49 protein-coding genes and 1 pseudogene (2 of these 50 running past the window's edge) are annotated in these 57,671 nt (G+C 62.2%); 21 read left to right on the forward strand and 29 right to left on the reverse strand.

Annotation, left to right across the window (positions count from 1 at the left end; genetic code table 11):
* Both INT29_RS02675 and INT29_RS02680 read right to left on the reverse strand, forming a co-directional pair.
* Positions 1–2,612 carry the 5' portion of an ATP-dependent helicase gene (locus tag INT29_RS02675; RefSeq protein WP_193070655.1) on the reverse strand. The gene continues 574 nt to the left of window position 1, outside the view, so the window shows 2,612 of its 3,186 coding nt (coding positions 1–2,612); the start codon lies at positions 2,610–2,612; its stop codon lies off the left edge, out of view.
* Entirely contained in the window at positions 2,612–5,884 is a 3,273-nt protein-coding gene (locus INT29_RS02680; protein ID WP_193070656.1) for a UrvD/REP family ATP-dependent DNA helicase, read from the reverse strand. Before INT29_RS02680 ends, INT29_RS02675 begins: the two co-directional genes overlap by 1 nt.
* Before the next feature lie 154 nt (positions 5,885–6,038).
* On the opposite strand from INT29_RS02680, the gene INT29_RS02685 reads away from it, so the two are divergent.
* Positions 6,039–6,575 (forward strand): TetR/AcrR family transcriptional regulator, encoded by a 537-nt coding sequence (locus INT29_RS02685; RefSeq protein WP_257930166.1) that lies wholly within the window; start codon positions 6,039–6,041, stop codon positions 6,573–6,575.
* Between the two features lie 91 nt (positions 6,576–6,666).
* The gene (locus tag INT29_RS02690; protein WP_096162875.1) at positions 6,667–6,888 is read left to right on the forward strand and encodes a DUF3107 domain-containing protein; all 222 of its coding nucleotides are present in this window, start codon (positions 6,667–6,669) and stop codon (positions 6,886–6,888) included.
* A 126-nt stretch (positions 6,889–7,014) separates the two neighbouring features.
* On the opposite strand, the gene INT29_RS02695 is transcribed toward INT29_RS02690, so the two are convergent.
* Complete coding sequence (locus INT29_RS02695) at positions 7,015–7,647, reverse strand: ferritin-like fold-containing protein (protein WP_096162876.1); 633 nt, start codon at positions 7,645–7,647, stop codon at positions 7,015–7,017.
* Between the two features lie 62 nt (positions 7,648–7,709).
* Between INT29_RS02695 and INT29_RS02700 the strand changes: the two genes are divergently transcribed.
* Positions 7,710–9,179, forward strand: a complete 1,470-nt coding sequence (locus INT29_RS02700) for a DEAD/DEAH box helicase (RefSeq protein WP_193070657.1) — start codon at positions 7,710–7,712, stop codon at positions 9,177–9,179.
* Between the two features lie 135 nt (positions 9,180–9,314).
* Positions 9,315–10,421: an acyltransferase gene (locus tag INT29_RS02705; protein ID WP_193070658.1), complete on the forward strand. Its 1,107-nt coding sequence runs from the start codon at positions 9,315–9,317 to the stop codon at positions 10,419–10,421.
* Between the two features lie 9 nt (positions 10,422–10,430).
* Here INT29_RS02705 and INT29_RS02710 read toward each other — a convergent pair whose 3' ends face one another.
* Positions 10,431–11,288, reverse strand: coding sequence for a PHP domain-containing protein (locus tag INT29_RS02710; RefSeq protein WP_096162879.1), 858 nt, complete (start codon positions 11,286–11,288; stop codon positions 10,431–10,433).
* A 79-nt stretch (positions 11,289–11,367) separates the two neighbouring features.
* Here INT29_RS02710 and INT29_RS02715 point away from each other — a divergent pair, with 79 nt between their 5' ends.
* On the forward strand, positions 11,368–12,882 hold the full coding sequence (locus INT29_RS02715; protein WP_096162880.1) for an aminopeptidase P family protein: 1,515 nt from the start codon (positions 11,368–11,370) through the stop codon (positions 12,880–12,882).
* The gene (locus tag INT29_RS02720) at positions 12,879–13,955 is read left to right on the forward strand and encodes a P1 family peptidase (RefSeq protein WP_193070659.1); all 1,077 of its coding nucleotides are present in this window, start codon (positions 12,879–12,881) and stop codon (positions 13,953–13,955) included. Before INT29_RS02715 ends, INT29_RS02720 begins: the two co-directional genes overlap by 4 nt.
* A gap of 133 nt (positions 13,956–14,088) precedes the next feature.
* Here INT29_RS02720 and INT29_RS02725 read toward each other — a convergent pair whose 3' ends face one another.
* Positions 14,089–16,014 (reverse strand): calcineurin-like phosphoesterase family protein, encoded by a 1,926-nt coding sequence (locus INT29_RS02725; RefSeq protein WP_193070660.1) that lies wholly within the window; start codon positions 16,012–16,014, stop codon positions 14,089–14,091.
* 191 nt (positions 16,015–16,205) lie between these two features.
* Between INT29_RS02725 and INT29_RS02730 the strand changes: the two genes are divergently transcribed.
* Genes INT29_RS02730 through INT29_RS20530 form a run of 4 tightly spaced genes read left to right on the forward strand, consistent with a single transcriptional unit; the run spans position 16,206 to position 20,631 of the window.
* The gene (locus INT29_RS02730; protein ID WP_101572505.1) at positions 16,206–17,477 is read left to right on the forward strand and encodes a magnesium transporter MgtE N-terminal domain-containing protein; all 1,272 of its coding nucleotides are present in this window, start codon (positions 16,206–16,208) and stop codon (positions 17,475–17,477) included.
* A 2-nt stretch (positions 17,478–17,479) separates the two neighbouring features.
* Positions 17,480–18,013 carry a DUF1003 domain-containing protein gene (locus tag INT29_RS02735; protein ID WP_101572507.1) on the forward strand — a complete coding sequence of 178 codons (534 nt, stop codon included), beginning with the start codon at positions 17,480–17,482 and terminating at the stop codon, positions 18,011–18,013.
* 43 nt (positions 18,014–18,056) lie between these two features.
* Positions 18,057–19,181, forward strand: coding sequence for an Mrp/NBP35 family ATP-binding protein (locus INT29_RS02740; protein WP_135447185.1), 1,125 nt, complete (start codon positions 18,057–18,059; stop codon positions 19,179–19,181).
* Between the two features lie 7 nt (positions 19,182–19,188).
* Positions 19,189–20,631, forward strand: coding sequence for a polysaccharide deacetylase family protein (locus INT29_RS20530; protein WP_101572510.1), 1,443 nt, complete (start codon positions 19,189–19,191; stop codon positions 20,629–20,631).
* A gap of 39 nt (positions 20,632–20,670) precedes the next feature.
* On the opposite strand, the gene INT29_RS02750 is transcribed toward INT29_RS20530, so the two are convergent.
* Positions 20,671–21,144 (reverse strand): twin-arginine translocase TatA/TatE family subunit, encoded by a 474-nt coding sequence (locus INT29_RS02750; protein ID WP_101572512.1) that lies wholly within the window; start codon positions 21,142–21,144, stop codon positions 20,671–20,673.
* An 85-nt stretch (positions 21,145–21,229) separates the two neighbouring features.
* Between INT29_RS02750 and INT29_RS02755 the strand changes: the two genes are divergently transcribed.
* Both INT29_RS02755 and INT29_RS02760 read left to right on the forward strand, forming a co-directional pair.
* Complete coding sequence (locus tag INT29_RS02755; protein ID WP_101572514.1) at positions 21,230–21,562, forward strand: MGMT family protein; 333 nt, start codon at positions 21,230–21,232, stop codon at positions 21,560–21,562.
* A gap of 12 nt (positions 21,563–21,574) precedes the next feature.
* A complete protein-coding gene (locus INT29_RS02760) occupies positions 21,575–22,237 on the forward strand; it encodes an O-methyltransferase (RefSeq protein ID WP_226831081.1) in 663 nt (220 codons plus the stop codon).
* An 85-nt stretch (positions 22,238–22,322) separates the two neighbouring features.
* On the opposite strand, the gene INT29_RS02765 is transcribed toward INT29_RS02760, so the two are convergent.
* From INT29_RS02765 to dapE, 6 genes are all read right to left on the reverse strand, one after another.
* On the reverse strand, positions 22,323–22,493 hold the full coding sequence (locus INT29_RS02765) for a DUF3117 domain-containing protein (protein ID WP_101572516.1): 171 nt from the start codon (positions 22,491–22,493) through the stop codon (positions 22,323–22,325).
* 130 nt (positions 22,494–22,623) lie between these two features.
* Positions 22,624–23,859, reverse strand: coding sequence for a hypothetical protein (locus INT29_RS02770; RefSeq protein WP_135447187.1), 1,236 nt, complete (start codon positions 23,857–23,859; stop codon positions 22,624–22,626).
* Positions 23,856–24,125, reverse strand: coding sequence for a DivIVA domain-containing protein (locus INT29_RS02775; RefSeq protein WP_101572520.1), 270 nt, complete (start codon positions 24,123–24,125; stop codon positions 23,856–23,858). The genes INT29_RS02770 and INT29_RS02775 overlap by 4 nt, the downstream gene beginning before the upstream one ends.
* A 31-nt stretch (positions 24,126–24,156) precedes the next feature.
* On the reverse strand, positions 24,157–25,056 hold the full coding sequence (gene folP, locus INT29_RS02780; protein WP_205683597.1) for a dihydropteroate synthase: 900 nt from the start codon (positions 25,054–25,056) through the stop codon (positions 24,157–24,159).
* Entirely contained in the window at positions 25,053–25,856 is an 804-nt protein-coding gene (locus tag INT29_RS02785) for a TIGR00730 family Rossman fold protein (protein WP_193070661.1), read from the reverse strand. Before INT29_RS02785 ends, folP begins: the two co-directional genes overlap by 4 nt.
* Before the next feature lie 5 nt (positions 25,857–25,861).
* Positions 25,862–27,028, reverse strand: a complete 1,167-nt coding sequence (gene dapE / locus INT29_RS02790; RefSeq protein ID WP_193070662.1) for a succinyl-diaminopimelate desuccinylase — start codon at positions 27,026–27,028, stop codon at positions 25,862–25,864.
* Between the two features lie 43 nt (positions 27,029–27,071).
* Here dapE and dapD point away from each other — a divergent pair, with 43 nt between their 5' ends.
* Positions 27,072–28,016 carry a 2,3,4,5-tetrahydropyridine-2,6-dicarboxylate N-succinyltransferase gene (dapD, locus tag INT29_RS02795; protein ID WP_193070663.1) on the forward strand — a complete coding sequence of 315 codons (945 nt, stop codon included), beginning with the start codon at positions 27,072–27,074 and terminating at the stop codon, positions 28,014–28,016.
* A 320-nt stretch (positions 28,017–28,336) separates the two neighbouring features.
* Here dapD and INT29_RS02800 read toward each other — a convergent pair whose 3' ends face one another.
* The 3 genes from INT29_RS02800 to fdxA all read right to left on the reverse strand — a co-directional run bounded on the left by INT29_RS02800 (position 28,337) and on the right by fdxA (position 31,284).
* Positions 28,337–29,620, reverse strand: coding sequence for a citrate synthase (locus INT29_RS02800; protein WP_101572529.1), 1,284 nt, complete (start codon positions 29,618–29,620; stop codon positions 28,337–28,339).
* Between the two features lie 215 nt (positions 29,621–29,835).
* On the reverse strand, positions 29,836–30,957 hold the full coding sequence (gene dapC, locus INT29_RS02805; protein WP_193070664.1) for a succinyldiaminopimelate transaminase: 1,122 nt from the start codon (positions 30,955–30,957) through the stop codon (positions 29,836–29,838).
* A 3-nt stretch (positions 30,958–30,960) separates the two neighbouring features.
* Positions 30,961–31,284: a ferredoxin gene (gene fdxA / locus INT29_RS02810; RefSeq protein ID WP_101572533.1), complete on the reverse strand. Its 324-nt coding sequence runs from the start codon at positions 31,282–31,284 to the stop codon at positions 30,961–30,963.
* A 200-nt stretch (positions 31,285–31,484) separates the two neighbouring features.
* Between fdxA and INT29_RS02815 the strand changes: the two genes are divergently transcribed.
* Entirely contained in the window at positions 31,485–32,558 is a 1,074-nt protein-coding gene (locus INT29_RS02815) for a GNAT family N-acetyltransferase (RefSeq protein ID WP_135447196.1), read from the forward strand.
* 40 nt (positions 32,559–32,598) lie between these two features.
* Here INT29_RS02815 and INT29_RS02820 read toward each other — a convergent pair whose 3' ends face one another.
* The 7 genes from INT29_RS02820 to INT29_RS02850 form a co-directional block, all read right to left on the reverse strand.
* Positions 32,599–34,356: a VanW family protein gene (locus INT29_RS02820; RefSeq protein ID WP_193070665.1), complete on the reverse strand. Its 1,758-nt coding sequence runs from the start codon at positions 34,354–34,356 to the stop codon at positions 32,599–32,601.
* Between the two features lie 13 nt (positions 34,357–34,369).
* Positions 34,370–35,740: a PIG-L family deacetylase gene (locus INT29_RS02825; RefSeq protein WP_226841566.1), complete on the reverse strand. Its 1,371-nt coding sequence runs from the start codon at positions 35,738–35,740 to the stop codon at positions 34,370–34,372.
* A 16-nt stretch (positions 35,741–35,756) separates the two neighbouring features.
* Complete coding sequence (gene typA / locus INT29_RS02830) at positions 35,757–37,667, reverse strand: translational GTPase TypA (RefSeq protein ID WP_101572542.1); 1,911 nt, start codon at positions 37,665–37,667, stop codon at positions 35,757–35,759.
* A 250-nt stretch (positions 37,668–37,917) separates the two neighbouring features.
* Positions 37,918–39,858 carry an ABC transporter ATP-binding protein gene (locus tag INT29_RS02835; RefSeq protein WP_193070666.1) on the reverse strand — a complete coding sequence of 647 codons (1,941 nt, stop codon included), beginning with the start codon at positions 39,856–39,858 and terminating at the stop codon, positions 37,918–37,920.
* On the reverse strand, positions 39,858–40,889 hold the full coding sequence (locus INT29_RS02840; RefSeq protein ID WP_101572546.1) for an ABC transporter permease: 1,032 nt from the start codon (positions 40,887–40,889) through the stop codon (positions 39,858–39,860). Before INT29_RS02840 ends, INT29_RS02835 begins: the two co-directional genes overlap by 1 nt.
* Positions 40,886–42,430 (reverse strand): ABC transporter permease, encoded by a 1,545-nt coding sequence (locus INT29_RS02845; protein ID WP_101572548.1) that lies wholly within the window; start codon positions 42,428–42,430, stop codon positions 40,886–40,888. The genes INT29_RS02840 and INT29_RS02845 overlap by 4 nt, the downstream gene beginning before the upstream one ends.
* Positions 42,431–42,530: 100 nt before the next feature.
* Positions 42,531–44,339 carry an ABC transporter family substrate-binding protein gene (locus tag INT29_RS02850; protein WP_101572550.1) on the reverse strand — a complete coding sequence of 603 codons (1,809 nt, stop codon included), beginning with the start codon at positions 44,337–44,339 and terminating at the stop codon, positions 42,531–42,533.
* Between the two features lie 248 nt (positions 44,340–44,587).
* Between INT29_RS02850 and INT29_RS02855 the strand changes: the two genes are divergently transcribed.
* Positions 44,588–45,178 (forward strand): hypothetical protein, encoded by a 591-nt coding sequence (locus INT29_RS02855; protein WP_226841567.1) that lies wholly within the window; start codon positions 44,588–44,590, stop codon positions 45,176–45,178.
* An 81-nt stretch (positions 45,179–45,259) separates the two neighbouring features.
* Here INT29_RS02855 and INT29_RS02860 read toward each other — a convergent pair whose 3' ends face one another.
* Genes INT29_RS02860 through INT29_RS02880 form a run of 5 tightly spaced genes read right to left on the reverse strand, consistent with a single transcriptional unit; the run spans position 45,260 to position 50,124 of the window.
* The gene (locus tag INT29_RS02860) at positions 45,260–45,916 is read right to left on the reverse strand and encodes an MBL fold metallo-hydrolase (RefSeq protein ID WP_193070667.1); all 657 of its coding nucleotides are present in this window, start codon (positions 45,914–45,916) and stop codon (positions 45,260–45,262) included.
* Between the two features lie 7 nt (positions 45,917–45,923).
* Positions 45,924–46,994 (reverse strand): NADH:flavin oxidoreductase/NADH oxidase, encoded by a 1,071-nt coding sequence (locus INT29_RS02865; protein ID WP_193070668.1) that lies wholly within the window; start codon positions 46,992–46,994, stop codon positions 45,924–45,926.
* A 29-nt stretch (positions 46,995–47,023) separates the two neighbouring features.
* Positions 47,024–48,619 carry an SLC13 family permease gene (locus tag INT29_RS02870; protein WP_193070669.1) on the reverse strand — a complete coding sequence of 532 codons (1,596 nt, stop codon included), beginning with the start codon at positions 48,617–48,619 and terminating at the stop codon, positions 47,024–47,026.
* A 42-nt stretch (positions 48,620–48,661) separates the two neighbouring features.
* Positions 48,662–49,450, reverse strand: coding sequence for an alpha/beta fold hydrolase (locus tag INT29_RS02875; protein WP_193070670.1), 789 nt, complete (start codon positions 49,448–49,450; stop codon positions 48,662–48,664).
* Between the two features lie 32 nt (positions 49,451–49,482).
* Complete coding sequence (locus INT29_RS02880; protein ID WP_193070671.1) at positions 49,483–50,124, reverse strand: thymidine kinase; 642 nt, start codon at positions 50,122–50,124, stop codon at positions 49,483–49,485.
* Positions 50,125–50,264: 140 nt separating this feature from the next.
* Between INT29_RS02880 and INT29_RS02885 the strand changes: the two genes are divergently transcribed.
* From INT29_RS02885 to INT29_RS02895, 3 genes are read left to right on the forward strand one after another with little or no spacing between them, the layout of a single operon-like run.
* Positions 50,265–52,493: an NADP-dependent isocitrate dehydrogenase gene (locus tag INT29_RS02885; RefSeq protein WP_193070672.1), complete on the forward strand. Its 2,229-nt coding sequence runs from the start codon at positions 50,265–50,267 to the stop codon at positions 52,491–52,493.
* 47 nt (positions 52,494–52,540) lie between these two features.
* Positions 52,541–53,029, forward strand: a complete 489-nt coding sequence (locus INT29_RS02890) for a lipopolysaccharide assembly LapA domain-containing protein (protein WP_193070673.1) — start codon at positions 52,541–52,543, stop codon at positions 53,027–53,029.
* Positions 53,030–53,032: 3 nt separating this feature from the next.
* On the forward strand, positions 53,033–53,677 hold the full coding sequence (locus INT29_RS02895) for a 4'-phosphopantetheinyl transferase family protein (RefSeq protein WP_193070674.1): 645 nt from the start codon (positions 53,033–53,035) through the stop codon (positions 53,675–53,677).
* Between the two features lie 47 nt (positions 53,678–53,724).
* On the opposite strand, the gene INT29_RS02900 is transcribed toward INT29_RS02895, so the two are convergent.
* Both INT29_RS02900 and INT29_RS02905 read right to left on the reverse strand, forming a co-directional pair.
* Positions 53,725–54,132: a hypothetical protein gene (locus tag INT29_RS02900; RefSeq protein ID WP_193070675.1), complete on the reverse strand. Its 408-nt coding sequence runs from the start codon at positions 54,130–54,132 to the stop codon at positions 53,725–53,727.
* Positions 54,133–54,192: 60 nt separating this feature from the next.
* A complete protein-coding gene (locus INT29_RS02905; protein ID WP_193070676.1) occupies positions 54,193–55,620 on the reverse strand; it encodes a PLP-dependent aminotransferase family protein in 1,428 nt (475 codons plus the stop codon).
* 168 nt (positions 55,621–55,788) lie between these two features.
* Here INT29_RS02905 and pdxS point away from each other — a divergent pair, with 168 nt between their 5' ends.
* The 3 genes and pseudogenes from pdxS to INT29_RS02920 form a co-directional block, all read left to right on the forward strand.
* On the forward strand, positions 55,789–56,670 hold the full coding sequence (gene pdxS, locus INT29_RS02910; RefSeq protein ID WP_193070677.1) for a pyridoxal 5'-phosphate synthase lyase subunit PdxS: 882 nt from the start codon (positions 55,789–55,791) through the stop codon (positions 56,668–56,670).
* Positions 56,667–57,248 (forward strand): pyridoxal 5'-phosphate synthase glutaminase subunit PdxT, encoded by a 582-nt coding sequence (gene pdxT, locus INT29_RS02915; RefSeq protein ID WP_101572575.1) that lies wholly within the window; start codon positions 56,667–56,669, stop codon positions 57,246–57,248. The genes pdxS and pdxT overlap by 4 nt, the downstream gene beginning before the upstream one ends.
* A 10-nt stretch (positions 57,249–57,258) precedes the next feature.
* Positions 57,259–57,671 (forward strand): annotated as a pseudogene (locus tag INT29_RS02920) (helicase HerA-like domain-containing protein); it runs 1,172 nt beyond the window's last position.

Here is a 57,671-nt window from a genome sequence, read left to right on the forward strand (position 1 = left end):
GGCACGCTTCCGGTGGTGCCTGCGCCTTGGCGACTGCTGATCCGCAGCGCCTGTCGCGCATATCGGCCCACCAAGCCCGGCTTCTGCCCCAACTCATCCAGGCCGGCCGGGGCAGCGGAGCTGACCCAGTCTGCCGCTCGCCTGGCTGTGGACACGCGGTCAGTCCGGGGCACGGGCCAGATGCTTGTTTCGATACGGTCCTCAGCAGATTCCTCGGCGGGTTCCGGCATGTCGACATTGCACTCCAGTACCTCGATCGCCTCGGTCAGGAACGGGGACGGTTCGTCTGGGTTGGCTCTGGCGCCCATCAGCTCCGCACCCAACCACAGGTAGTGCTTGGCGCGGGTGAATGCCACGTAGGCAAGGCGTCGTTCCTCTTCCTCGTGCGCATCCGCGATGGCTGGTTTGATGAATTCGCTGACCCATTCATCGAGTGCCTTCTTCGTGTCGAAGTCGGCGGTGCGAAGATCATAGTCGACCAGATGAGCGCGGTCGCCTCGCAGTGGGTACGGAAGTGCTGTTCTGTCCATCCACCCTTCTTTGTCTCGCGGTTCCGTCGGGAAGTCCTTGACTACCAACGACGGCACAGCGACTGCGTCGAACTCGAGTCCCTTCGAGGCGTGGACCGTCATGATGTCGATCGCGTCGGAGGCTGAATTCGGCTCGGCCACGCTCAGCGCATCCTTCGCCTCCATCAGGGTCAGCCATTCGAGGAAGCCCGGCACGGACGGCTGATCGTCGGTTGCCGAGTACTGGCTTGCAGCGGACAGGAAGGAGTCGATCGCAGAGCGGTGGAGGTTGCGCAGAGAGTCACTCAGTCCCCAGATGTCGGAGTCGACGCCGGTTTCAGTCATCGCGGTACGAATGATGGTCGCGATGGTCCCCGAACCGGAACGGACATGGCGCAGAGCCCGTGCCAACCTCACCAGGCGGTCGAGTGCGGTCGTGCTCAGACCGGAATTGCGGAAGTTGTTCACCATTGACCGTGCGTCGGCGTTGCGTGCCGACCCGTCGAGCGTGTCAGAGAGGTCGATGAGTTCGTCAAGGCCTTCGACGATGGTCGGCTGGTCGATGGATTCGGGCACGACTCCAGCACCGTCAGGACTCTCGCCTATGAACTCGGCCAGTCGCGAATCGTTCTGCTTCCGGGTGAATGTCTGCAGAGCGGCGATGTCTGTGGCACCGAGTCCCAGCAGACGTCCGCTGATCAGCCGCATCAGACTGTCACCGGCCATCGGGTCGACGGCGGCCGTGAGCACTGCCCGCAGGTCGGCGACGAAGGGGTCGCTCAGGAGACCCGATGAGCCGTGGACGTGAACGGCGTAGCCGGCAGCTTCCAATGCCGCGGCAACCGGTGCGAAATGGGCGCGTTTGCGGCACAGAACCGCGATGGATGACCCTGCGGGAACGGTGGCGACCCACTGTGTCAGTGACCTGAGTCCGACAGTGAGGAAATCCGGATCGTGTGCTCCCGAACTGATGTCGATGGCCACGCCACCGTCTCCTGCTCCTGCGCGAGCCGACAACGGCGTTTCTCTGCTCCCGGCCAATCCCTCAGCTGTCCGGTTGGCGACTTGGAGAATCGTGTGGTCGTTGCGCCAGCTGGTGCTCAGAGTCAGTGCTTCCACATTGTCGAAGTCTGCTGAGAAGCGGATCATGTTGTCGGCGCTGGCACCGCGCCAACCGTAGATGGCTTGCCTGGGATCGCCCACGGCGGTCACAGCGGTGGATTGGAACAAGTCGTGCAGCAGGTTCAGCTGTGCGACCGAAGTGTCTTGGAATTCGTCAAGGAGAACGATCGACCACCGCTGCTGTTCGGCGCTGCGGGCCGCCGGCACTTCGTCGAGGATGCGCTGAGCGAACCGCACCTGGTCCGAGAAATCCATGGCCAGGTTGCGACGTTTGGCCATCATGTATGCGTCGGCCAATTTCGCTGTCTTGATCTTCGCCTCGAGTTTGGCCCGACGACCGTTGGGATCCACGGGCTTGCCCTTGCTCGAGACGAGTGCCTGCAGACACTGGTCGAGATAGTCCGTGACTTCGTCGAGGTCGCGACCATGGTCATTCATCGCCGCTGCCAGCGAGATGATGTCAGCGATCATCGTCTCTCGTGCGAAGTCCCCGGGGATCTCGTCTGTTGAGGTGGAGTCGACGATCGAACCGGCGATCGTATGGGCGGCGGCATCATCGAGCAGCACCGTCTCTGGTTCGATGCCGATGCTGATTCCGTGCTCGCTGACTATTGAAGCCGCATAGGAGTTGTAGGTCGACACTGTGGGGTTGTCGAGACCAGGCAGGCTCATCTCCGCCCCCAGCCCGAGGTTATGGCGCAGCCGGGCCAGGAGCACTCTGATCCGACCGCCCAGTTCGCCCACGGCCTTCCGAGTGAAGGTCAGCCCCAGGATCTCTTCGGGGGCCACGAAGCCATTGGCCACGAGCCATACGACGCGTTGGGAGATCACAGTCGTCTTGCCTGAACCTGCGCCGGCAGTGACCTTCATCGATTGCTGCGGGTCGGCTTCGATGATGATTCGCTGCTCTTCGCTCGGTGGGAATGCCTGCCCGGGATCGGCGGCGGTCAGGCGGGCCAGTTGTTCTGCAGTGAAGCGCATCAGGACTCTTCCAACGTCTGTGGCCCGATTGCCGGGCAGGAGGTGCGGACAGGACAGCTCAGACACTTCTGAGGTTCGACTCGGGCCGGGAATTCGGCAGCTCGCATACGATCGGAGACATCGTTGATGAGGTCTCGGGCCCACCCCGGGTCTTCGTCGATCTCGAGCGCGGACTGCTCTCTCGTCGTCTGTTTGGAATGGCGCAGGAACACGAGTTCCGCTCCATACGCTTTAGCGTCGATGACCTGGTCGTCACCGATGGTGATGGTTCCGGAGTTGATCGCCTCCTGGTAGACACCAAGCTGAGCGTGGCGGGGCATCTCCTGACCCTTGACGACGTTCTTTCCGGTTTTGAAGTCGACGATTCGGATGCCCTCGGGCATCTGTTCGAGTCGGTCGAGGCGCCCGGTGACCTTCCATTCCTGGCCCTTGTCATCCACCCCGGTGGCGTACACCTGAGCTTCGACTCCGATGGGTTCACCGGGTGCGGTCTTGATGTATTCACCGAGGCGGTCGGCCATCTTCATCGCCACAGAGTGTTCGCGATCCCGCTCCCACTCCGCGTCGAATTCGAGGGTCGCGAATTCATGGTCGACGTATTCCCGGATGTCCGAGGCAGGCCCCCGTGGGAAGTTCTCCGCCGCGGCATGGATGATTGTCCCCAGATTCTGGGCCATCGACCCTGGCCTATCGCCTCCGTTGCGTGTGAGGAACCAGCGCAGTGAGCAGTCGGTGAAGGACTCGACCTGCGATGGTGAGACTCGCACTGTGTCCTCGGAGGTGAAGAGAGGCTCTGAGGAGGTGATGTCTTCGGTCTCACGCCATTGTTCGGGTGGTTCGACCGTAGAGCTGGTGGCCGTCAGCGCCGCCAGCAGCTGCGCCCAGTCCTCCACCTCTTCATCGGGTGCTTCTTCCTGTCCCGGGGCTGCAGCGGCACTCAGCAGGCGTGCCCGAGTGTGCGCAGCCATCTCTGCCAGCGACAGGGGAAGGAGCTCGTCTTCGTGAGTGATCGCGTAGCTGTCGGCATCCTCCGTGCCCTTCTCTGTTCGTGCGGCCATGACGTCGAAGAACGGTGATGGGCTGCTCTCTGCATCAGAGATTGCGGTGACGATGATGTGTGCTTCGGCCCGAGTCAGCGCCGTGTAGAAAAGTTCGCCCTCTTCGCGCAGGTTCTTCCGTTTGGCATGGGAGTGGTAGCCCGGGTCACCGGTCGCGGTATCACCGGTTGCCAGCACGGCGCTGAGATCGTCGAGCCCGAGGATGCCGCCACGAATCTTCGGGTTGGGCCATACCCCTTCGTTCACCTCGGCGATGATGACCAGCGGCACTCGCAGATGTGCCAGAGACGACGGGGTGCCCACCTGCACGTGATCATCCGTGCCGGCCCGCGCAGCCAAGGAGTCCTGCGCGATGTCCTGTTCGGCCACGATCCCAGCGAACGAGCGTGCTGTGAATCCTCCACGGTCGGAGATCTTCTCCGCTAAGGTGAACAACCGCAGCACCGAGTCCAGGTGGGAATTGGCCACTGACTCCGGGTCTCGAAGCGCCTCCGACTGCCACCTCTCGGCCACACCCGACGCTGACCAGATCATCCACAGTGCCTGATGCGGGTCGACCGATCGCACCTCAGCTGCTGCTCGCAGCATCCGAGCGATCGTGGCCAGCCCGGTTGGAGATGAGTCGTCGACCTCGCTGCGCAGTGCGTGAGCCAGAGACGTCGAACTGTTCGGTGCCGGAAAATTCTTCCTCACCACACGTTTGAATCGTCTGATCTGAACTGGGTCGAGGCGAACATAGACGCTTCCGGCCAAGGCCAGAGCCTGTGCCGCAATCGATTCGTCGTCAGCGAAGTCTGGTGTGTGCGAAAGCAGCTCGAGCAGCGGTGCGGTGGCGGGATCGATGCTGAGAGGCTGCATGATGTTCGCGGTCGCAACGCCTGAGGCACTCAATTCGTTCGCCACGACTCGGGCAGTCGAGGTGTTTCGACACAGCACGGCCACATCTGACCACGCATGGCCGGCGTCGACGAACTCCGTCACTCGCCTCGCCAGGTACCGATAGCTCGAGGCTGCTCCCTCGAACACATGCGTCTCCACGCTCGCAGGCACATCATTCACGGACGAAGTGTCCGCGCCATCGGGTGTGTCGACATCGGCGTCGAGGGACACGTCACCGGGTGCCGAGCTGTCGTCTGTGGTCTCAGGATCCCCCGTGGGCCGCGGCATATGGCGCAGACCCCACCGTGTGGTGATGCGGCGACCGAAGTCATCGCTGACGTCGATGATGTCGGGCCCCGTGCCCTGCACGTCGGAGAGGACCACGGTCGTGAAGTCCCCATCGGCAACGCTGCGATCGATGATCGAGGCGTCGGCCCCGTGAAAGCGTCCGGTCACGGTTTCTGGACTGCCGAACAGCGCCAGAGCACTCCCGCGCTCACGCAGCTGCTCTAGCAGACCCCAGCTCGCAGCGGGGAAATCTTGGACTCCATCGGCTAAGACAACGGTGGGAACCACATCGGGAGCGAAGGTCCAGGCTCGGCCCGCGGTCACCTCGGCGGGTTCGCGCAGGACTTCGAACGCCGCTCGCGCCAGGACGGTCGCAGAGTCTGTGCCTCCGTAGCCGGGCATGCTCATGATGTCGAGGTACTCGTCGAGCACCTGGGCCACAGCCTCCCACCGCGGATCGTGGTGTCTTTCAAGCACACGATCAAGGACGCTGCGACCGAAGTCGAACACGAATTCCGGAGCCTGACCGGGCACACCGTCGACCGCCGGGGCCGGAACCCGAACACCGAAATCGAATTCCATGATTCTGTTGAGGAAGTCACGGACCTCTGTCCGAAATGCCGAAGTCGATCTCACCTCCGCGGTGATCTCGGACGGCCAGGCGGGGCCTCGAACATAGCCGTGCTCATGCCCGGCGAGAAGATCAGCGAGGAACACGTCCTGGTCCGCTCCCGAGATGAACTCCAGGTCTTCCCCGGTCTGCGTCGTGTGAGCCGCCCGGGCAATCCCGTAAGCAAACGATGAGATGCTTCGAGCAGGAGCCGCTGCCAACACTGCATCTGCTGGCACTGCGAGTCGGTTGCGCAGCACGTCGGCATGATCACGGTTGGGCGTGAGAACCAGCACCGATGCGGGACTCACCGCCGACATCAGATGCGCGTAGACGGTTTCGAGCATCGTCGTCTTGCCCGTTCCGGGACGTCCCACGACCGTTACCGACTCCCCCGCGAGCAGCTTCGCGCCGATTCCCTCAGTCACTTCATCCATACTCGTATTCCATCATGAGCCACGGACATGGGGGCGATGTGGCCGAGGTCGAGCGCGTTGCCGGGACCCGGACTAGGTTTTCGCGTAGCATGATGGGATGTCGAGTCCGCAACAAAGATTGCCCCGTGAACAGCGCCGTGACCAGTTGGTGGGGGTGGCACGTTCTGTCTTCGCAACCCGCGGATACCGGACCACCTCAATGGACACGATCGCCGAGGCGGCTGGCGTCTCAAAGCCTGTCCTCTACCAGCACTTCGCATCGAAGCAAGACCTCTACCTGGCGCTCATCGACGATTCCGCCGCGCACCTCGACACGGCCCTCGATGTCGCGATCGGATCGACCGATGATCCCCATGAGAAGGTCCGTGCCACATATCGTTCCTACTTCGAATTCGTCGTCTCCCACCGCGAAGAATTCGTCATCCTCTTCAACTCAGATGTCTACGAACCCGAGGCACAGCAGCGAATCCGCAACCTGCGTGAACGCACCGCCTCCCGTGTCATGTCTGCACTGAAGAGCTACACCGATCTTGATGACATCCAGGCTCGAATGCTGTGCCGGACGCTCATCGGCACCGCCGAGGTCGTCGTCAAACAGCTTGAGACGACGCCGGAGATCGACGTCGACACCGCCGTCAGCCTGCTCACACAGATGAGCTGGGGCGGACTCCAGTCCTTCACTACGAAGTGACTGGGAACTCTGACCTGATGAGGGAAGAAAACACGTCTCCGCTGACGTTATGCTGAACACGAATCACACCACGACCTGTACAAGGAGCACAATGGAAATCAAGATCGGCGTCAAGCAGTCACCACGCGAAATCGTCATGGATTCCGACGAGACACCGAAGGATCTGGCCGCACGCTTGGAAGAATCCGTCAAGGCCGATTCGCTGCTGTCCTTCACAGACCAGAAGGGCCGCCAGGTCTTCGTCCCGGCATCGGCTTTGGCCTATGTGGAGATCGGCACGGAAACTGCCCGTCGCGTCGGCTTCGGAGCCTGAACGACTGCCTGCGCAGAGCATCGTGCACGGCTGAACACCGCGTCTCGGTGAATTCCCCGTGAATAGGCTGGGGGCCCGGTTTCTCACCGGGCCCCCAGCCTATTCACGTACCGGAATCGCGGAGCCTCAGGCGACGAGTCCCAGAGCCGACATCCGCTTCGAATGATTGGCCGTCACCGCAGGAATCGATGCCACCACCGATTCCTCGTCGATGCCGAGAAACGGGTCGGTGAGAAGGTTGCGTGCACGCCCCAGGGTCTCGGCCACAAGCTTGCGTCCCCACAGCGCCAGACGCGAGGCCAGCTGGGTGTCGGCAGCCACGTCTGCAGTCAGACGATTGCGCACATATTCGGTCGCACGTGTATCATCGAGAATTGTAATTGCCAGGCTGTATCCGGGCTCGCTGAGCTCATTCACGGCCGTGCGGTAGAAGTCATTCATGATTCCGTCGAAGACGAATCCCTTCATGAGACTTTCGTGCCAGTCACGAGGACGAGTCCGTTCAGCCAGCACGGAGAAGGTCGGCTCGAAATGCTGACAGAGCTCGACCGCATCCTGGCCCAATCGACTGATGTGCTGCGAGAGCTCTTCGAAGTTCGCAAAGGACAGAGAGGCCAGCCGCGCCAAAGTGACTTTATCGTCCATGTGCACAGCGGTGGTTGCGTTGGTGGCCATTCGTTCGAAAGCGGTCAGCTCGCCGAACGCCAGAAGCGCGAGCGTAGCAGCATTATTACCGGCCAATGGGGCAGAATCGGGCATAACTCAAGAGTACCGGTTCACGACCATGACGAGCGCGAAGGCGCTAAAAGGAGTTTTGAAACATGGCGGAGACAGAACCAGATTTCGCTGAACTTGGAGTTGCTGGACCGATCGTGGCCGCGCTGGCTGCCAAGGGCATCACCCACCCCTTCCCGATCCAGGCGATGACACTGCCGGTGGCACTGTCCGGAGCCGACATCATCGGACAGGCGAAGACCGGAACCGGCAAGACGCTGGGCTTCGGCATTCCTCTGCTCCAGCGTGTCATGGGCAAGAATGAAGACGGGTCTGCCCCGGTCGATCCCGAGAACACGCCCGAGATGGTGTCCGACTCGAGTGAGACACGCCTCCCCCAGGCTCTCGTCGTCGTCCCCACACGTGAGCTCGCGAAGCAGGTCGCTGCCGACCTCGTCACCGCATCCACTCAGCGTGACATCGACATCATGACCATCTACGGCGGCATGGACTTCGACCCGCAGATCAAGAAGCTCAAATCGGGTGTCGATGTCGTCGTCGGCACTCCCGGCCGCCTCCTCGACCTCTACGGGCGCAAGGTCCTTAGGTTGCACAAGGTCCGCACGGTCGTCCTCGACGAGGCTGACGAGATGCTCGACCTCGGGTTCCTGCCCGACGTTGAGAAGATCATCAACGCTGTGCCCGCACACCGCCAGACGATGCTCTTCTCCGCCACCATGCCCGGCGCGGTCATCACCTTGGCCCGCCGCTACATGAGCCGCCCGACACATATTCGCGCCCACGACAACGAAGACCTGTCACTGCTGGGCAAGAACACAGAACAGTTCGTCTACCGCGCCCACTCCATGGACAAGAGCGAACTCGTCGCCCGCATGCTGCAGGCCGAGGGACGCGGACGCACCATCATCTTCACCCGCACCAAGCGCACCGCAGACAAGCTCGCCGCCGAACTCGGCGACCGTGGCTTCCAGGTCAAGCCCCTGCACGGCGACCTCGGCCAGGCCCAGCGTGAGAAGGCACTGAAGTCCTTCCGCGACGGTCAGGTCGACGTCCTCGTGGCCACCGATGTTGCGGCCCGCGGAATCGACATCGACGATGTCACCCACGTCGTGAACTACCAGTGCCCTGACGATGAGAAGACCTACGTCCACCGCATCGGCCGCACCGGTCGTGCCGGCAACAAGGGCATCGCCGTGACCCTGGTCGACTGGGACGACATGCCTCGCTGGCGTCTGATCAACAAGGCTCTCGGAATCGACCATGACGAACCGGCCGAGACCTACTCGACCTCACCGCACTTCTTCACGGACCTCTCCATTCCGAAGGGAACGAAGGGGCGCCTGCGCAGGCAGCAGACCGAAGGCTCCGACGACCACACAGGTCCCAAGAAATCTGAATCGCGGCGAGGCGGTTCCTCGAACCGCAGCGGTTCTTCCGCAGGCGACGAAGCACCGAAGAAGCCACGCCGCAGCCGTGAACGTCGACGCACCCGCGGCGGCAAGCCTGTGGGACGCACGTCAAGCGCCCCCAGCGAAGGCCAGAACTCCGCGGAATAGAGACTTCGTCTAAGCACGTCACAGCCGAACGAGCGGCCCCGACCACACCGGCCGGGGCCGCTCGTTCATATTGCGTTCAATTCGTGCCCAGACAATGGCTGAGCCTATGTCGTCTAGCATGAACGCGAGTGAGTTTTGTTCGGTTCACACCCACCGGATGCGGAGTCCTTCGAAGCACCACCACCGGATGGCATCCGCCCCCAGACACGGCCTCAGGAATTCCCCCTCGCTTCCCAAGGCCACCGCCACGACGTCGATGTCATGCGGGTCCTGGCCGGACTGACTGTGATGGTCGGACATTCCGGTGGTTTCCTCATCGGACGCGGTGAGGCCGAAGAGAGCAGTCACGCCTGGCTGTTGGGCCACCTCGCCGAGGCGGTCAATCCGTGGGCGGTGCCGATGTTCTTCATGATCGCCGGCTGGGCGACCCTGGTGGGTGCACCCCCGCGGTCAGGCGCGAAGGTTTGGGATCGCATCATCCGTCATTTCGTGCCGCTGTTCGCGTGGTCGATCATCTTCATCCTCGGCTTCAATCTCTTCGACACTGACAGTGTCGATGTGCGACACGACCTGGTCAGAACCTTCCTCGAAGCCGACCGTCCTGCCTTCCACCTCTGGTATCTCTACGCTTATATCCCACTCATCCTCGTCTTCGGAACTCTCGTGCTGTTCTGGCGCGGGCAGCGGCCGTGGAAGCTCGCAGCCCTGGCCGTCGTCTTGGCCGGCTCGAGCGTCTGGGCGCCGTTCGTGCTTGAGCAGCTCGGTTCCAGTCAGGACGCCTGGAGGTGGGGTTTTGCGACCTACCAGGTGGTGTACTTCTGCATGGGTGCATTCTTCATCCACTATGCAAAGGATCTGCGACCACCCAGGTGGACCCTCGTGCTCGCTTTCGGAGTCTGCGCAGCTGGGGTCTTCTTTTGGGAATCGGACTATTCGTACCCGATTGCCAATGCCAACCCGCTCATCGTGGGACTGGCGGTCAGCGTCATCCTCATCATCTCCCGCATCGAACTGGGAGAGCGCACGAAACGGTTCTTCACGAAACTGGCTGGTGCCTCATTCGGTGCTTTCCTCGTCCATGTCTTCTTCCTCGAGCTCTTCTTCGAGCGCCTCTTCGTCGTCGATGCCTCGCCCCTGCTGCTGGTTGTGCAGTATGTGGGCTATCTCGGCCTGACCGCGGTCTTGTCCTACGCACTCAGCTTGGCGTGGGGAAAGCTGCGCCTGCGCAGAATCCTCGGGTGAGGTCGGTGCTCAGCCCTGAATGAAGTCGACTCCCCCAGGACGGGAGTTCGCACGATCGAGGAGCTTTGCGAACATGTGGTCCGTCGTCACGTGCTCACCCAGCCGGTTGGGCTTTCCAGTGCCGTGATAATCACTCGACCCGGTGATGATGAGATCATGCTCGTTCGCGAGCCTGCGCATGATCTCGCGTTCGTTCGGCGGGTTGTCTCGATGATCGACCTCAAGACCGTCGAGACCGACGGCGATGAATTCGGCCATCGCCGTATCGGGGACGACCAGTCCGCGCATTGCGGCGCGCGGGTGGGCGAAGACGGAGACTCCCCCGGCCTCTCGAATCAGTGAGATGGCCGTGATGGGATCGATCGTCGGCAGACTGACATGGTATTTGCCGTGGCTGGACAGGATCGAGCCGAAGGCTTCGGTGCGCGACTCGACGATTCCGGCGGCGACCAGAGCGTCGGCGATATGAGGTCGACCGATCGTCGCATCTTCACCGGAGACTGCGAGAACCGCGTCCATGTCGATTGGGTAGTCCTCTGCGAGACGATCGATGATGAGGTGAGTGCGATCAATCCGGGCGCGTCGGGTCTCCTCGACCACCGCGGCCAAACCTGTGTCATAGGGGTCGTGGAGGTAGGACAGCAGGTGCACGCTGATTCCCTCGTGTCGACACGAGATCTCCATTCCCCGGACCAGACCCAGACCGTAGACCCTGGCGGCAGCTTCCGCTGGCGCCCACCCGGCGGTGGAATCATGGTCCGTGAGGCCGAGCACGTCGATGCCTTCCATCGACGCTTCGGACATAAGTTCGGACGGGGTTTGAGTCCCGTCCGAGAACGCAGTGTGCACATGGAGATCAATGACCATGCACCCAGTCTATCCGCTGTCACCGAGGAAGCTCATCCTCGTTCAGGCTCTGCCTGCAGGCAGAGCCTAGAATGGAAGCATGACAGCCCAGAATGAAGATAGCACCGACACGACCCAGGCCCTCGACGATCGCGTCAACAACCGCTCCCACCGCCCCAATTCGCAAGCATTCCGCGATTTCGTCGCCGAGGGGTGGGACCGCACGCCGCTAGACGCTCAGGCTCTTGCCGCAGCCGGGTTCACTCCCGAACGGCGGGCACAGGTCTCCGCGGCCTTCCCCGGTGAACGACTCGTCATCCCAGCCGGCGGTCACAAGGTGCGCTCAAACGACACCGACTACCGGTTCCGCGCCCACTCTGCATTCATCCACCTAACCGGACTCGAGGCCGACTCTGAGCCCGACGCCGTCCTCGTCTTCGAGCCCGAGGACGACACCCACAACGTGACCTTGTACTTCCGCCCCCGCGCAGGGTCGGACACCGTCGAGTTCTTTTCCGACTCCCGGTACGGCGAATACTGGGTCGGACCCCGCGCCGACCTCGAAGCGATGTCGACGATGACAGGTATCGCCACCGAGAGCTCGGCCACAGTCGACGACGCGATCACCAAAGACCTCGGCGCGATCTCCGTTCGACTGGTCCGCCAGGCCGATGCCCGCATCGACTCTGTCATCGACGTCGCCCGCACCCAGGTGCAGGCCGATCTCGAGATCTCCGAAGCCGGCGATGCCGAGCTGACACAGCTGCTGTCCGAGCTGCGACTGATCAAGGACGAGCATGAGGTGAAGGCTCTGCGTGAAGCCGTGGCCATCACCCGCTCCGGCTTCGACAACGTCGTCGCCGCACTGCCCGATGCACTCGCCCATCGACGCGGCGAACGCATCATCGAGACTGCATTCGAAACCGCTGCCCGCTCCGATGGCAACGGCATCGGCTACGACACGATCGCGGCCGCAGGCAATCACGCCTGCACCTTGCACTGGATCCGCAATGACGGTGCGGTGCAGGCCGGGGATCTCGTCCTCGTCGATGCCGGCGCAGAGGCGGATTCCCTCTACACCGCCGACATCACCCGCACTCTCCCGGTTTCCGGAACCTTCACCGAGGTCCAGGCGAAGATCTACGATGCCGTCCTCGACGCTTCGGATGCGGCCTTCGCTGTCGCCGCTGATCACGTCAACCGTGAGGTCAAGTTCCGCGAAATCCACGGAGCGGCGATGGAGGTCATCGCCGCTCGTCTCGAAGAATTCGGCATCCTGCCGGTCTCTGCGGCCCAGTCGCTGTCGCCGGAAGGCCAGCATCACCGCCGGTGGATGGTGCACGGAACCAGCCACCACCTGGGACTCGACGTCCACGACTGTGCGCAGGCTCGGGCCGAGATGTATCTCGATGCAGTGCTCGAACCCGGCATGGTCTTCACGATCGAGCCCGGGTTGTACTTCAAGACCGATGACCTGCTCCTGCCCGAAGAATTCCGCGGCAACGGTGTCCGCATCGAAGACGACGTGCTCGTCACCGCAGATGGGGTCGAGAACCTCTCGGCCGACTTCCCGCGCACCCGCGCCGAGGTAGAGGCTTGGGTCCAGGGACGATGAACGCAGGCCCGATACGGGGTCGGGGCATCCTGGAGATCCCGGGGATCGCTGTGGGCCACGCCGGTCAGTTCGCCCCGCATCGGCTGACCGGCGTCACCGCCGTACTGCCTCCCCCAGGAGCGCAGGTCGGCGTCGACGTCCGCGGCGGCGGGCCAGCCACCCATGAAACGGACGTCATCGCCCCCGGCACCCATTCCTACGGTGCCGATGCGATCGTCCTCACCGGGGGCTCGGCACTGGGACTGCAGTCTGTCAGCGGTGTCGTTGCCACCCTCGCCGAGGCGGGGCGTGGATTCCCCGCCCCAGGACTTGCGGACACGGTCATTCCCCTCGTCCCGGCGGCCGCGATCTTCGATCTCGGGCGCGGCGATGGGACGGCCCGTCCGCCCACACACGACGACGGCGTCGCTGCGGCTCATAGCGCTCTGCAGCCAACCCACGAAGGGGCAGAGCCAACCTCGGTCAGGGGCAGCCTCGGCGCCGGTCTTGGTGCTCGATCGGGAATGCAGACCATGCGCAGCTCATTGGGTTCGGTCTCGATCCGACTGCCCAGCGGGTACATTGTCGCCGCGCTTGTGGTGGCCAACCCGCTCGGGACGATCGGCACCCCCGATGGCACGCTGTGGGCGCACCCACTTCTGCGCTCCTATGGGTTAGATCTGCCCGGGATCGGGCACCTGCCCGCGGCCCCCGTATCCACGGCGGAGGCCACCTCGGCGAAGAACACGACCATCGCCATCGTCGCCACGAACGCCACCTTGGATCCGGCCCAGGTCACCCGCATGGCCTCAGGTGCTCACGCCGGCATCGCGCGGGCGGTCCACCCCTCGCACACGCTCTTCGATGGCGACACCGTCTTCTCCATCGCGACTGGTGAGGTCGACCTGCCTACAGACTTCGCGGCCTCGACACTCGACCAGGTCTCGATCACCGCCGCGGCAGCGGATGCCCTGAGCTTGGCCGTCATCGACGCTCACGTCGCTGCCGCACCGGTGGAGGACTCGTGGGACCAGCCACCGACACTCAGCGACATCGCCCCCGAGTTTGCGCAGGCTTTCGCCGCATTGGACTGAGCAGATCACGGCGGCGACTTGACCGACTGACTGGCTGCAGACTGAAACAGGGGCGGGCGCCGACATCGATGATGTTGGTGCCCGCCCCTGTCCTATGCGAATCAAGCTCAACCGATTCGCACAAAGGAATCTCTCAGTTCGCGGCCTGTCGCGCCTCGTCCGAGCCGAGCCCCTTGCGATCGTCTTCGTCGACCTTGGTCTCCTGCTGTGTGTCGAATCCGTCTTCCGGCAGCAGCTTCTTCGAGGTCTGCTCCGCAGCGGCCTCGTCCTCGACGACAGTGAAGCGGATGGTCTCCGTGGACTCACGACCGTAGCGGTCCGTGCCGGTGACTTCGACGGTGTGCGTGCCCAGGTCGAGGTCGGAGGGGATCTCTGTGCGCCACAGGTGCGAACTGGTCTGACCGACGCTGCCCGAGGTGCGCAGGTTCTGCGATGTCGTGTACGGGTCGGAGTATTCCCAGCCCTTGGCCAGCGACTCGCCCTTGCCGGGCTGAGTGTGCTCGGCGACGGTGTTCGCCTTGCCGTCGAAGCTCATCTCGACTCGGGCATCCGAGGTCCCTGCGAGGAAGCTTGAGGTCAGCCAGGTGTCGCCCTGTTTGAGGTCCTCGCGGGTGACGACGCGCTCGGAGATGGCCTCAGGCTCTTCGCCTGCCTTGTCCGCGTCCTGCCAGTCCTGAGCCTTCTGTGCCCAGTCGCGCCATTTGGGTGAGTTCACACCCAACAGCAGCTGATGATCATCGGATTCGTTGCGGACCGTGTAGCGCTCGCTGCGGTCGGAGCCGTCGAATTCGAGGGAGAGAATGCCGGGTTCTGACCCATCGCGAGTGAAGGCGTAGGGAAGCCCGTCTGCGTTGAGTCCGCCGGAGTACCAGTCACCGGAGACGGCACCGGCGACGATCTGGGTGTTCGGCAGGGTGTCGATGCCCGCGTCGGCCCATTCCTTGCGCTGTTCGCCGGCGACGAGGTTCTCCTGCGTGTGCGTGTGACCGCCGATCGTCACCGCATTCGGGTAGTCGGCGATGACATCGTAGAGGTCGGGTGCGTCATCGACGATGACCTGCTGGTGGTCGACGATCGGTGCGTGTGTGGCGATGACGACGTGGTCGTTCTTCGCCACGTTCTTCAGATCGTTCTCCAGCCATTCCAGCTGCTCTTCACCGATCTTCTCCTTGTACTTCTTCGTCGAAGCGTTGCCCGAGTACTCGATGCTGTCGAGGACGACGAAGTGCGTCTCGCCGACGTCATAGGAGAAGTAGCCGGGACCGAACTGGTCACGGAAGGTGTCGAGCGCGTGAGCATCGTCGGGCGAATCGTAGTCCTGGTCATGATTGCCCGGTGCGGCACGGACAGGTCCGTTCATCTGCGAGTAGACGTCGCGGAGCTCGTCATTGAGGCTGAGGTCGTCGCCCACATTGTCTCCCAGCAGGAGGACGCCGCAGCCCTTGTAGTCGTCACGATCGGCAAGGTCGCCGACTGCGCCGTCACGCGCGTAGCCCATCTCGGTCTTGTCATAGGCCTGCGTGTCGGAGGCGATCGCGCAGTTCTGCTTCGCCGAGGCGGTCGCCGCGGACTCGATCATCGGGAAGTTCACGGCCTTCGGAGTCTCGCCCGTGGGTTTGATTCCGCCGTATTTGAGGCCTGGTGAGCCCTTGGGCAGATGGTTGTAGCTGAACTGCGCGAAATTATCCGAGTCGACAGGAACCTGCCAACCGGAGGGCTGGGTGATGGAGACCGTCATATTGTCGCGCACGGGCAGCTCGTAGGTGCCTTCTCCGTCGGTCTGGACGACGTCGACGCCGTTGGTCACTGCGACATCGGCGATGCCGGTCTCGTCGCCGTCGAGCTTCGAGTTCTCGTTGACATCGTCGAACACCTGCCCCTGCAATGCCTCGGGGTCATCGGCCTGGCCCCGGTCGACCTGCACGTGGCCTTCATAGAGTTCAGCCGGTGTTTCGGCGGCCGCTGCGGAGCTGGCGCACACCAGCGGCGCCGTCAGGGCGAGAGCGGCACAGGCGCTGAGCCCCGTCATCGCACTCGGACGAAGTCGTCTCTCGAACATTTAGTTCTCCTTGTTTTCGGTAGTGAGAAGAGCTGCCGAGAAAAGACCTTAGGGAAGCTGAGAGAATCCTGAATGGCGCAGGCACGACCGTGTGATGAACGGGAGATGATGCGTCCGTGGAACCTGCTCACGGCCAGTGGCCCAGACGCGTTTCGCACACACTGCTGCGATGACCCCGTAGGCTTAAGACCATGAGTGGTCCACCGAAAAGAGTCTTCGTCGCGCGCCTCATCGCCGTCCCCGTCTTCGACCCTCTCGGGGATCAGGTCGGACGCGTTCGAGACGCCGTCATCGTCTACCGGGCCACCATGCGCCAGTTTCCCCGCGTCATCGGTCTCGTCGTCGAAGTTCCGGGTCGGCGACGCGTCTTCGTGCCGATGGGTCGGGTGACGTCGATCGATTCCGGTCAGGTCATCACCACCGGGCTGGTGAATATGCGCCGCTTCGAACAGCGCCGTTCGGAGACCTTGGTCGTCAACGACCTCCTCGACCGTCGACTGCGATTGCGTGAGGACAACTCGCCAATCCAGATCGAAGACGTCGGCATCGAACAGCAGGTGAACAAGGACTGGGAGGTGACGCGGCTCTTCGTACGCAGAGTCCAAGAGCGCAGCGCCTTCTCCGCATTCCGCAGACGCGGTGAGACGATGCAGATCGACTGGACGGACACCGAGCACCCTACCGATTACAACGTCGATCAGGAGGCCACACAGCTCATTGCGGCCTACCAGGATACGAAGCCTGCCGACCTCGCCGACGTGCTGTTTGAGATGAAACCCGAACGTCGGCTTCAGGTCGCACGAGCCCTCGATGACGAACGTTTGGCCGACGTCATCGAGGAGCTGCCGGATGAGACGCAGGTTGAACTTCTGTCCGCCCTCGACACCCAGCGTGCGGTGACCGTCCTTGAGGAGATGGAACCCGATGACGCTGCCGACCTCCTCGGCGAGCTCAGCGATGAGCAGGCCGAACGGTTCCTCGCCCTGATGGAGCCCGACGAAGCCGAGGATGTGCGCACCCTGCTGTCCTATGACGATGACACCGCCGGTGGCCTGATGACCACAGAGCCGGTCATCCTGACGCCGGAGACCACCGTCGCCGAGGCGCTGGCCCATGTCCGACGGGAGGACCTTCCCGCAGCACTGGCGGCGGCGGTCTTCGTCTGCCGTCAGCCCATCGAGACCCCGACGGGCAAGTATCTGGGCATCGTCCACATTCAGGAAATGCTGCGCCATCCTCCGCACGAAGCTGTCGGCATCATGCTCGACACCGAGGTCGAGGCGCTGCCGCCGGACTCGCCGCTGGGCGAGGTCACCAAACTGTTGGCGGCGTACAATCTGGTGTCGGTGCCGATCACCGACGACAACGATCACCTCATCGGTGTGGTCACCGTCGACGACGTCCTCGATGAGCTGCTTCCCGATGACTGGCGCACCGGTCGTGATGATCACAGGAGGGGATAACAGTGGCCGTTGACGATTTCGACGTTCCCCGTTCAAGCAAACGCCGACTCCCCAACATCGCAATGTCACCGGAGACATTCGGCCGTGGCGCCGAAGGCTTCGCCCGATTCATGGGCACTCCGGCCTTCCTCGTGGGAATGACCGTGTTCTGCGCCGTCTGGCTGGTTTGGAACACTCTCCTCCCCGAGGCCTGGCAGTTCGATCCCCGCTCATTGAACTTCACACTTCTGACGCTGATCCTGTCGCTGCAGGCCTCCTATGCCGCGCCGCTGATCCTGTTGGCGGAGAATCGCAGCACCGACCGTGACCGTGTCGAGTTCGAACATGACAGGCAGCGAGCCGAACGCAACCTCGCCGACACGGAATACCTCGCTCGTGAGGTCGCCGCCCTGCGCATCGCCATGCGTGAGGTCGCAACTCGCGACTTCATCCGCTCCGAACTCAAGGACCTCCTGAAGGAACTTGAGGAGGAGACGAAGGGACCTGTCAGCGACCCCGGGCGAAGTGACCGGTCCGATGGCGAGCAGGTAGGCTGAAGGCCCCGGGAATATTGATCGGGAAGAGAAAGGACGTGAGCACATGACTGGGCCATCCGAGGACTCCGTTCGCGAAGCCCTGACAGGGGTCATCGACCCGGAGATCCGCCGCAGCATCGTCGAACTCGACATGGTCGATTCCATCAGCATCGACGGCGGCAAGGTCACCGTCACCGTTCTTCTCACCATCTCCGGCTGTCCGCTCAAGGACACGATCACTAAGGACACCACAGCCGCGGTGTCCAAGGTCGAGGGTGTCACCGAGGTGTCCGTGATCTTAGGCACGATGACCCCCGAGCAGCGCACCGCGATGCGGGAGAAGCTCCAAGGTCCCGGCACGAGCCGTGAGATCCCGTTCAACCGGCCCGACTCCCTGACGAAGGTCTACGCCGTCGCCTCCGGCAAGGGCGGTGTGGGCAAATCCTCGATCACCGCGAATCTCGCTGTGTCCTTGGCCCAGAAGGGCCTGCGCGTGGGCGTCGTCGACGCCGACATCTACGGCTTCTCGATCCCTTCCATGCTCGGCCTGTCCGGGAAGCCGACCCGAGTCGATGACATGATCATCCCGCAGATCGCCCATGGTGTGAAGGTCATGAGCATCGGCATGTTCGTCCCGCCCAACCAGGCCGTCGTCTGGCGCGGGCCGATGCTTCACCGCGCCCTGCAGCAATTCCTCACCGATGTCTTCTGGGGCGACCTGGACGTGCTCCTCCTTGACCTGCCCCCGGGCACCGGTGACATCGCGATCTCCGTGGCCCAACTGCTTCCGGGCTCCGAGCTCCTCGTCGTCACAACGCCGCAGCAGGCTGCCGCGCAGGTCGCCGAACGGGCAGGGTCGATCTCCACACAGACCGATCAGCGACTGGCCGGGGTGATTGAGAACATGTCCTGGATGGAGATGCCCGATGGCACCCGGATGGATGTCTTCGGCTCCGGCGGCGGTGCTCAGGTGGCCGCGAATCTGTCCGAGACCATCGGCTCACAGGTTGAGCTGCTGGCTCAGGTGCCACTCGACACACAGGTCCGCGAGGGTTCAGACGATGGAACCCCCGTTGTGTTGGGACAGCCAGACTCACCCGCGGCGCGCGAATTCGCTTCGCTGGCCTCGACTCTGGCGCATCGCTCACGCGGCTTGTCGGGCAAGTCTCTCGGTCTCAGTCCCGTCTGATCATGGCGTGATCATCCATCGCACGCAGCTGCGACGCATCCTCGCGCTCCTCGCGACCTGCGCAGCGCTGACTCTCATTGCCGGATGTGTCGTCTCCGGTCCCACCCGCGACAACCCCACTCGCAGCGGGCAGCATCGCACCGACCCTGCAACAGGCAAGCACAACGCGGACACGGCAGAGGCGAATCTTCAGGTTCTGAGGCAGAACATCCGCAGCTATGCGATCGTCGATGCCAAGCGTGATCCGAAGACGAACATCCATCTCTTCGGTCTGCCCGGCGCCGACTCCCTGAGTTCGGCTACCGAGAAGACTCTTCTGCAGGCCATCAGGTCCGCAGGAGGCTTCCACACTCACCGGGCCTACTCCCCTGTGGCGACAGCACCGGCCCACCGCTGGGCCTCCACGTCATTCGTTCCGGGCACAGCCACCTCGGCGAAGGCCTCCGACAGCGGTCACAACCACAACGCGTCCACGGACGTGGAGGTCAGCAACCGTATTATCGCAGCCGGTGGGGACTTCCTCATCTCCTCGCTGACAACGCATTCCCCCACCGAGAAGACCTGGGCAGTGCTCACCGACCTGGTGCACGACACTACGGTGCATGTCCAGGACATGTTCACCTCGAAGATCGACCCCGCCGAGGTTGCTGCGGACGAATCCGGAAACCTGACCGTCGGCGGTAAAGTTCCCACCTCAACCGATCTGACTTCGCTGGGAATACGAGTCATCGATTCTCTCTATCTCCCGCTCACTCTGCCCGACGGCACCGACGAGCGTGATCCCGACTTCTCCTGCACGTTGCTGCCCTGTGCTGCACTGACCTATGACGACGGCCCGGGGAAGCCCGAAATCGAAGACAGGCTGCTCAGAGAAGCAGCCACGGCGAAGGTCCGGATCACCTATTTCCTCGTCGGCAAGAGGGTGGCCGCCGACCCTGCCACAGTGAAGAGGATCTCTGCTGCCGGGCATGAGGTCGCCAACCACACGTTCTCCCATCCACGACTCAACAAATCGAGCGACGCCAAGGTTAAGAAGGAAGTCAAGAGAACCGACAGGGCGATTGAAGCAGCAACGTCGAAGGCGCCAAAGTTGGTGCGTCCACCCTTCGGCGCGCTCGACAGATCGGCCGCGTCCGCTCTCGGCCGGCCGGCGATCATCTGGGACGTTGACACCGGTGATTGGCAGCACAAGGACGCAGAACGCACGGTTTCCGAGGTCGGAGCCGATGCCGGGCCGGGCTCGATCGTCCTCATGCACTCGATCCATCCGACGACGGTGGATGCCGCACCCGGTGTCTTCGCAACCGTGAGGGACAAAGGCCTCTATCCGGTCACCATCAGTCAGCTCTTCGCAGGGATCGGGTTCGAAAAGGGCGGTTCCTACTTCTGCCGCGGCTACGCAAACGAACTGTGCTCGAACCCCGAACACCCTGCGGTGCACAAAAACTGATTGGGAAACTCAGTTCAACCCGATGCAGACCAGCGTGGCTCAGGTGGCCTCGGTATCGAAGGGCGCGGCGACTGAGCGATCACGCATGACCGACTGCGCCTGGAAACGTTCGATGGGTGACAAAGGCTGCGCTCGGGACTCGCCAGCACCGGACCCCGCAGTGTCGGTGGAGCCTTCGGAACCGGCCTCGATCTCCTGAGCCGGCTTCTCGCTCGCCACCGTCGACTGCTCCCGACGTTTGGACTCCCGGATGGCTGAATCCTCTTCGACAAGAGCCTCCCGCACGATGCGGCGCGGATCATACTGACGAGGATCCAACTTCTGCCAATCGACATCATTGAAGTCATCCCCGAAGTCGCGGCGCACGCTGTCCTTCGCGCCTTCGGCCATGCGACGCATCTGGCGCACCAGCTCACGCAGCTTCTGCGCGTATTCGGGCAGGCGTTTGGGCCCGATGACGACAAGAGCCACTACCACCAGGATCAACATCTCGGTGCCGTTGATACCCAACATGGGCACAAGTCTACCGTGGACCGCAGTATGCTCGACTCACGGTCAACACAGGATTGCTCACACGCCACAGGAGGGATTTCCGAGCATGGACGAGGTGGTTGTGGAGCGTGTGCTGCGCATCGTCGAACTCGTGCCTGAGTGCCATGTGGTCAACTACGGCACCGTCGGTCTGGTCGCCGGCTGCTCCCCGCGCTATGTCGGACGAGTGATGAAGGAGTTCGGCTCCAATGTCAGCTGGTGGAGGGTCGTCAATGCTGCGGGAGTGCTGCCGGAGGCGCTCTTGCCCACCGCCCGCGAACACTGGGACGACGAGGGCATCCCTCACACGCACGAGAAGGTGAGCAGGTCAGCCTTCGTCGATGTCGATGATCTCGAGGAGCTGTGGCGGACCCACGGCATCGACCCCGGAAGCAGTTAGACTTGGAACCAAATGTCAGCCGAAAGCGAGGGTCGATTGTCACGCGAGAATTCAGGTGATCTCACCTTCTCCGAACAGTACAACGGGCCCGACCCGCTTCTGGACGCCGCACGGGCGCTCTCTCACGAGAACGGCCTGGCTCCGGTGTCGCAGACGACAGCGTCGACGCTGACCCTGCTGGCGCGGCTGCTCACCCCGGTCGCGGCTGTCGAAGTCGGCACGGGCGCCGGCACCTCCACGCTGGCTCTGCTGCGCGGAATGCCCAGCTCAGGGATCCTGACATCGATCGACACGAACTCCACTGCTCAGGCGGCTGCCCGGGACCTCATCGACATGGCAGGGATCCGGCACAGCCGACTGCGCCTGATGAGTGGACGGGCCGAAGACGTCCTCCAACGTCTGGCGCCGGGTGCCTATGACATGGTGTTCCTCGACTCGGAACCGACGAACCTCGAACGCATGATCGAACCTTCATTGCGTCTGCTTGACGCCCACGGGCTCCTCGTCATCCACCAGACGCTGCTCAAAGGCGGCGTGGCCGACCCTGTCGACCGCTCGCCGCGGACACAGGCAGCACGTGGACTTCTCAACCGCCTAGCAGACCAGGAACGACTCGAACACGTCCTGCTGCCAATCGGCCAGGGCCTGCTGATGGTGCAGAAGACCCGACGCTGAATGCCAAAACAGCAGAGACTCTGCGAAGTCTCTGCTGTTCGTTTCGCTGAGCTCTGTGCTCAGCTGAGGAAAAGTGCTGTCCTGGTCACTGGCCCAAGGTCTCAGCCAGGGTGTCACGCAGGTCCGTGGCCTCGTCTCTGCTGAGCTCGATCACCAGGCGGCCTCCGCCCTCGACTGGAAGTCGCATCACCATGTCTCGACCTTCTTTGGTCACTTCCAGAGGTCCGTCGCCGGTGCGGGGTTTCTGGGCTGCCATGTGGGCTCTTCCTTCCGTTGATTATGCAAAGACGGTTCACGCTCGATGGACCGAATGTAATACCTACGATTATTCCATGATCCGGTCATCGACGGGTAACCCGACCGAAAACTGACATTAGGACTGGCTGTCAGGGCGGCAGATCCGCTGGTGGAGTGAAGTGCCAGAGGTAGGCGACCCACACGATCTGAAGCAGAATGAACGCGCACAGGACTGCCGCTCTGTACCCGCGAGAGCGGACCAGAGACAGGGTGAGCGCCATCGGAAACAGCGGCAGCAGAAGACGCAGGGTCGAGGTCTGAGGAGTGAAGAAGATGAGCAGGTAGACGCCGTAGGCCAGGCAGAAGTACTGCAGGGTTCTGCCCATCTTCGCCCCTGCCGGCGAGAAGATCAGTGCCAGCATTCCTGCAATGACGACGAAGAGGAGCACCGGGCCCAGCGGACCGATGAGGTTATTGGCCTGAGCCAGCCACTGCACCAGATAGGTCGACTCCCCCGTGTGCCATGCCGCCTCGGTATCCGTATACGCGGTCATCGACCCCGTCACCAACCACGCGTGAACGGGGTGAACCAGGGCCGCGACACACGAGAGCACACCCAAGGTCCAGGATCGGACCACCTCGGCGATGGGATAGGAATCCTGCCTGCGGTGAGCGTACCGGTCGATGAGGTGCAGCAGCATGAAGAACGCGAAGGCGACGCCGATGGGCCGTGACAGATCCATGAGGAACACGACGGGGATCGCGCTCAGGTAGCGGCGTTCGACGATCAGGAGTAGCGCGGTGGCCTGCAGCAGAAGCGTCAGGGACTCCGCATACCCGGTGGAGAATATGGCCGCCGGGGGAAAGAACATGACGAAGGCCAGCCCCGTCAGAGCCTGCCCGGGATCAGTGTATCTGCGAAACAGAACGAGGATGACGATGGCGGCGAGTCCGGCCGCGAGCGTCGAGACGATCGGCGAGATCACCTCATAGCTCAGGCCGGTGAACGTGGAGATATAGTCGACGATCTCCGGATGCAGCGGGTAGAAGGCCCACTGGTTCTCCGTCACCGTGCCCGCGTCATCGACGGGCAGGATGCCCGGGTAGCCCTCCTCGGCGACCCGTCCGTACCAACCGCCGTCCCAGAAGTTGAGGAAGTCGTTGAGAGTCGTCGTAACCGGGCTCGAGGACCAGTTCGCCGGGTCCTGACGTTTGAGGACAGCGGCGAAGATCGAGATGCTCACAACACGTGAGACGAAGTAGACGGCGATGGCCTGAACCCACACGGGCAAGGCGAGGAACAGGGTGCCTAACCGGGACAGACGGGAGGAGTTGAAGACTTCGGGTGCGAGGGTGATTCCGGGGAGGTCGTGGGCTCTGCTCATTGCTGCCCGCGTGCGGCTTCCAACTCATGGATGCGGGTTCGCAGGACTCTCACCGCGGCGTCGACGTCCTCCATCCGGTAGCCGCGCAGGGCGGGCCGGAACGTCAGTTCGTCGAGATCCTCGGGGTTGAAGTCAGGAGGCAGGGGGTCCCACGCTGCCTCGGTCTCCTCGGCGGATTCGGCGGAGAAGACGTTGAATGTTGCCGCCAGCACGATCACGAGTACGAAGATCGCCGCGGCCACTCCGATCACAATCCACAATGGCATGATGCTAGTTTCTCACAGTGGGCTCACCTGCTCAGCGCAGGCCGCGCACGGTGTGTTTGGGCAGGGCATCTCCAGTCATCGCCAAGGTCACGTCGATGGCGTCTGCAGTGGCGCGGACGTCGTGGGTGCGGATCATTGCGGCACCCTTGGCCACGGTCAGCGCGGTGGCCGCGATGGTTCCGTTGAGACGCTGTGCCGGTTCCACGTCGCCGATGGCTTCGCCGACGAAGTCCTTGCGCGAGATGGCCAGCAGCACCCGGAACCGGGTTTCGGTGAAGCGGCCCAGTTCACGCAGCACCCGCAGCGACTGGTACGTGTTCTTCCCGAAATCTGGTGTCGGATCGATGATGATCTTCTCGGCCGCGACACCGGCCGTCAGTGCCGCCTCGGCCAGTCCGAGCACGCCTTCCAGGGTCCGGTCGACGACCTCCCCGGCGCTCAAGCCGTACCGGTTGCGATGGGCATCAGTCCGTGGTGACAGGCCGCCCGTATGTGAGCAGACGAGGCCCACTTCGTTCTTCGCCGCCACGGAGGCCAGTTCGGGGTCGACCCCTGCCCAGGTGTCGTTGAGCAGTCCTGCGCCCGCGGCGCAGGCAGCTTGGGCGACCTCATGTCGCCAGGTGTCGACGCTGATGAGCACGTCGGGGTGGCTGTGTGCGACGGCTTCGATGACGGGACAGACCCGGTCGATCTCCTCGGCGACGGAGATCTCCCTGCCACGACCGGCGCGCACCCCTCCGATATCGACGATGTGCGCGCCTTCCTGCACAGCGGCGGCAACAGCGTCGATGGCCTCCCCGGCGGTGGACGCGGATTCGTAGAACGAGTCCGTTGTCCGGTTGATCACGGCCATGATGGCGGGATTGCCGGGCCGGGCCTGTGCCAATTCGAAGCCGCCGAGGAGGGTGCTCGGTTCCGCTGCATCCTTCACAGTTCTTCTCCATCGATTGCAGTGCCGATGATGTCGACGACTTCATCGATGTCGTCTGTGAGGGTGAACAGGTACATATCGCGGTCGCTGATGGTGCCTTCGGCCACAAGGGTCGCCGACATCCAGTCGACGAGGCCCTGCCAGTAGTCGATGCCGAAGAGAACGATCGGGAAGGAGGTTACCTTCCCGGTCTGGACCATTGTGAAGGCTTCGAAGAGTTCGTCGAGAGTGCCGAAGCCTCCTGGCATGACCACGAAGCCGCGTGAGTATTTGAGGAACATCGTCTTCCGGACGAAGAAATAGCGAAAGTTCACGCCGAGTTCGACGTGATCGTTGAGCCCGGATTCGAACGGCAGCTCGATACCGAGTCCGATCGAGACTCCCCCTGCCTCCCTGGCGCCCAGATTGCCGGCCTCCATGATGCCTGGTCCGCCACCGGTGATGATCGCGTTGCCGCCTGCGGCGATGCGCCGCGAGATCTCGCGAGCATCCTGATATGCCTGCGTCTGGGGGTTCAGGCGGGCCGAGCCGAAGATCGACACAGCCGGTCCGATATTCGCCAGCGAGTCGAAGCCCTCGACGAACTCCCCCTGGATCCGCAGCACCCTCCAAGGGTCTTCATGAGTCCAATCGGAGGGGCCACGGGAATCCAGCAGGCTCTGATCGGCGGTCGTCTCCGGTACCTGAGAGCGGCGCAGACGCAGGGGCCCCTTGCTGTAGAAGCTTGAATCGGGTGAGCCTGCACCGCTTTCTGCCCCCGCTGCGGCCGAGTGCGCGGCTGCTGAATCGTGTTCACTCATCGGTCTCAACGACCTTCGAGGTAGTCGCGCAGCGTCTGACTGGCCGCTGCAACCTCTGTGACGGCGACGTGTTCATCTGACTTGTGGGCGTACAGGGGGTTGCCTGGCCCGAAGTTCACAGCAGGAACTCCCAGCGCACTGAACCGCGAAACATCGGTCCAGCCCAGCTTCGGGGCAGGTGAGAGGCCGAGCGTATCGATGAAGTCCTGAGCAATTGGACGGTCGAGGCCGGGCCGGGCACCTTCTGCTGCGTCCGTGACGACGACGTCGAAACCGGTGAAGAACTCGCGGAGGAAACCTTCTGCTTCTCCTGCGGACTTGCTGGGGGCAAAACGGTAGTTCACGGCGACGGTGCAGGTGTCGGGGACGACGTTACCCGCCACTCCCCCGGAGATCGACACGGCGGACAGGGATTCACGGTAGTCGAGTCCGTCGACGTTCACGGTCCCGGTCTCGTGCTCTGCCAGGCGGGACAGAACCTCCGCTGCGGCATGGATTGCGTTGTCACCCATGAAGGCGCGCGCGGAATGCGCGCGGACGCCTGTGGTGGACACGTCGACCCTGATGGTGCCGTTGCAGCCGCCTTCGACGGACGCGTTCGAGGGTTCGCCGAGGACCGCGAAGTCACCGGACAGCCAGTCGGGGTGGTTGCGGGAGACCCGGCCGAGCCCGTTGAGGGAGGCGTCGACCTCCTCATGGTCGTAGAAGACCCAGCTGACGTCACGGTTCGGATTCTTCAATGCCGCGGCGGTGACCAATGCCATCGCAACTCCGGCCTTCATATCGCAGGCGCCTCTGCCCCAGATGACTTCGTCCCCGGTGTAGTCGCCGCCGTCTAAGTGTGTGCGCCGAGGCGGCAGGTTATCTTCCACGGGAACGGTGTCTAAGTGTCCGGCGACGACGATACGTTCGGCGAGCCCCAACTGGGTGCGCGCCACGATGGTGTCTCCGTCGCGCAGGATCTCCAAATCCGGACCGGACCCGGCGCTGATACGCTCCAGCACCTCAGCGACGGCATCGGTGATCGTCGTCTCGTCACCGGAGACCGACTCGATGGCACACAGGCGGCCCGTGAGTTCGGCCGGGTCGCTTAAAGCCTCGAACAGGTAATCGGCCAGGTCACCGGTGGGTTTGAAAACGGATTCGGTCTCAGCAGATGGATCGACAGTCATACCGCTTAGCCTAGTACTGTCGCCACCGACTAGTCTTGGGGGCATGACAGAACGCATAGTTTCCGCACGTGGCTTGGCCACCCTGCACAACGAATCCGTCCTCACCACTTGGTACCCCACCCTGAGCACGGGAGACACCCCGGACGCCGCCGAGGCGACCGCCACCTCTCGCGCGAACACCGACGGGCTCGATGCCCTTGTCGGCACCGATGAGGCTCGAGGCACCCGGACCGAGGTCGTGACCACGACGATCGATCTCGACGCCGGTCCTGCCTCGGCCGCCGACGCCTACCTGCGCCTGCACGCGCTGTCTCATCGTGTCGTCGCTCCCAATGACGTCAACCTCGACGGCATCTTCGGTCACCTCGCGAACATCGTGTGGACCTCCGCCGGTGCCTGCTCACCGGAGGACTTCGAAGCCACCCGCGCGAAGCTGCTGGCCAATGGCCCCGTCGCCGTCTACGGCCTTGACAAGTTCCCCCGCATGACCGACTTCGTCATCCCCTCCGGTGTGCGCATCGCCGATGCTGATCGTGTCCGCCTGGGTGCGCACCTGGCCGCGGGTACGACCGTTATGCATGAGGGCTTTGTCAACTTCAATGCCGGCACACTGGGATCGGCGATGGTCGAAGGACGCATCTCCCAGGGCGTCGTCGTCGGCGACGGTTCCGACATCGGAGGCGGTGCTTCGATCATGGGCACTCTGTCCGGTGGCGGCACGCACCGCATCTCGATCGGCAATGGCAGCCTGCTGGGTGCCAACTCCGGTGTGGGCATCTCCATCGGCGATGACTGCATCGTCGAAGCCGGCCTCTACATCACCGCCGGCACACGCGTCAGCGTTACAGGTGAGGACGAGGCCGTGGTGAAGGCCTCCGAGCTCAGCGGTCAGAACAACATCCTGTTCCGCCGCAACTCCGTCACCGGAGCCGTCGAGGCGATCTCACGCACGTCCAAGGGCATCGAGCTCAACCCCGACCTGCACTGAGGCTCACGCTGCATAAGCTCTGATCACAAGGGCGCGTCCACGGAAGTGGGCGCGCCCTTTGTCGTATCTCTGCGTCTCACAGCCTTGAAAGGCCCTGAAGGACAGTCCAGCGAAATACCCTGTGAACACGTGCGGCCCAAGCAAACATGCAAATACGCCCTACACTCAGCTGCAACTCACCGTGTTGCCACGGGTGGAAGCAATGCTGCATGTAGGACGTATTCTGCTAGCTGCAGGACGTGACGTCAGTTGTAGGAAGTGACGCCTTCAGTGCGGAACGCGGCCGACTGTAGAAGATGTCACCGCCGCGCCAGGGACGATCAGCGGTCGTTCATGTCCTTGTAGTCGCGTGAATAAGCACCCGTGTAGATCTGGCGCGGACGGCCGATCTTGGTCTCGGGGTCGTTGATCATCTCGCGCCACTGGGCGATCCAACCTGGCAGACGACCGACGGCGAAGAGCACTGTGAACATGTTGGTCGGGAAGCCGAGTGCCTTGTAGATCAGACCCGTGTAGAAGTCCACGTTCGGGTAGAGCTTGCGCTCGACGAAGTAGTCATCGGCCAATGCGATCTCTTCGAGCTTCTGTGCCACATCGAGCAGCGGGTCACCGCCGGAGCGGGCCAGGACCTCATCGGCTGTCTTCTTGATGATCTTCGCGCGTGGATCATAGTTCTTGTACACGCGGTGACCGAAGCCCATGAGACGAACACCGTCTTCCTTGTTCTTCACGCGTTCCATGAACTTCTCGGGGCCGTCATCGGAGGCTGCGATCTCTTCCAGCATCGTCAGGACGGCCGAGTTCGCGCCGCCGTGCAGTGGTCCGGCCAGAGCGTTGACGCCCGCGGAGATCGACTGGAACAGGTTTGCCTGCGAGGAGCCGACGAGTCGAACCGTCGAAGTCGAGCAGTTCTGCTCGTGGTCTGCGTGGAGGATGAAGAGCTGGTCCATGGCTTTGACCGTCAGTGGATCCGGCTCGTAGTCCTCCGCGGGAACACCGAAGTTCACGCGTAGGAAGTTCTCCACCAGACCCAGGGAGTTCGATGGGTGGATGACCGGCAAGCCCATGTTCTTGCGGTGGGCCAGAGCCGCGATCGTCGGCATCTTCGCGAGCAGGCGGAAGGTCGAGGTGTCGACCTGGCCCTCGTCAAAGACATCGAGGTCATCTTGGTAGAAAGTCGACAAAGCGGCGACTGCCGCTGCCACCATGGGCATCGGATGCGCATCATAGGGGAAGGCACGGAAGAAGCGACGCAGGTCTTCGTGGACGATGGTGTGTCCACGCAGTCGGCCGTCGAATGCGTCGTACTGCTCCTGGGTCGGCAGCTCTCCGTGGATGAGAAGGTAGCTGACCTCAACGAAGTTTGAGTGCTCAGCGAGCTGCTCGATGGGATAGCCGCGGTACTGCAGAACACCGGCGTCACCATCGATGTAGGTGATGGCCGAGGAACTTGATGCAGTATTGGCGAAACCTGGGTCGTAGGTGACCGCGCCGGTGTCTTTCAGCAGCGAGCCGATGCGATATCCGTTGTTGCCCGCGGAGGATGCCACCTCGGGCAGTGTCAGCTCCGTGTCCCCGACCTGCAGACTCGCATCCGATGGCATATGTTCTCCTCAGCCTCGACCCACCTCAAGAACTTCCTGAGGTGTCTTGCACAATTCCCTCAAAGACTACCGATAACTGTAGGAATCAGAAAATCACAGCTCCGCACAGGAACTGATCGGTAACCTGCTTACTCTAGCCATATAACGGTGTCTCAGACTCCGGTTCGGATGCTCCCGAGATGTGCCTTAAGCCGGTGAACGTCGCATCCGGCGTCTCAGCCGACAGCGCCGTGCAGCCGCTGCGCAGCGGCGCGAATACGCTCATCACCAGCAGTCAGAGCGACGCGCACATGGTCGGCAGCGGCCTCACCATAGAATTCTCCGGGACCGGCGATGATGCCCAGATCTGCCAGCTTCGACAGTGAGTCCCAGCAGTTGACGCCGGCGCTCGACCACAGATAGAGACCGGCGGACGAGTGATCGATACGGAATCCGTAGGCTTCGAGCCCGCTGCGCAGCAGATCCCGACGAGCTCGGTAGCGTTCCTTCTGCTCGAAAACGTGAGTAGTGTCTCGCAGGCCCGCGATCATCGCTGCCTGGATAGGGAACGGCACGATCATGCCCGCATGCTTGCGCGACTTGGTGAGGTCGGCGATGAGCTGGCTGTCTCCGGTTACGAAGGCAGCACGGTAGCCGGCGAGGTTCGACTGCTTCGACATCGAGTACACACTGAGCACACCGCTGTGATCGCCACCGGTGACGTTGAGGATGCTCGGTGCCGGTGACTCGGATTCCCAGTTGAGCAGTCCGTAACACTCATCGGAGGCGAGAACGACTCCGGCTTCACGGGTACGACGGACAACTTCGGCCAGGGTATCGGTGTCGAGCACTTCACCGGTCGGGTTTCCGGGGGTGTTGATCCACAGCAGACCGATCCCATCGAGGGAGGCACCGTTGGCAACATCCGCCGCGTCGAGACGACGACAGTCGACACCGGCGATCGTGGCACCCATCTCGTAGGTCGGGTAGGCCGCTGAAGGGCAGGCAACGTCCAGGCCAACCTGACGCAGCCCCAGCAGCGTGGGCAGCCACGCAACCAGCTCCTTCGAACCGATGGTGGGCAGCACCTCAGCGGCGGGGTCGAGTGTGACTCCATGCCAGTTCTGGTACCACCAAGCAATGGCTTCACGCAGTTCATCCGTGCCCGCCGTCGTCGGGTAGCCGTGAGCATCGCCGCCGACCGCCAGCGCGGATTGGATCACCTGGGGTGTGGGATCGACCGGTGTGCCGATCGACAAATCACAGACCCCGTCGGGGTGCTGGGCGGCCCGGTTGCGGTACTCGGTGAGTCGATCCCAAGGGTAGTCGGGCAGGTTGAGGCCGAAGCGAGAAGACATGGCTCAGTCGTGCTGCTGCAGGGGCAGGGCTGCGATGATCGGGTGATCCAGGCCAGTGTTGCCCAGCTTCGCGGCTCCGCCGGGTGAACCGAGCTCGTCGAAGAATTCGACGTTTGCCTTGTAGTACTCCGACCATTCCTCCGGAGTGTCATCTTCGTAGAAGATCGCCTCGACCGGGCAGACAGGTTCGCAGGCACCGCAGTCGACGCATTCATCCGGGTGGATGTAAAGGCTGCGCTCACCTTCGTAGATGCAGTCGACCGGACATTCGTCGACGCAGGCCTTGTCCTTCAGATCAACACAAGGCTGGGCAATGATGTACGTCACGAGTACGACTCCTATTAAGACTCAGCGAGATTGCACGTATACAGCCTAAGACTACGCCTTCCGACTCGGTAGGGTCCCATCGGGTCGACGTGATCCTTCTTTCACGTTCGTGTCCTCCGTCACGCCTGCGGCCGCTGCGATGCAGGCTGGATTAGGCTGGGGGCGCAAGAGCTCTAAGATGTTTCGGCGGAAGGCGACAAGTGGACGATCTGCAGCCCGGCAAAAGAGTGGTCGTGCGGTATTCGCTCGAGCCCGGTGATACACATTCGACTTCGGATGCCCTCGGGGTCGTCAACACCGCCGACGAGTCGACGGTGGAGATCGGAACCAAACGGGGGCCCATCCGGATCAACCGGGACCAGATCATGCTCGTCCACGAGGTTCCGCCGGCACCGACCAAATCGGGTCGCACCCATGAGATCGTCTCTGCTGTCGACCTGCGCAGGATCTCGGCCGCGGCATGGCTGCCGCAGGACATCTCCTGGCTGCACATGGAGAATCTGCGTAACGAAAGCGCGGAGACCGATTCCGACATCGGACTGCTGCAGAAGGGCTGGCTGCTGCGCAGCTCCGAATCGGTGACCCGCCGAGCCAACAGCTGCCTGCCTGTGACGGACACCGGAATGGACTGGGAGCAGAGCCTCGATGCTGTCGAAGCCTGGTACTCAGCGCGGGACAAGCCCAGCTGCATCCAGATCTACTCAAGTGAGGATTCCAGTGCGCTGGCTCCGGCCTGCGAAGGTTTGGCGTCGTTGCTTTCGGCCCGGGGCTACTCCCCGTCTGAGCCGGTCTTCCTGCTGGCCGGTTCCACCGCCGAGGCGGCTGCTGGGGCTGCGCATCCCGGTGACGCGGCTGCACCCGGGCTGTCGATCGACGTCAGCGAGCAGCCGAGTCCCATGCACTATGCGGCGTGGACGAGTGAGCGCGACCCAGGCTCTGAGGAGGCGTTCCGTGGGCTCATCGAGGCCGCGGATCCATGTGAGTTCGTTACCGCCTATGCTGATCACCCGGATGGGAGTCGGACCATGGTCGCCAGTGCCCGGATCGTCGAACGCAGCAAATGGGGTGTGCTGACGAATCTCGTCACCCATCCCGATCTGCGCCGCCGCGGAGCCGGTCGGTCTGTGGCCCGGGCCGTTGCAGCACTGCTGTCGCAGCGGGGAGTCCGTTCCTACCTTGTCGATGTGGAAGCCAGCAATGAAGCCTCGCTGAACCTCTTCACGTCCCTTGGCGCCACGGTTCGGCACCGCTCCTGGTACGCTCTCAGAGGCTGAGGCGGGTCAACCTCGTAGCCGAGACCGCGTAGTAGGCGGGTCAGTCCTTGCACTCGACCTTATTGACCGGTCGATAGACGGTGACGAATGAGTCCTTCGTCGTCTTACCGGATGCGATGTCCTTCATCGTCCGGGTGATCTTGATCGACCAGCCCTGCTTGGGTGACTGTGGCGTGCATTCGGGACCCGAATCGGTCACGGAGCCTGGCGAACTGTAGTTGTACCTCTCGGAGGAGTCTGAGTCCACCTTGAGCTTCTTATCGCCGAATACCTTCGCATGTACCTCTCCACCGGATAGGTACATGTCGAGAACGATCGGCTGTTTCGATGTGTTCGTGAACTTCATGTCGATCGACGACCAGTCCAGCGTGGATTCCCGGCCTTCCGGGTAGCGGGAGATATAGCGCGAATGAGCCTGGTGTTCGTCCAGGTCGAAACCGGCGAAGAAGGCGGCGTTGAACAGTGTCGTCGACACCTGGGAGACTCCCCCGCCGAAGTCTTCCTTCATCCGGCCATCTGAGATGACGCCTGCGGCTTTGTATCCGTTGGCCGCTGTGCGCTGTCCGATGGCTTCGTTGAGGGAGAACTGTTCTCCGGGCTGCACCACTGTGCCGGAGACCTTCTTCGTGGCGACCTTGAGGTTGGTGTCGCGGTTGGGTTCCGAGGAATATCCGGTTGAGAACTCGGACATCACGTCTGAGACATTCGCCTTCTTCGCATCCTTCGTGGTGAAGTCCGGCTTCACCGAGGCGAGTGTGACTGTTGGCTTATCGGTCTCACCCTTGATGGCATCGGTGACAGCCTTCGTGAGCTCATCCTTCTTGATCCCGATTCCTGTTTCGGAATCGACGACCTTCGGCTTACCGCCCTTGATCGTGAAGCTTGCGTCTTTGGCGGGCTTGCCCACGTCCTTATTGGCCGCCAGGACACGCTTCTGCAGGTCCTCTTCGGCGAAGACCGGGACCAGCTTCGAGTCCTTCGGTTCAAAGGTCAGGGTCTTCGCTACCGTTGACGGGCTGACTGTGAGATCGCCGGCATCGACATCGGAGTCGGCGTCCTTCGCAGGTTTCGCGTGGACGGTGAGTTCCTTGCTCACAGCGTCCTTAGCGAATCCGTCGGCAACGTTCTTCGCCTCGGCGGTGGTGATATCGGGTTCGAAGTCGGTGGCTGTCACGGGCAGCGGATCTTCGGTGCGCAGCCACGACTCCTCGATCGCCGTGCGCACTTGTGAGGTATCAACGCTCTGACCGTTGGAGCCGTCTTTGACCTCCGGCTTGGACTTCACATAGCTGAGCTCGGCGTCGACGGGTTCGAGTTCGAGGGATTTCGTCACCTTTCCGGTGGCGTCCTCAAAGGTCTTTTCGTCAATGCTGATGACGGGGTCTATTTCGTCATCCCCGAAGAGTCGGTCCCAGATGATGGTCGGGTTGAGTGTGAATCCGGTGGCCCGCCCGATGGTCCCCGGCATGTCGAAGCTGACTCCGGCTTTCTTAGGGTCGAGGGCGGCGGTGGGCTTTCCGGCCTTAAGCTCAATCTCCTCCCCCGCTTTGTCTCCCAGTTCGCCGCGCAGAGTCGCCTCGGCAGACGTAGTGGACTGACCGCCTATGTCGACACCGGCCACGGTCGTCCCGGGTGAGAGGACTCGTCCGGTGAGGAAACCGAGCACCAGATAGAGGGCGGCGAGGGCGAGAAAGATGATGACGGCAATCAGCCAGGGTCTGCGCTTCGGAGTCTCTGCAGCACCCTGCGGGCGACCGCCGGGGTTCGGAGAGGAATGGGACAGAGTCTGAGTCGGCATAGTTCTCCCGATTCTAACGGGCTGCTTCGGGCCGCCGCACCTTGATGAACGCGAGGATCGCGGCGATGAGCATCGGACCGATCAGCCACGCTGCTGAGCGCAGTGTGCCGGTCACGATGATGTCCGCGCCAGGCAGCCATGACGGCTGGCCGAAGACATAGGAGAGGATGACGATGACGAATGCGGCGATCAGCATCGGTGAGGAGCTCAGGTACATGGTCTTGAGGTGCCAGAGACCGCAGGCAGCCAGGAGCAGGGCCAGGGCCACGCCCCAGGGCACGATGACGGTGGCGCCGGCCACGTCGAAGACGCTGGCGTTGAGGTGCTGCATCGCACCGAGGAAGCCGATGAGCACAGCGAGGACCACTGCGTGGGCATAGGCGAAGAAGCCGGGTTTCTTCGGCTCCCGACGTCGGCGACGCAGCGGCTTGGCGGCACCGACACCACCCGTGGCGGCAACACCCGTCGTCTGTGCCTCGCAGCCGTCGATGTCGAGGTCGCTGAGCACATGAGGTGCGGGCCCCGATTGCAGCCGTTCATCTGAGATGGGGGTTCCTGCTCCGATGGAGTAGTACTCGTGATCGATGATCTTCATGCCGATGCTATTCGACAGGGCGAAGAAGGAGCCCGAGACGCTCACCTGGGTGCGGTGGGCGGCCAAGGCCGCGCGTTTGGCGTTGAGGGCCGAGGAAATGTCCTGGGCGATGACGATCTCACCCACAGGTGGTTTGGTGGGGATCGTCTGGGCCGGTAAGAAGCCGGTTTCGGCGAATCCGGGCTGATTCGCGTCGAAGGTTTCCCGAGCTGCTTCAGCGGGGACGTCGACGAACAGCAGTCGTCCGATCTTCCAGGAAGAGATATCGACGGCGGCGACTGTAGCCTCATGGACGCGCACATGGTCGGGGTGGCCGTAGCCTCCGTTGGAGGCATAGGTGATGACCGCATGCGGGCGAACTTCATCGATGACGGCAGCGATATAGCTGGCTACAGTCGGAAGTTCGGCCGCACAGAGAGCATTGGCCGGCATGGTCGAGGCGGCGACGGCGTGACCGTCGGCGCCCCATTCCATCCCTGAGTCTTCGAAGATGTGGGCACTGCCGCCCAAGAACAGGTGCTCGCGCACGCCCAGGGCAGACATCGCCTCGGCGATCTCTGCTTCCCGGACGTGGGCGAGCCCGGCCCGATCTCCTTCAAGACCTTTGAGGTCGGCGGGGATGACCTCGCCGTCCTCACCACGTGTGGCACTCAGGACCGTGACCCGCGCCCCCTCGCCGACAAGCGCAGCGATCGTGCCTCCGGTTGTGATCGTCTCATCGTCGGGATGAGCATGCACGAAGAGGATGCGGGGTACGACGGTCATGTGGTCCTGAGTGCTCGTGGTCATGCTGGGTTGGTGGAACTCACGCGTTCTGTTTACGCAGCTTGGCGTAGGTCTTCGCACGTTCCTTCGGGTCGAGCTCAAGCTTGCGGATGCGCACTGCCCCCGGAGTGACCTCGACACATTCGTCCTCACGGGCGAATTCGAGGCTTTCTTCGAGTGTCAGCTTGCGCGGCGGAACGAGGTTCTCGAAGGAGTCCGCCGAGGCCGAACGCATGTTCGTCAGCTTCTTCTCCTTCGTGATGTTGACGTCCATGTCGTCGGCGCGGGAGTTCTCGCCGACGATCTGGCCGGTGTAGACCTCCGAGGTGGGCTGCACGAAGAAGCTGCCACGTTCCTGCAGGTTGATCATCGCGTACGGCGTCACAGAACCGGGACGGTCAGCGACGAGAGATCCGTTGGTGCGGAACTCGATATTGCCGGCCCAGGGGCCGTAACCGGCCGAGAACGAGTTGGCGATACCGGTACCGCGGGTCTCGGTGAGGAAGCGGGTACGGAAGCCGATGAGCCCGCGTGCGGGAACGGTGAATTCCATTCGGACCCAACCGGTGCCGTGGTTCGTCATGGTCGACATGACACCCTTGCGGCTGGCCAGGAGCTGAGTCACCGCGCCGAGGTAGTCCTCAGGTACGTCGATCTGGAGCTCTTCGAAGGGCTCATGGACCTTGCCGTCAACCTTTTTGGTGACAACCTGTGGTTTGCCGACGGTGAGTTCGAAGCCCTCACGACGCATCTGCTCGACCAGAATGGCCAGTGCGAGCTCGCCACGTCCCTGGACTTCCCAGGCGTCAGGACGCTCGGTGGGAAGAACCTTGAGCGAGACGTTACCCACGAGTTCGGAATCAAGGCGATCCTTGACCATACGTGCGGTGACCTTGGTGCCCTTTTCGCGACCCGCCAGTGGCGAGGTGTTGATGCCGACGGTCATCGAGATCGCAGGATCGTCGATGATGATCGCAGGCATGGGCTTCGGGTTGTTGATGTCGGTGAGCGTGTCACCGATCATGATGTCGGGGATGCCTGCCACAGCAACGATGTCGCCGGCAGACGCCTCGGTGGCCGGAACCCGGTCGAGGCCCTGAGTTTCCAGGAGTTCGGTGATCTTGACCGAGCTGATGTCATCGCCACGAGCCCAGGCGACCTGCTGGCCCTTGCGCAGGGTGCCGCCGAAGATGCGCAGCAGTGCAAGACGGCCGAGGAACGGCGAAGCGTCAAGGTTAGTCACGTGCGCCTGGAGGATGTCGTCATCGTTGATCTCCGGAGCCGGAATGGTCTCCAGGATCGTCTTGAACAGTGGCTCCAGGTCCGCGTTGGACGGGGCTTCACCATCGGCAGGCTGTTCGAGGGAGGCAGCGCCGACCTTGGCTGCAGCGAAGACGGTAGGCACGTTGAGAACCGAGTCGACGTCGAGATCGGGGACTTCGTCCGCGAGGTCGGAGGCCAGGCCGAGGAGCAGGTCCTGAGCCTCTTCGACGACTCCGTCGATGCGAGCATCGGCACGGTCGGTCTTGTTGATCAGGAGAATGACCGGCAGCTTCGCAGCCAGCGCCTTGCGCAGCACGAAGCGGGTCTGAGGCAGAGGGCCCTCTGATGCGTCGACGAGGAGGACGACTCCGTCGACCATAGACAGGCCGCGCTCGACCTCTCCACCGAAGTCGGCGTGTCCTGGCGTGTCGATGACATTGATGACGATGGGATCGTCACCAGCTGACGGTCCGTTGTAGAGAACCGAGGTGTTCTTCGCGAGAATGGTGATGCCCTTCTCGCGTTCGAGGTCGCCGGAGTCCATGACGCGTTCAGCAAAATCACCGTGTTCGCTGAACACACCGGTCTGGCGGAGCATGGCGTCAACCAGAGTGGTCTTGCCGTGGTCGACGTGGGCGACAATTGCAACGTTGCGGCGGTTTTCCCGACGCGTGATGGCTTCAGTCATCAAAAACCTTATGAGCTAGAGAGATTGGTCCGGTGCGGACCCAACAGACCATTATACGGCCACACACTTACCGGAAATGACAGGTGGTGTTCAAAAAGCACACGGGGAATGCAAACATGAATGCATTTGGTGGTCGCAGCGGGCGAGTGAGAGTCCGTTCGGAAACGGATCTGACTCGTCCACTGCGACCAACATGCGTTCGCTTCGTCCCGCTGCGCAGACCTGAGAGCTGGCATTGGTCGAACTGAGTTCAGGCGTTGGCTGTGGCCTCCAGAACAGCGTCCCTGGCTTCACGACGTTTGCGCTGTTCGCGCGGATCCGGGACCGGGACCGCCGACAGCAGCCGCTGGGTATAGGGATGAACCGGGTTGGCGACAACCTGCGAGCTCTTCCCGATCTCCACCAGATATCCGTGACGCATCACTGCGATGCGCGAGGCGATGCGTTCGACGACAGCCAGGTCGTGGCTGATGAACAGACACGCGAACCCATATTCCTGCTGCAGTCCTTCGAACAGGTCGAGGACCTTCGCCTGGACGGAGACGTCGAGCGCCGAGGTCGGCTCATCGGCGATGAGCAGCTTCGGCCGCAGTGTCAGTGCCCGGGCGATGCCGATCCGCTGTCGCTGACCGCCCGAGAGTTCGTGCGGGTAGCGGTTGCGCATCGATGTGGGCAGCTCGACAGCGGTGAGCAGCTCCTCGACGCTCTTGCTCAGCGCCGGACCCTTCATCCCTTCGTGGAGGAACAGAGGTTCGCCGATGGACTCCCCCACAGGCAGGCGTGGGTTGAGCGAGGAGCCCGGATCCTGAAAGACGATCCCGACTTCCCTGCGCAACGGCCGCAGCTGTTTGTTGCTCAGGCCCTTGATGCTCTTGCCGTTGACGACCATATCGCCTTCGACAGTGGGCAGGAGACCCAGTGCAGCGCGGCCGATCGTCGTCTTGCCCGAACCGGATTCACCGACCAGCCCCACGACCTCGCCCGGAGCGATCATCAGGTTGATGTGGTGTGCTGCACGGAACGCCTTCTTCCGTCCGATCGCCGGGTACTCGACCGCGGCATCGCGCAGCTGCAGAGCCGAAGCCTTCGAGAAGTCGGCCTGCGACCCCGGATGGTAGTAGGTCTCCGTGGAGTCCATCTCGATGTCGTGGTCGTGCTTCGGAGCGCTGGCCGCTTCTGCTGCTTCAGCCAGACCCGAGACTCGGTCGGAGCCGCCTTCGGTCACGAAGGGACTGGGGGTCACCTTCGGCGGATGAGCACCGTCGTTGTTGCCACCTGTGGTTATATCGTCGGCCGTACCGTGGGCGGCCTCCAATTCGTGGACGACTGCAGAGTCTTCGACATCGGCGAGGTCGGCGCCGAAGGCCTCCCCTTCGATGCCCGTTCCGAGGTGGGGCACTGCTTCGAGGAGTTGCTTCGTGTACGGGTGCTGAGGGTTGTAGAAGATCTCCTCCGCATTGCCCGATTCGACGACCCGTCCTGCCTTCATCACGATCATACGGTCGGCCATATCGGCAACAACACCCATGTCATGGGTGATGAGGATGATGCCGGCGTCGAGCTTCGATTTCAGCTCCCGCATCAGTTTGAGGATCTCAGCCTGCACCGTGACGTCAAGAGCTGTGGTCGGCTCATCGGCGATGAGTAGCTTCGGTTGGCAGGCCAGGGCCTGAGCGATCATGATGCGCTGACGCTGTCCGCCCGAGAGCTGGTGGGGGAACGAATGGAACCGTTCCTCCGGATCCGGGATCTCAACGAGACGCATGAGTTCGAGAGCGCGTTCCTTGGCCTCGGTGGGGCCGACGTCGAGGTGGACTCGCAGAGTCTCCACGATCTGGAAACCTGCTGTGTAAACCGGGTTGAGTGCCGTCATGGGCTCCTGGAAGATGACGGAGATCTCGTTTCCGCGAATCTGCTGCATCTTCTCAGGGGGCATGCCGATGAGTTCCGTGCCGCCCATCTTGGCCGAACCGGTCGCCCGGCCATTGCTGGGCAGCAGACCGAGCAGTGACATGCTCGACTGCGATTTACCGGAACCTGATTCGCCCACGATCGCGAGCACCTCACCGGCGTTGACGGTGTAGTTGAGCTCTTCGGCCGCCATCCACCATTCGTCGTTGACCCAGAAATTCACTCCCAGGTCTTTGACTTCGAGGACCGGTGATTTGGCTGTGTTTGTCTGTTCAGTCATCACTTCGTCCCTTTCTGTGTCATGCGCTCGGCCTTCTTCATCTTCCTCCAGCTCGGAATGGTCTTCATCCGCGGGTCGAACGCATCGCGCAGACCGTCGCCGATGAAGTTCACACACAGAGCAATGACGATGATGAACAGACCGGGCCACCAGAACAGCCACGGACGCGTAGCGAAGGACGTCTGATATTCGCTGATGAGCTGGCCCAGAGAGATCCCGGGTGGACTGATGCCGAATCCGAGATAGCTCAACGAAGCTTCGAGCACGATCGCCTGGCTCATGACCAGCGTTGTGTTGACGATGATGACACCCATGGCATTGGGCAACATGTGCTTGAACATGATGCGGAAGTCGCTGGCCCCGGCCACACGAGCCGAGTCGACGAATTCGCGTTCACGCAGGGACATGAAGTCACCGCGGACGAGTCGCGCCAGGCCGGTCCATAGGATGGCGCCGAGCGCTAGACCGAGCAGTGGTCCGTTCGCGCCTCCGACCAGCTTGCCGAGGATCGAACCGATGACAATGACCGGGAGAATGATGAATCCGTCGGTGACGCGCATCAGCACCGAATCGATCCAGCCACGATAGTATCCGGCCAGCGCACCGACGATTGTGCCGATGACGAGGCAGACCAGGCCGATGATGATCATCACGATGATCGAGATCTGCGTCCCTTTCATCACTCGGGCGAAGTTGTCACGACCGATATCGTCCTGCCCGAAGGGATGGTCGCCCAAGGAAAAGAAGTTTGAGAATGACCACGTCGGCGCACCGCCGGCGTTGACGATCTGCCCCGAGGAGGTGTGGTTGTAGATCCACCACCCCGGGATCGGGCCGAAGCCTACCGCCGAGAAGGCGAACAGCGCGACGAAAGCGAAGACGCCGATGCTGATCATCGCACCCTTGTGGCGGAGGAACTTGCGAAAAACGATCTTACTCTGAGACAGACCTTCTGTTTCTTTGGCTTCGATCGCGTTGTCCCCGACATCGTCGGGGGCGAGAGCAGTCTGCTTGTCGTTGTTGGTACTCATGCGTTCACTCTGATTCTGGGGTCGAGGACTGCGTAGAGGAAGTCCGCGACGAGGTTGGCGATGATGGCGAGCAGGCCGGTGATGAGGATATAGGCCATGATCGGGTCGAGTTCGGACTGTCTCATCGAGTCGATGAAGAGTTTGCCCATGCCGTTCCACCCGAAGATCGTCTCCGTGATCACGGCACCACCGATCATCGTGATGATGTCGACCGGAATGATCGATGCCAGCGGCAGCAGCGCATTGCGCAGCGCATGGCGCATGACGACCGTCCGCTCGTTGAGGCCCTTGGCCCGTGCCGTGCGGATGTAGTCCTGTCCCATGACCTCAAGCATCGAACCACGCGTATAGCGCGTGTACGAAGCGAAGGAGATGAGGATCAGTGCGATCGAGGGCAACAGGAGATGGGTGAACGTGTCGAGGTTTGCGATCCAGAAGTCTCCTTCGAGGTTCGGTGTCGATGCACCGATGGTCGCGATCGGGCGGTTGTTGATCGCGGGCTGGTCGGAGTACTCACCCCAGCCCTGCAGAACTCGGTCGGAGAAGATGAGGACGGCGATGGTGAGGCCGGTGAAGAACGTGGTTCGCACTGTGTCCCAGGGATCAGGTCCGCGGAACGCCAGCCCGACGCCGATGGCAACAGCGACCGTGACGATCAGGAGTCCGATCATCCACAGCCAGTTCATCTCCTGGTAGTAGAAGAGGTACTGCAGCGGCATATACAGCAGTGCTCCGATGGCGGCCATCGTCAGTGTGGCGTAGAGGACACGTTTGTTCTTCAATCCCGTCGACAGGAAGGTCATGACGACGGCAGAACCGAGGCCGATGATGACGACACCGACGATGCCGATGCTTGGCTGCTGCAACCAGCCACTGGCCAGGATGTAGTAGATCGTCGCGAAGGTGATGATGGTCGCCGCAAGGAAGGTGATGAGCCTGCGCTTTCTGCTGCCACCCAAAGCACCCATCCAAAACAGCCCCAAGCCGATGCAGACGAGGATGATCGGCATCCAGCTGCTCATTGTCGGGTCGTTGATGAAGTTGTTGATCTCGATGGCACCGTACTGCTTGAGCAGGACTGCCACCCAGAACACGGGCAGCGAGTACAGGAGGAACGAGACGAATGTGATGAAGTAGTCGAAGCCCGAGTACTGGCGAATTGCCGAGACCATGCCGACGGCGATTCCGAGTACGATGGCCACGATCGTCGAAGCGGTGATGAGTTTGACCGTGTTGGCGATCGCTCCCTGCAGCTGAGAGGTGACCTCTTGGCCGGATTTCCAAGCGATGCCGAAGTCACATTGCCCGACCACACAGCCGCCGACGCCGGCCAGCCATTTGATGTAGCGCACGATCGCCGGGGTGTCGAGGTCAAGCAGTCGGCGACGGGACTCGTAGAGTGCCTCGATGTTGGGAGAGGTGCTCGAACGCAGGTCCCAGAAGAAGTCGAGGGCGACGTTGAGCAGGAGGTAGAGGACGAATGTCACGACCAGGAGCACGAGGGCTGTCGAGAGAAGTCGCCTGAGGATGAATCTTGTCATTATGTGTCCGTTTCAATCTTCCGAAAACGCCGCTGTGGGGACCACACAGTGATCCCCACAGCGGATGGGGGTGGAGGAGACCGGCCGCGTCAATTGCGGATCAGTTGGTCTCCCACTCCCAGTAGTTCCAGAAGATGGTCGGCGACACGGTGGTCGATTTCGCATTCTTCAATTTGTCTCGGTAGATAACAAGCTCCGGATGCTGGAACAGCGGCGCACCAAATGCGTCAGTAGTCAACTGCTTTTCCAACTCTGTTGAAAGTTTGGCGTGTTCGGACTCTGGCGCACCGACGATTTTGTCAAGAATCTTGTCGGTCTTCTTGCTCGAGTAACCGCCGTAGTTGTTCTGAGCCCCGGTGCGGTAGTTCGCATCAGAGTCAGTAATTCCTGTCGATTCGGACTGCCAGCCGAACAGCGAGACATCGTAAGTGCCATCGCCGAGGCGAGTACCCCAGTTGACATCTCCGACATCTTCGATCTTGAAGCCGGCCTTCTCAGCCGATTCCTTGATGAGCTGGAACTCCTGCTGACGGCGAGAGTTTGTGTTGTCATACATCACGCGCACCTTGGGAGCATCGACACCTGCATCCTTGAGCAGCTTCTTAGCACCCTTCAGGTCCACCTCTTTGAGGTCTTCCATCCCATTGCCCTTGATGATTTCGTCATACATCGGCGAGCCGGGAACCTGGTTGAAGGAGTCGCGTGTTACTGCATCCGGGTTGAGCGGTTTAATGATCTTATCGACGATGTCCTGGCGAGGAAGAGTCTTGAGGAACGCCTGACGCACCTTCTTCGCCTTCTCTTCGTCGCCGCCATTGGCAGTCGGGTCAAAGGGGCCTTTGTTGTCGAAGGTGAAGTCCACATGTTCGTAAGTCGCACCGTCGGCGGAATCGACATTGACGCCGTCGATGTCTTCGGCTGCAGACAGAACATCGGCGGTCGCCTGAGGCTGGGTAAAGTCAACCTCACCGTTTTCGATTGCTTGAACCATAGCCATTGGGTCACCGTTGTAACGCACTGTGACGGTGTCGACCTTCGGCTTCGTTGGGCCGGTGTACTTGTCGTCAAGTTCAAGTGTGACGTGCTGCCCCTCTTCGAACTTGGTCATCTTGTAGGGACCATTGTGGACGAGGAGGTCTTCGTCTTTGGGCATCGAGGTGAAGTCAAATCCGGTGTTCCAAGTGTTCGAGATCTTGGAAAGTTTCTCCGTGTCCTTGTCCTTAATCGCCTTGAGTATCGCCTGTTTGCCCTTTTCGGGATCGTCAATTCCCAAAGCTTTCTTCGCAACGATGTGGGAAGGGAGCCCTACCCCGTTAGGGCCGATTCCGGCAAAGCCGGTCTGCCAATCAGCGAAGGGCTTGGAAAACTCAAAAGTAGCTTCAGAGCCGTCATCGGAAATCTCAGGGAAGTCCTTCACGAGCTTCGGACCGATCGAGGCCGAGTCGAAGTACACAGTCTTCGCATCATTCTCCTTGACCGAACCGTCGTCGTTGTTGTTCTGATCGACGGTGTTGAAGTTCGACGATGTGGCTGCCCATGTGAGGGCCAGGTCGGCGGCGTCCACAGGGGTGCCGTCAGACCATTTCGCATCATCATTGAAGGTGTACTTGATCTTCAAAGGATCATCAGCGACCTTCTCGAGCTTGCCAAGCGCACCGTCCTGCACCTCGAGGTTGTCGTCGTAATACCCGAAGTTGTCATTCATCATGTAGGTGAGAATGGCGTTCGAGACAGCATTACCGTTCGCTGACTGAGTATTCATCGAACGGAAGGACTCATTCCAGCCAATATTAAGGTTCGATTTCTCTGACGACTTCTCATTGTCTCCGCCGCCGGGGGGTGTGCACGCAGTGAGCACCATTGCTGCTGCGGCAACTGAGGCTCCGGCCGCGAGGAAGCGCTTTTTCACGTTCTCTCCTTGTTGTCATTAGGCTGTTTCGCCCGTGTAGCCACGCCCGCAATTCGGGGCGTGCTGCGCTCGAGCACCCCCTGGTCGGGAGTGTGACCGCGTTCATGTTTTTCACATGGAATGCCTCAAAGTTAATTCACGCGACGCTGTGACACAGTCCACATGTTGGGCATATTTCATAATCGTTACCGTTTCGAGATCAAGGAAACATGCAGACATCCCGGAGTCTCAGTGGATAGGATGTTCAGGTGGCTAACAGTGAGATAGATCCCAATTCAGGGCACAAGCAGCCGACGGTTGTGCGGACGACGAGCTCCACGGTGCTCTTCTACGTCATCGCCGGACTCGGCGTGCTCGGCCTCGGCTCGATCATCGTCGGTGACTTCACAGCTCGTGGACTTGCCGTGGCAGGCATTCCCGTCGCCATCATCACGGCTGTCTATGCCCTCTACCGGTTCCCTCGTGTCGAGCTGGGGCGCAAGGAGATCTCACTGATCAATCCGATGCAGTCCGTGCACATCCCCTGGAACCACGTAGACGGGTTCGACATCCATTTCGGACTAGGCGTACGCACTCATGAGAAGGTCTACTCCTCGTGGCCCCTGGCGGGCAGAGGCAAGAAGATGGAAAAGGACGAGCACGGCATCCGCAGGCTGATGGACAATCCGAATCCTGCTGTCGATACCGTGCTCGACCGCTATTCGGCCCTCAGCGATGAGGAGCTGTCGAACCCACGTGGTGAACACACCATCTCCACCTCGTGGAACATCGGCATCATTGCCGCACTCGTGGCTGCTATCGTCTGGGCTGGATTCGGCTTCGCTGCCTTGCCCAGCTGATCAGGCAGCCAGCTGATCTGATGATCAGCTGTTCTGATAGTCAGCTGGGCAAACAGCCAGCGGATCAGGCGTCCCGACTGATCACCAGCCGCGTTCGCGCCATTCGGCCAGTTTCGGGCGCTCTTCGCCCAGCGTGGTGCCATCACCGTGTCCGGGCAGCACTCGAGTCTGATCAGGCAGCTGAGCGAAGACGCGTTCTTCCAAGTCATCCATGAGTGAGGTGAAGTCCTCTGGATTCCAGGTCTTGCCCGGCCCACCGGGGAACAGCGAATCGCCGGAGAACAGAATGGTCTCTCCCCCATCGCGCAGCAGCAGGGCGATCGAGCCGGGTGTGTGCCCACGCAGTCCGATCGCCTGCAGGACGAACCCACCGAAGTCTCCGACGTCGAGATGCTCGACAGCATGTGCGATCTCGACGCCCTCGGCCTCGGTGATTGCCTTCGCATCCGCACTGCCGGCGATAGCCATCGCATCAGGGTATGCCGCCGAGGTGGCCGCCAGTGCCCGAATATGATCCCAGTGCTGGTGTGTCGTAATGATCGCGCGCAGAACGGGGTCCGCGGAGGTGTCATCACCTCCCGAGGCAATGAGGTCCTTGATCGCATCGGCATCGTCTGCGGCGTCGATGAGTACCTGCGCCCCGGATTCCTTTGCGGTGATGAGATAGACGTTGTTGGCCATGCCTGACACCACAATGCTGCGGATGACGACGTGCTCAGTCTCGATGATCTTCGTCATTGTCGGTTCACCATGCTCCTCTTGTGTACTGCGGTGGATACGGCCCGGGTTCGACTCCGAGTTCGTGGGCTGCTCGCTGCGGCCAGGCTGGTTCGCGTAATGCTGCCCGAGCCAGGAAGATCGCGTCCGCCTGCTCTGAGGCCAGGATCGTCTCGGCTTGTTCCGGGTCGGTGATGAGGCCGACGGTGCCTGTGCTCACGCCCTCTGCGTGGATCGCTGCCGACAGCGGAACTTGGTAGCCGGGCCCGACCGGGACCTTGACAGGGAAGTTGCCACCGGAGGAGACGTCGATGAGGTCGACGCCGCGGTCGTTGAGGTCACGGGAGACCTCGACGGCTTCGGCGATGTCGAAGCCTCCCTCGCGCCATTCGCTGGCGGAGAGCCGGACCAATACGGGCACCTCCTCCCCCACGGCTGCGCGTACGGCCTGATAGGTCTCGACCAGCATGCGTGATCGTCCGGCCAGGTCACCACCGTACTCATCACTGCGTTCGTTCGACAGCGGAGACAGGAACGAGTGGAGCAGGTAGCCATGGGCGGCATGGACTTCGACGACATCGAACCCAGCGCCGATGGCTCGGGTCGCTGCCGCGGCGAAGGCATCGACCACCTCGGCGATGTCGTCCTTCGTCATCTCTTGGGGTGCTTCATACCCGGGGTAGGCGATGGCACTGGCGCCGAGTGTGGGCCAGCCGCCCTCGGCCTCGGGCACACTTCCCCGAGGATTGCCCTCGAAGGGGCGGTATGTGCTGGCCTTGCGGCCCGCATGTGCCAGCTGCACACCGATCTTGCTGCCCTGCGAATGGACGAACTCGGTGATCGAGGTCCATGCTTCTGCCTGATCGTCATTCCAGATGCCTGCATCCTGGGGTGAGATCCGCCCCTCGGGCAGAACAGCGGAGGCCTCGGTGAGAATGAGCCCGAACCCGCCCTGGGAGCGCGCACCCAGGTGGACGAGATGCCAGGTGTCCGGCATTCCGTCTTCGGACTCGCAGGAGTATTGGCACATCGGTGCGAGCCAGATGCGGTTGGCGATCTCGGTGCCGCGCAATGTCATAGGTGTGAAGAGATGAGTCATGTCTCCAGTCTGCCAAGCTTCCTCGTCGATCAGAGCATGATGTTGAATACTGGTACGGCCAGCAGATACACAGTGGCGGTGATGAGGACGATCCCGATGACGTTGAGCCACAGGCCGCCCTTGACCATCTGCGCCACCGTCACATATCCGGAACCGTAGGCAACGGCGTTGGGCGGTGTCGCCACCGGAAGCATGAAGGCACAGGTCGCGGCCAGAGCCACCGGAATGGTCAGCAGCAGCGGGTCGAGATCGAGACCCATCGCCACCCCACCGACGACGGGAACGAAGGTGGCCGCGGTCGCGGTGTTCGACGTCAGCTCCGTGAGGAACAGAATGATCGCAGCGAAGATCGCGACGACGAAGACCGTCGGCAGCACTCCCAAACCGCTTGTGGACTTGCCGATCCATTCGGTGAGTCCCGAGGACGAGAACTGTGCGGACAGAGCCAGGCCACCGCCGAAGAGGAGGAGCACGCCCCAGGGCAGCTTCTCTGCGGTGTCCCAGTCGAGGAGGCGGACTCCGCGATTGGCTCCGCCGGGGATGAGGAAGAGAAGGAGGCCGATGACCATCGCAATGCCTTCATCGCTGATCGGAGGTTCATCGAAGATGAGCGGAAGGGAGATCCAGCTGGCCGCGGCGAGGACGAACATGCCCAGCACCAGCTTTTCGCCGGTCGACATCGGGCCGAGCTTCTTCAACTCGTCGCGGATGAGTTCGCGGCCGCCTGGGATCTCATCGATTTCGGGCTTGAACAGCACCTTGACGAGGAGGAACCACGCGATGACCATCATGACGATCGCCAGCGGGACCCCGACGATCATCCACTGGGCGAAGCCGATGGAGATGTCGTGGTTCTCCTTGAGGTAGCCGACGAGGAAGAGGTTCGGCGGTGTGCCGATGATGGTGCCGAGCGATCCGATGGAAGCCGAATACGCGATGCCCAGCATCAGCGCTGTGCCGAAGTTGGACTTCACCACGGCGTCGAGTCCGGTGTCGCCTCCGTCTCTCCCTGACACTTCGTCATCCGAGCTCGCAGCGTCGGTGATGGCGCCGCCGACGACCTTGCTCACGATCATCAGCACCGAGATTCCGATGGGCAGCATCATCACCGCGGTCGCGGTGTTTGATACCCACATGGAGATGAAGCCGGTCGCGATCATGAACCCAGCGATCATCGGCCCCGGCTTGTTGCCCATGATTGACAAGGTGATGAGGGCGATTCGTCGGTGCAGGTTCCAGCGTTGCATGGCCAGGGCGATGAGGAACCCGCCGAGGAATAAGAAGATGATGGGGTTGCCGTAGGACGCGCCTACCGTCTCCATCTCGACCTCGGTGCCGAAGACGGGGAAGGCCACGAGAGGCAGCAGAGAGGTGGCAGCGATCGGCAGAGCCTCGGTCATCCACCACACTGCCATGAGCGCGGCGACGGCGGCCGTGAGCTTCGCGCCGTGTTCGACTCCGTCGGGCATGATCGCATAGACGAGGGTCGAGAGGATGAGCCCGAGGAGGAATCCGGTCCAGCGAATGCGCACCGTCTGTTTGGACAGCCCAGGGGCCCTCTCCCCTGGTGACAGTTCGCCCAGTTCGGTCGAGGTGTCGGTTCGCGAGTGCTGTTCCTGAGTCATCTGCGCTCCTCATTGAGCAAAGTCGGATGCTGTGGACTACATCTACACTCTACTCAAGAACGTCTCGATATGGTCGAAGACGAGGTCCGGGTGTTCAGCCATCGGCAGATGGGCGGCATCGGGGACGACCTTGAGCTGGGATTCAGCAACCTGCGCCGACAGTTCTGCCATGGCTTCGGGCGTGCAGCCCGGATCCTGGGACCCGGCCAGGAACAGCGTCGGCGTCGTGATGGAGCGAAGTCCATCGCTGAGATCGTAGCTCTGCAGCGCTTGGGCGCAGGCACTATAGGCCTCGTCGTCGATGAGCGCGAGGTCTGTGAGGATCAGGTGCCCGGCGGAGATGTCTTCGGTGAGGAACCCGGCCGCGAACCAGCGGTCAGCCGTGTCATCGAGCAGTCCGCGCGTACCGTCCTCTTTGACGTCCTTGATGCGCTCGGCCCAGGTTTCCGGGGTCCCGAACTTCGTCGAGGTCGCACATGCGATGAGCCCGTTCAGCACCTCAGGGTGCTCGAGGGCCAAGGTCAGGCCGATCGCCCCGGAGATCGAGACACCGGCATAGGTGAACTTCTCCACGCCGACGTCGGCCAGAGATTCGACGAGGCCGGTGGCGAGGTCGGAGACCGTGAACCCTGCCCCCGCCTCGGTGATGGTGTCACTGTTCTCGGCAGCCGGAAAGGTGTGCCCGGGAAGATCCGAGAGGTAGATCTGATAGTCGTCGGCCAGACGTCCGGCCACCGCCGACCACAGGGACATCCTGGTTCCCAGGGCATTGCCGAAGACGATGACGGGTGAGCCAGGATTGTCATTGAGAGGTTGGATGCGGATGCGCATAAAAGCTCCTAGCAGAAGACGAGGTGGGACGGTCAGGAGTCAATCGCGCTCAGCCTACCGTCCGAGAACTGGAGATAACAGCGCGGGCACAGTGACTCATAGGTCACTGCGTTGCCGTCGATGGCCACCTGGTCGCCGTCGAAGATGAAGCGACCATCGACGAGGCGGCCGTTGAACATTGCCTTGCGGCCGCAGCGGCAGATCGTCTTGAGCTCTTCCAGAGTGTGAGCAATCTCAAGCAGCCGACCAGAACCGGGAAAGGCCTTGGTGCGAAAGTCGGTGCGGATGCCGTAGCACATCACCGGCACCGAGGCGTTGGTGGCGATGCGCATGAGCGAATCGACCTGGAGTGGTTCGAGGAACTGGGCCTCGTCGATGAGAAGACAGGCCACGCGTGCCTTGGGTGTGTCGATGGATTCGAGCAGAGCATCGTGATCGACGTAGTCAGCGTGTTCACGGTAGATGGTCTCAACGTCGGAGCCCGCGGGGATGAGGAAGTCGACTTCACGGGTGACGCCGAGGCGGGAAACGATCTCGCCAGCCCCCTTCGTGTCGATGTGGGGTTTGGCCAGCAGAACGCGCTGGCCGCGCTCCTCGTAGTTGAAGGCAGCCTGCAGCAGAGCGGTCGACTTTCCGGAATTCATCGCCCCGTAACGGAAATAGAGCTTGGCCACCGTTGTCCTCTCTGTCCTTCGTGATGATTCTCGTATTGTCAGTGTGACGAAACAGAACCCTACCGGGAAGCCGAGCCCTGCAGGGTCAACGGTAGGATGGAGTGGTCAAACCCCGAGACGATGTGGAGTAGTCCATCACCATGGCCAAAATCATTTATACGCGCACCGATGAAGCGCCTCTTCTGGCGACGTACTCGCTCAAGCCGATCATCGAAGCATTCGCCACCTCGGCGGGTGTCGACGTGGAGACCCGCGACATCTCCCTCGCCGCGCGTGTGCTGGCGCAGTTCACCGATCTCCTCCCTGAGAACCAGCAGGTCGCAGATTCTCTGGCGGAACTGGGCGATCTGGCCAAAACCCCTGAAGCCAACATCATCAAGCTGCCCAACATCTCGGCTTCGGTCCCCCAGCTCAAGGCCACCATCGCCGAGCTCCAGTCGCAGGGCTACGACCTGCCCGCCTACCCGGACGAGCCATCGACCGATGAAGAGCGCGATGCTAAGACTCGCTACGACAAGGTCAAGGGTTCAGCCGTCAACCCTGTCCTGCGTGAGGGCAACTCCGACCGCCGTGCCCCGCAGGCCGTGAAGAACTTCGCCAAGGCCCACCCGCACTCAATGGGCGAATGGTCCTCTGATTCCAAGACCAACGTCGTCACCATGGCCTCGGGTGACTTCCGTGACAATGAGAAGTCCGTTGTCATCCCTGCCGATGACACCCTGCAGATCCGCCTGCGTCCCGCCGAAGGCGAGACCGTTGTGCTCAAGGAATCGCTGCCGGTCCTTGCCGATGAGGTCATCGACGCCACCAAGATGGATGTGGCCGAGCTCCACAAGTTCCTCAAGGATCAGATCGCACGTGCCAAGGAGGAGGGCGTCCTCTTCTCCGTGCACCTCAAGGCCACCATGATGAAGGTCTCCGACCCGATTCTCTTCGGTCACGTCATCGAGGCATTCTTCCCCGAGGTCTTCGCCGAATACGGTGTTGCCCTCGCCGAGGCGGGACTGACCTCCGATAACGGCCTGGCCGCCATCCTCGGCGGGCTCGACACCCTTCCAACCGATGTCGCTGAAGGCGTCAAGGCCGGCATCGATAAGGGCATGGCCGAGGGGCCTTCCCTGGCGATGGTGAACTCCGATAAGGGAATCACCAACTTGCACGTGCCCTCCGATGTCATCGTCGATGCTTCGATGCCCGCAATGATCCGCGTGGGCGGCAAGATGTGGAATAAGGATGACGCGACCCAGGACGCGCTGGCCGTCATCCCTGATTCCTCGTACGCCGGTGTGTACCAGGCCGTGATCGAGGACTGCCGCGCCAAGGGTGCCTACGATCCGACGACGATGGGCACCGTTCCCAACGTCGGCCTCATGGCCCAGAAGGCCGAGGAGTACGGCAGCCACGATAAGACCTTCGAGATCGCCCAGGACGGCGTCGTCGAGGTTGTCAACTCCGCTGGCGAAGTCATCTTGTCGCACAAGGTTGCCGCAGGTGACATCTGGCGTGCCTGTCAGACCAAGGACATCCCGGTCCGTGACTGGGTCAAGCTGGCCGTCACCCGCGCCCGCCTGTCCGAGACCCCGGCCGTGTTCTGGCTTGATGAGACCCGCGCCCATGACCGCAACCTGCGGGCGAAGGTCGAAGCCTACCTCGGTGACCATGACACCGAAGGTCTCGACATCCGCATCATGAATCCGGTCGAGGCGACTCAGTTCTCGATCGATCGCATGCGCGAGGGCAAGGACACCATCTCGGTGACCGGCAACGTCCTGCGCGACTACAACACCGACCTGTTCCCGATCCTGGAACTGGGCACCTCGGCGAAGATGCTCTCCGTAGTACCCCTCATCGCCGGCGGCGGACTGTTCGAGACCGGTGCCGGCGGTTCGGCCCCGAAACACGTCCAGCAGCTGGTCGAAGAGAACCACCTCCGTTGGGATTCCCTCGGTGAGTTCCTCGCTTTGGCCGAATCCTTCCGCCACGAGTTCAACGTCCACGGCAACGCCCGTGCCGGTGTTCTTGGCGACACCCTCGATGCGGCGACCGGCAAGTTCCTCGAAGAGAACAAATCGCCTTCACGCAAGGTCGGCGAGATCGACAACCGTGGCAGCCACTTCTTCCTCACTCTCTACTGGGCGCAGAACCTGGCCCAGCAGACCACGGATGAACCACTGGCCGAGGCCATCAAACCTGTTGCCGAAGCCCTCGAAGCCAACGCCGACAAGATCTCGGCCGAACTCCTCGAGGTCCAGGGCGGCCCCGTCGATCTGGGTGGCTACTACTACCCAGAAGAAGACAAGCTCGACGCAGCCATGCGCCCCTCGGCAACGCTCAATGAGATCATCGCCTCGCTGAGCGCCAAGGTCTGAGGCACATACACATCACTCATGCGCCCATCTGCGACTATGATGGGCGCATGAGTACTCAAGACCCACGTGGCGAATCCCAAACGCCCGAAGAGCTGCTGGCCGAGACGCAGTCCGTGCTTGGCGACGAGGATCCAGAGACCGGGAACACTCGCGAGGTCGCACCGACTCAGCAGGTTGATCCGACACAGCGAATCGAACCGGCGCAGCAGAGCGATCCGGCCCAGCGTCAGGAACCGACTCCGGCAGGCAAGAACGCCGATCTTGCACAGCTCAAAGGCGGTTCGGGCATGTCCGCAGGGATGTGGGTCTCCCTCATCCTCGGAGCCGTCATCGTCGTGCTCCTGCTCATCTTCATTCTGCAGAACAATGTGCCCGCCGACTTCCAGTACTTCGGCTGGCAGTTCCAGCTGCCCTTGGGCGTTGCCATGCTCTTCGCCGCAATAGGCGGCATCTTCATCGCCGGCATCATCGGATCCGTGCGCATCTTCGTGCTCAACCGCAAACTGAAGAAGATCTCAAAGGCTCTGGGCCGCTGATACATGCAGTCTCACCCCGGCTTCACACTTCTGCCCACCCAGCTCGATTCCACCATCGTCCTCGCCGATACTGAGGCGGAGGCAGAATGGGCGCGCATCGATCTCTCCTCGCTGACGAAGCAGGAGATGAACTACGCGACGGAATTCGAACCCGATGCTGCGGCCACCTGGGCTGCTGGTCGGGTCATCCTGCGTCACGTCCTCGGCACACACCTGAACTGTGATCCGGCCGAGATCGAAATCCGTCTCGATTCGGCCGGCAAACCGCGAGTCGAGGAATGCGAGTTCTCCGTCACCCGAGCCAGACGATTGGTCCTCGTAGCTGTCGCCGACGATCCCATCGGGGTCGACCTCGAAGCTGTGCCTGAACACGCTGTGGCCGCCGAGGCTATGGCATTGCTGCACCCGAAGGAGCAAGCCGAACTCGAGCAGGTCGCCACCTCTGATCTGGCCACAGATTTCGTGCGTGTGTGGGCCCGGAAGGAAGCCTTCCTCAAAGCACTGAGCACGGGTCTGGCACGCGACCCCGGCATGGACTACATCGGAGCGGCCGCCTCACCAGGCTCCCCGCACCCGGACATCGAAATCTTCGATCTGGAGTCGGGACTGCCCGAGGGCTATCACGCCGCCATCGCGTTCAACCGGTGAGAATCAGTCCCGGTCAAGGACTCAATGTGTTCAGTCGCCAGGTGTGTTCAGTCGCTCGATGCTGAAGACTCGTCAGAACTCTCGTCCTCACCGAAGTCGGGACCATTTGCCCCGGTAGTGAATACGATGGCGATGGCCAGCGAGCCGAGCCCGATGAATCCGAACCAGATGAAGCCTGTCGCGGGGTTGTCGATGAGGGCAAAGATCACCGCGATGATGGTTGAGACCACCCAGAGCGAGTCGAAGATCGCCAAGTACTTCACGTAGCTCTTCTCGCCCCTGCGGGCGCCATAGGAGATCTCCGTGGCGCCGCTGAGGAAGAGCAGCACTGCAGCGGCGATCACCAGCCACCGCGGCGAGTCGAAGAAGCCTTCGAACGCGGGCAGAAACGCGATGATGGCAAACGCCACCAGGAATTTGAAGACGCCATCGGCGACGAACCCGAATTTCATCATGCTCCGATCCTACTCAACTGCCCCTGTCGGATCGTCACTGGTCGGCCTCGCCCCGGATCATCACTGGCCAACCTCGTCCAGCAGCGACTGCACCGTCTCCAGGGCCTGATGGAGCACGGCGCCTTCAACATTCGAGTGGGCGATGACAATACCGTGTCTGACCTCGGTCTCGGCACTCCAACCGGCAGCCAGCGAGGCCACCAGGATCCCTCGCTCTGCCAAGTCGCTGCGCAGTTGTGCAGCGGTGGCCGCCGTAGTTTCAATGACGAGGGTTCGACCTTCGTGGACGAGGCCAGGGATCGATCCGATCTGAGCCAGGACCGCCTCGGCGGCTCTGAGCCTGCGCCGACCACGCGAGATGCGCCGCCGCAATCCTCCCGAACTGAGATAGGACGCAATCGCTGTCTGCATGACCGGTGAGAAGGCCGGGCCCAGAGCGGTACGCATACTGCTCAATCGGTGCCCGAGGTCCCCATGGGCGATGACGTACCCGGTGGACACGGCCGAGGTCAGCAAAGTCGAGAAGGTACCTAGGTGGACCACCTGGGCCGAAGCGTCCGTGGACACCGCGAGATCGTAGAGGGTGGGCACCACGGTACGGGTGTAGCGGGCTTCACTGTCGTAGTCGTCTTCGATGATGATGACGCCGGTCGACTGTGCCCATTCCAGAAGTCTGACCCGCCGGTCGATGGGCATGGTGGTTCCGTGCGGGAACTGGTGATTGGGGGTGACAACGACCGCGCCCAGACCATCAGGGGTGCCATCGGGTAAGTGTGTCGTGTCGATGGCCTGGAGAACGCGGTCGGACATGGCCTGACGCAGACCCGGAAATCCAGGGTTCTCGACACCGATCGCACCCTCGACACCCGTTGTGAAGAGCAGCCGCAGACCGTCACGGGACCCGCTGGTGAGGATGATGTCATCCGGGTCCACGCTCATCCCCCGCGTCAGGCGCAAGTGATCGGCGATCGCCCATCTGGTCTGCGGCTGGCCCAGCGGATCGATCGGGCCAGGATCGATGTCGAGCGAATCACGCCACGCTCTGCGGAATGCGGGCTCCTGCAGTGGGTTGTCGCCGCCGAAGCCCGGACGCAGGTCTACGAAGCTGCGCAGCCTACGTCGCGGGACCTGAGCTGGACGCATCCGTGGGTTCCGTGTGCGCGGCGTGCTCGGCAGCTCCGGGTTCACTCGTGTCGCGGAGCGTTCCGCCGTGATGAGGAACCCTTCGACGACAAGCTGGGCGTACGCGGTTTCCACGGTCCCACGGGAGACTTCGAGGTAGGCGGCCAGACGCCTGCTGGCGGGGACGGGTTCGCCGGGACGAATCGCTCCGGCGGCGATGAGCCGCCTGATCTCGGCCACCAGCTGGTCCGGCAGCGGTGTCGACGCGCCCCGGTCGATATCGATGGGCAGCGCAATCCCATCGGCTCGAGGCAGGAGCGTTTCCGACTGGAGGGCGGGGGGACGCGTCGGCTGAACTGGAAGCATGCTCTGATCATACTGGCCTAAAACTTTTCATGTTTTCTGGCACTCCTGTTGAGCCACGGATGGATCTACTCTTGTGGTGAACGGCCGTTCTCACCGATCAATTCGCCCGGCCCATCGGGCACGCCACGCTCGCTCACATCGAGCTCACCACGAACGGAATGCACGACAATGACACAGACACAGACCTTGCTCAACACCGGCCTGGCCCAGATGCTCAAGGGCGGCGTCATCATGGACGTCGTCAACGAAGAGCAGGCGCGCATCGCAGAGGCGGCCGGAGCCTCGGCGGTCATGGCACTCGAACGCGTGCCCGCCGACATCCGCGCTCAGGGTGGAGTGGCCCGGATGAGCGACCCCGACCTCATCGACGGCATCACCGCTGCCGTGTCGATCCCGGTGATGGCCAAAGCCCGAATCGGCCATTTCGTGGAGGCTCAGATCCTCGAGACACTCGGTGTGGACTACATCGACGAATCCGAGGTCCTCTCCCCCGCTGACTTCGTCAATCACATCGACAAGTCCGTGTTCAAGGTTCCCTTCGTCTGCGGTGCGACCAACCTCGGCGAGGCTCTGCGTCGCATCACGGAGGGTGCCTCGATGATCCGTTCGAAGGGTGAAGCAGGCACCGGTGACGTCTCCGAGGCGATGCGCCACCTGCGGACCATCAACTCCGAAATCAGGGCTCTGGGTGCCAAAAGTGAGGACGAGCTCTACGTCGCGGCCAAAGAGCACTCGGCCCCGTATCACCTGATCAAGCAGGTCGCCGGCCTGGGCCGACTGCCCGTCGTGACCTTCGTCGCCGGTGGCATCGCCACCCCGGCGGATGCGGCGATGATGATGCAGCTGGGCGCCGATGGTGTCTTCGTCGGCTCCGGCATCTTCAAATCCGGCAACCCCGAGGCTCGTGCCAAGGCCATCGTCGAGGCGACCACTCACTTCGATGATCCGATCGCCGTGGCGAAGGCTTCCCGCGGGCTCGGCGATGCGATGGTCGGCATCAATGTCGCAGATGTTCCCGCACCCCACCGACTGGCAGAGCGCGGCTGGTGAGAGTCGGCGTCCTCAGCCTCCAGGGAGCCTTCAGGGAACACCTCGGTGTCCTGGGCTCCCTGGGGGTCGATGCCTGCAAGGTGACACGGCCAGAGCACCTTGATGGCATCGACTCGATCATCCTTCCCGGAGGCGAGTCATCGGCCATGGTGCGCATCGCTGCCACCACCGGGCTCTTTCCTGCACTCGGTGAGAGAATCGGTGCTGGTCTGCCGGTCTTCGGAACCTGTGCGGGGCTCATTCTTCTGGCCGATCGGCTCACGGATGAATCGCTGGACGGCTTCGACCGCCTCGGTGGTCTTGATGTCACGGTTGCCCGCAATGCCTATGGCCGGCAACGGGATTCGTTCAGTGCACCTGTGCAGGTCACCGGGCTCGACAGCGAATTCGACGCGACATTCATCCGGGCTCCGCGGATCGTGGACTTGGGTGCTCGTGTCGAAGTGCTCGCCTCATTCGCCGAGCTGCCGGTGCTGGTGCGCCAGGGAAATATCTGGGGCGGCAGTTTCCACCCTGAACTCGGGGCCGATACGAGGATCCACGAAGAATTCCTGCACAGCCTCGGTGCGGCCGTGTAAAGATTGAACCATGACGAATGAGACGCTGCACACACTCAAGTCCGGATACACCTTCGACGGTCCGACCCTGCAATTGGGGGGTGGCACTGAACGAGGATGTGCCCGACAAGGACACACCCATTTCTATTCCCCTGTCGATGCTCAATCGGCACGGGCTTGTGGCCGGCGCCACCGGCACAGGCAAGACCGTGACCTTGCAGGTCCTGGCCGAGCAGCTCTCCCGCGCCGGTGTTCCCGTGTTCGCCTCCGACATCAAGGGCGACCTATCCGGAGTCGGTGCGGCAGGAAAGGCTTCCGACAAGCTGAGCAAACGACTCGAGGCCGCGGGCCAGGAGTGGAATGCCTCGGCGAATCCTACTGAATTCTACACGTTGGGCGATTCGGGGCTGGGGACCCCGCTGCGCGCCACTGTCACCTCGTTCG

Source organism: Brevibacterium sp. FME37 (assembly GCF_014897485.1).
Classification (GTDB): domain Bacteria; phylum Actinomycetota; class Actinomycetes; order Actinomycetales; family Brevibacteriaceae; genus Brevibacterium.

Coding starts and splice junctions, on each gene's coding strand:
- INT29_RS02770 (WP_135447187.1), bottom strand. CDS start 23,859: ATGAGCAGAGCCCACGACCTCCCCGGAATCACCCTCGCACCCGAAGTC.
- INT29_RS02835 (WP_193070666.1), bottom strand. CDS start 39,858: ATGACTGAACAGACAAACACAGCCAAATCACCGGTCCTCGAAGTCAAA.
- dapC (WP_193070664.1), bottom strand. CDS start 30,957: ATGTCTTCTCGCTTCGGCCTCAACCTGCCCGACTACCCTTGGGATCGA.
- INT29_RS02860 (WP_193070667.1), bottom strand. CDS start 45,916: ATGACGAAGATCATCGAGACTGAGCACGTCGTCATCCGCAGCATTGTG.
- INT29_RS02765 (WP_101572516.1), bottom strand. CDS start 22,493: ATGGCAGCCCAGAAACCCCGCACCGGCGACGGACCTCTGGAAGTGACC.
- dapD (WP_193070663.1), top strand. CDS start 27,072: ATGACAGAACGCATAGTTTCCGCACGTGGCTTGGCCACCCTGCACAAC.
- INT29_RS02875 (WP_193070670.1), bottom strand. CDS start 49,450: ATGCGCATCCGCATCCAACCTCTCAATGACAATCCTGGCTCACCCGTC.
- INT29_RS02890 (WP_193070673.1), top strand. CDS start 52,541: ATGAGTACTCAAGACCCACGTGGCGAATCCCAAACGCCCGAAGAGCTG.
- dapE (WP_193070662.1), bottom strand. CDS start 27,028: ATGACTGTCGATCCATCTGCTGAGACCGAATCCGTTTTCAAACCCACC.
- INT29_RS02695 (WP_096162876.1), bottom strand. CDS start 7,647: ATGCCCGATTCTGCCCCATTGGCCGGTAATAATGCTGCTACGCTCGCG.
- INT29_RS02800 (WP_101572529.1), bottom strand. CDS start 29,620: ATGCCATCGGATGCGAGTCTGCAGGTCGGGGACACGGAGCTGACACTG.
- INT29_RS02755 (WP_101572514.1), top strand. CDS start 21,230: ATGGACGAGGTGGTTGTGGAGCGTGTGCTGCGCATCGTCGAACTCGTG.
- INT29_RS02885 (WP_193070672.1), top strand. CDS start 50,265: ATGGCCAAAATCATTTATACGCGCACCGATGAAGCGCCTCTTCTGGCG.
- INT29_RS02895 (WP_193070674.1), top strand. CDS start 53,033: ATGCAGTCTCACCCCGGCTTCACACTTCTGCCCACCCAGCTCGATTCC.
- INT29_RS02740 (WP_135447185.1), top strand. CDS start 18,057: ATGACTGGGCCATCCGAGGACTCCGTTCGCGAAGCCCTGACAGGGGTC.
- INT29_RS02715 (WP_096162880.1), top strand. CDS start 11,368: ATGACAGCCCAGAATGAAGATAGCACCGACACGACCCAGGCCCTCGAC.
- INT29_RS02785 (WP_193070661.1), bottom strand. CDS start 25,856: ATGAGTGAACACGATTCAGCAGCCGCGCACTCGGCCGCAGCGGGGGCA.
- INT29_RS02750 (WP_101572512.1), bottom strand. CDS start 21,144: ATGTTGGGTATCAACGGCACCGAGATGTTGATCCTGGTGGTAGTGGCT.
- INT29_RS02700 (WP_193070657.1), top strand. CDS start 7,710: ATGGCGGAGACAGAACCAGATTTCGCTGAACTTGGAGTTGCTGGACCG.
- typA (WP_101572542.1), bottom strand. CDS start 37,667: ATGACTGAAGCCATCACGCGTCGGGAAAACCGCCGCAACGTTGCAATT.
- INT29_RS02725 (WP_193070660.1), bottom strand. CDS start 16,014: ATGTTCGAGAGACGACTTCGTCCGAGTGCGATGACGGGGCTCAGCGCC.
- INT29_RS02845 (WP_101572548.1), bottom strand. CDS start 42,430: ATGACAAGATTCATCCTCAGGCGACTTCTCTCGACAGCCCTCGTGCTC.
- pdxS (WP_193070677.1), top strand. CDS start 55,789: ATGACACAGACACAGACCTTGCTCAACACCGGCCTGGCCCAGATGCTC.
- INT29_RS02710 (WP_096162879.1), bottom strand. CDS start 11,288: ATGGTCATTGATCTCCATGTGCACACTGCGTTCTCGGACGGGACTCAA.
- INT29_RS02820 (WP_193070665.1), bottom strand. CDS start 34,356: ATGCCGACTCAGACTCTGTCCCATTCCTCTCCGAACCCCGGCGGTCGC.
- INT29_RS02730 (WP_101572505.1), top strand. CDS start 16,206: ATGAGTGGTCCACCGAAAAGAGTCTTCGTCGCGCGCCTCATCGCCGTC.
- INT29_RS02840 (WP_101572546.1), bottom strand. CDS start 40,889: ATGAGTACCAACAACGACAAGCAGACTGCTCTCGCCCCCGACGATGTC.
- INT29_RS02900 (WP_193070675.1), bottom strand. CDS start 54,132: ATGATGAAATTCGGGTTCGTCGCCGATGGCGTCTTCAAATTCCTGGTG.
- INT29_RS02690 (WP_096162875.1), top strand. CDS start 6,667: ATGGAAATCAAGATCGGCGTCAAGCAGTCACCACGCGAAATCGTCATG.
- INT29_RS02775 (WP_101572520.1), bottom strand. CDS start 24,125: ATGCCATTGTGGATTGTGATCGGAGTGGCCGCGGCGATCTTCGTACTC.
- INT29_RS02680 (WP_193070656.1), bottom strand. CDS start 5,884: ATGGATGAAGTGACTGAGGGAATCGGCGCGAAGCTGCTCGCGGGGGAG.
- INT29_RS02865 (WP_193070668.1), bottom strand. CDS start 46,994: ATGACTCATCTCTTCACACCTATGACATTGCGCGGCACCGAGATCGCC.
- INT29_RS02760 (WP_226831081.1), top strand. CDS start 21,575: ATGTCAGCCGAAAGCGAGGGTCGATTGTCACGCGAGAATTCAGGTGAT.
- INT29_RS02905 (WP_193070676.1), bottom strand. CDS start 55,620: ATGCTTCCAGTTCAGCCGACGCGTCCCCCCGCCCTCCAGTCGGAAACG.
- INT29_RS02720 (WP_193070659.1), top strand. CDS start 12,879: ATGAACGCAGGCCCGATACGGGGTCGGGGCATCCTGGAGATCCCGGGG.
- INT29_RS02825 (WP_226841566.1), bottom strand. CDS start 35,740: ATGACCACGAGCACTCAGGACCACATGACCGTCGTACCCCGCATCCTC.
- INT29_RS02870 (WP_193070669.1), bottom strand. CDS start 48,619: ATGACTCAGGAACAGCACTCGCGAACCGACACCTCGACCGAACTGGGC.